The sequence below is a fragment of the Clostridium kluyveri DSM 555 genome (assembly GCF_000016505.1).
GTDB lineage: Bacteria > Bacillota > Clostridia > Clostridiales > Clostridiaceae > Clostridium_B > Clostridium_B kluyveri.
In genome coordinates, this window is record NC_009706.1 from 1,499,264 (window position 1) to 1,556,934 (window position 57,671).

The 57,671-nt window shown below is 31.6% G+C and carries 50 protein-coding genes, 2 pseudogenes and 1 riboswitch (2 of these 53 running past the window's edge); of the genes and pseudogenes, 40 read left to right on the top strand and 12 right to left on the bottom strand.

Features of this window, described 5'->3' with window-relative positions; all coding sequences use genetic code 11:
* Positions 1-609: the 5' end (the start) of a glutamate--tRNA ligase gene (gene gltX / locus CKL_RS07170; RefSeq protein WP_012101848.1), read on the bottom strand. The gene continues 855 nt to the left of window position 1, outside the view; only the first 609 of its 1,464 coding nucleotides appear in the window; it begins with the start codon at positions 607-609; its stop codon lies beyond the left edge, outside the window.
* Positions 610-972: 363 nt separating this feature from the next.
* Here gltX and gap point away from each other — a divergent pair, with 363 nt between their 5' ends.
* The gene (gap, locus tag CKL_RS07175; RefSeq protein ID WP_012101849.1) at positions 973-2,028 is read left to right on the top strand and encodes a type I glyceraldehyde-3-phosphate dehydrogenase; all 1,056 of its coding nucleotides are present in this window, start codon (positions 973-975) and stop codon (positions 2,026-2,028) included.
* A gap of 83 nt (positions 2,029-2,111) precedes the next feature.
* Here gap and CKL_RS07180 read toward each other — a convergent pair whose 3' ends face one another.
* Positions 2,112-3,374: a D-alanyl-D-alanine carboxypeptidase family protein gene (locus tag CKL_RS07180; RefSeq protein WP_012101850.1), complete on the bottom strand. Its 1,263-nt coding sequence runs from the start codon at positions 3,372-3,374 to the stop codon at positions 2,112-2,114.
* A 321-nt stretch (positions 3,375-3,695) separates the two neighbouring features.
* Here CKL_RS07180 and CKL_RS07185 point away from each other — a divergent pair, with 321 nt between their 5' ends.
* The 6 genes from CKL_RS07185 to CKL_RS07205 all read left to right on the top strand — a co-directional run bounded on the left by CKL_RS07185 (position 3,696) and on the right by CKL_RS07205 (position 7,638).
* Positions 3,696-4,313 carry an NUDIX hydrolase gene (locus CKL_RS07185; RefSeq protein ID WP_012101851.1) on the top strand — a complete coding sequence of 206 codons (618 nt, stop codon included), beginning with the start codon at positions 3,696-3,698 and terminating at the stop codon, positions 4,311-4,313.
* Positions 4,314-4,354: 41 nt separating this feature from the next.
* Entirely contained in the window at positions 4,355-4,816 is a 462-nt protein-coding gene (locus CKL_RS07190) for a MarR family winged helix-turn-helix transcriptional regulator (protein ID WP_012101852.1), read from the top strand.
* A 307-nt stretch (positions 4,817-5,123) separates the two neighbouring features.
* Entirely contained in the window at positions 5,124-5,291 is a 168-nt protein-coding gene (locus CKL_RS20630) for a hypothetical protein (RefSeq protein WP_012101853.1), read from the top strand.
* Between the two features lie 297 nt (positions 5,292-5,588).
* On the top strand, positions 5,589-5,834 hold the full coding sequence (locus tag CKL_RS07195; RefSeq protein WP_012101854.1) for a hypothetical protein: 246 nt from the start codon (positions 5,589-5,591) through the stop codon (positions 5,832-5,834).
* Positions 5,835-6,049: 215 nt separating this feature from the next.
* The gene (locus CKL_RS07200) at positions 6,050-6,472 is read left to right on the top strand and encodes a MarR family winged helix-turn-helix transcriptional regulator (RefSeq protein ID WP_012101855.1); all 423 of its coding nucleotides are present in this window, start codon (positions 6,050-6,052) and stop codon (positions 6,470-6,472) included.
* A gap of 2 nt (positions 6,473-6,474) precedes the next feature.
* Entirely contained in the window at positions 6,475-7,638 is a 1,164-nt protein-coding gene (locus CKL_RS07205) for an MFS transporter (RefSeq protein ID WP_012101856.1), read from the top strand.
* Positions 7,639-7,879: 241 nt separating this feature from the next.
* Here CKL_RS07205 and CKL_RS07210 read toward each other — a convergent pair whose 3' ends face one another.
* Positions 7,880-8,374 carry a hypothetical protein gene (locus tag CKL_RS07210; protein WP_012101857.1) on the bottom strand — a complete coding sequence of 165 codons (495 nt, stop codon included), beginning with the start codon at positions 8,372-8,374 and terminating at the stop codon, positions 7,880-7,882.
* A 712-nt stretch (positions 8,375-9,086) separates the two neighbouring features.
* Between CKL_RS07210 and CKL_RS07215 the strand changes: the two genes are divergently transcribed.
* The gene (locus tag CKL_RS07215; protein ID WP_012101858.1) at positions 9,087-10,400 is read left to right on the top strand and encodes an ATP-binding protein; all 1,314 of its coding nucleotides are present in this window, start codon (positions 9,087-9,089) and stop codon (positions 10,398-10,400) included.
* 233 nt (positions 10,401-10,633) lie between these two features.
* Here CKL_RS07215 and CKL_RS07220 read toward each other — a convergent pair whose 3' ends face one another.
* Positions 10,634-12,115, bottom strand: a complete 1,482-nt coding sequence (locus tag CKL_RS07220; RefSeq protein WP_012101859.1) for a nicotinate phosphoribosyltransferase — start codon at positions 12,113-12,115, stop codon at positions 10,634-10,636.
* 140 nt (positions 12,116-12,255) lie between these two features.
* Here CKL_RS07220 and CKL_RS07225 point away from each other — a divergent pair, with 140 nt between their 5' ends.
* The 7 genes from CKL_RS07225 to CKL_RS07250 all read left to right on the top strand — a co-directional run bounded on the left by CKL_RS07225 (position 12,256) and on the right by CKL_RS07250 (position 22,926).
* Positions 12,256-14,268 carry an ATP-dependent helicase gene (locus CKL_RS07225; protein WP_012101860.1) on the top strand — a complete coding sequence of 671 codons (2,013 nt, stop codon included), beginning with the start codon at positions 12,256-12,258 and terminating at the stop codon, positions 14,266-14,268.
* A 170-nt stretch (positions 14,269-14,438) separates the two neighbouring features.
* A complete protein-coding gene (locus tag CKL_RS07230; RefSeq protein WP_012101861.1) occupies positions 14,439-17,135 on the top strand; it encodes a sensor histidine kinase in 2,697 nt (898 codons plus the stop codon).
* Complete coding sequence (locus CKL_RS07235) at positions 17,132-17,848, top strand: response regulator (RefSeq protein WP_012101862.1); 717 nt, start codon at positions 17,132-17,134, stop codon at positions 17,846-17,848. The genes CKL_RS07230 and CKL_RS07235 overlap by 4 nt, the downstream gene beginning before the upstream one ends.
* Before the next feature lie 328 nt (positions 17,849-18,176).
* A complete protein-coding gene (gene kdpF, locus CKL_RS21780; RefSeq protein WP_148204874.1) occupies positions 18,177-18,254 on the top strand; it encodes a K(+)-transporting ATPase subunit F in 78 nt (25 codons plus the stop codon).
* A gap of 21 nt (positions 18,255-18,275) precedes the next feature.
* Entirely contained in the window at positions 18,276-19,994 is a 1,719-nt protein-coding gene (kdpA, locus tag CKL_RS07240) for a potassium-transporting ATPase subunit KdpA (protein ID WP_012101863.1), read from the top strand.
* A 13-nt stretch (positions 19,995-20,007) separates the two neighbouring features.
* Complete coding sequence (kdpB, locus tag CKL_RS07245) at positions 20,008-22,062, top strand: potassium-transporting ATPase subunit KdpB (protein ID WP_012101864.1); 2,055 nt, start codon at positions 20,008-20,010, stop codon at positions 22,060-22,062.
* A 231-nt stretch (positions 22,063-22,293) separates the two neighbouring features.
* Positions 22,294-22,926 carry a K(+)-transporting ATPase subunit C gene (locus CKL_RS07250; RefSeq protein ID WP_012101865.1) on the top strand — a complete coding sequence of 211 codons (633 nt, stop codon included), beginning with the start codon at positions 22,294-22,296 and terminating at the stop codon, positions 22,924-22,926.
* 271 nt (positions 22,927-23,197) lie between these two features.
* On the opposite strand, the pseudogene CKL_RS07260 reads toward CKL_RS07250, so the two are convergent.
* Positions 23,198-24,116: pseudogene (locus tag CKL_RS07260) on the bottom strand (hypothetical protein).
* 113 nt (positions 24,117-24,229) lie between these two features.
* The gene (locus tag CKL_RS07265; protein ID WP_012101868.1) at positions 24,230-24,778 is read right to left on the bottom strand and encodes a hydrolase; all 549 of its coding nucleotides are present in this window, start codon (positions 24,776-24,778) and stop codon (positions 24,230-24,232) included.
* 281 nt (positions 24,779-25,059) lie between these two features.
* A riboswitch (THF riboswitch) is annotated at positions 25,060-25,176 on the top strand.
* Between the two features lie 140 nt (positions 25,177-25,316).
* Between CKL_RS07265 and CKL_RS07270 the strand changes: the two genes are divergently transcribed.
* From CKL_RS07270 to CKL_RS07295, 6 genes are all read left to right on the top strand, one after another.
* Entirely contained in the window at positions 25,317-26,108 is a 792-nt protein-coding gene (locus tag CKL_RS07270; RefSeq protein WP_012101869.1) for an ECF transporter S component, read from the top strand.
* 435 nt (positions 26,109-26,543) lie between these two features.
* Positions 26,544-28,319, top strand: coding sequence for a methyl-accepting chemotaxis protein (locus CKL_RS07275; RefSeq protein ID WP_012101870.1), 1,776 nt, complete (start codon positions 26,544-26,546; stop codon positions 28,317-28,319).
* A gap of 167 nt (positions 28,320-28,486) precedes the next feature.
* Positions 28,487-30,568, top strand: a complete 2,082-nt coding sequence (locus CKL_RS07280; protein WP_012101871.1) for a cell division protein FtsA — start codon at positions 28,487-28,489, stop codon at positions 30,566-30,568.
* Between the two features lie 28 nt (positions 30,569-30,596).
* Positions 30,597-31,769, top strand: a complete 1,173-nt coding sequence (locus CKL_RS07285; protein ID WP_012101872.1) for a M20 metallopeptidase family protein — start codon at positions 30,597-30,599, stop codon at positions 31,767-31,769.
* A gap of 244 nt (positions 31,770-32,013) precedes the next feature.
* Positions 32,014-32,973 (top strand): RluA family pseudouridine synthase, encoded by a 960-nt coding sequence (locus tag CKL_RS07290; RefSeq protein ID WP_012101873.1) that lies wholly within the window; start codon positions 32,014-32,016, stop codon positions 32,971-32,973.
* Positions 32,974-33,016: 43 nt separating this feature from the next.
* Positions 33,017-34,642, top strand: a complete 1,626-nt coding sequence (locus CKL_RS07295) for a putative polysaccharide biosynthesis protein (RefSeq protein WP_012101874.1) — start codon at positions 33,017-33,019, stop codon at positions 34,640-34,642.
* On the opposite strand, the gene spoVB is transcribed toward CKL_RS07295, so the two are convergent.
* Positions 34,637-35,968 carry a stage V sporulation protein B gene (gene spoVB, locus CKL_RS07300; RefSeq protein ID WP_012101875.1) on the bottom strand — a complete coding sequence of 444 codons (1,332 nt, stop codon included), beginning with the start codon at positions 35,966-35,968 and terminating at the stop codon, positions 34,637-34,639. The genes CKL_RS07295 and spoVB overlap by 6 nt on opposite strands.
* Before the next feature lie 194 nt (positions 35,969-36,162).
* Here spoVB and CKL_RS07305 point away from each other — a divergent pair, with 194 nt between their 5' ends.
* The 5 genes from CKL_RS07305 to CKL_RS07325 all read left to right on the top strand — a co-directional run bounded on the left by CKL_RS07305 (position 36,163) and on the right by CKL_RS07325 (position 41,108).
* A complete protein-coding gene (locus CKL_RS07305; protein ID WP_012101876.1) occupies positions 36,163-37,470 on the top strand; it encodes a PQQ-dependent sugar dehydrogenase family protein in 1,308 nt (435 codons plus the stop codon).
* Between the two features lie 19 nt (positions 37,471-37,489).
* A complete protein-coding gene (locus CKL_RS07310; RefSeq protein WP_012101877.1) occupies positions 37,490-38,206 on the top strand; it encodes a zinc dependent phospholipase C family protein in 717 nt (238 codons plus the stop codon).
* A gap of 81 nt (positions 38,207-38,287) precedes the next feature.
* Positions 38,288-38,797 carry a hypothetical protein gene (locus tag CKL_RS07315; protein ID WP_012101878.1) on the top strand — a complete coding sequence of 170 codons (510 nt, stop codon included), beginning with the start codon at positions 38,288-38,290 and terminating at the stop codon, positions 38,795-38,797.
* Positions 38,798-38,823: 26 nt separating this feature from the next.
* Positions 38,824-40,539, top strand: a complete 1,716-nt coding sequence (locus tag CKL_RS07320) for a B12-binding domain-containing radical SAM protein (RefSeq protein WP_012101879.1) — start codon at positions 38,824-38,826, stop codon at positions 40,537-40,539.
* Positions 40,540-40,610: 71 nt separating this feature from the next.
* Positions 40,611-41,108 carry an ECF transporter S component gene (locus CKL_RS07325; protein ID WP_012101880.1) on the top strand — a complete coding sequence of 166 codons (498 nt, stop codon included), beginning with the start codon at positions 40,611-40,613 and terminating at the stop codon, positions 41,106-41,108.
* A 69-nt stretch (positions 41,109-41,177) separates the two neighbouring features.
* Here the strand turns inward: CKL_RS07325 and CKL_RS19745 are convergent, their stop codons facing one another.
* Positions 41,178-41,342 carry an aspartyl-phosphate phosphatase Spo0E family protein gene (locus CKL_RS19745; RefSeq protein ID WP_073538511.1) on the bottom strand — a complete coding sequence of 55 codons (165 nt, stop codon included), beginning with the start codon at positions 41,340-41,342 and terminating at the stop codon, positions 41,178-41,180.
* 263 nt (positions 41,343-41,605) lie between these two features.
* Here CKL_RS19745 and hprK point away from each other — a divergent pair, with 263 nt between their 5' ends.
* The 6 genes from hprK (at position 41,606) to CKL_RS07360 (ending at position 48,232) form a co-directional block, all read left to right on the top strand.
* A complete protein-coding gene (hprK, locus tag CKL_RS07330) occupies positions 41,606-42,532 on the top strand; it encodes an HPr(Ser) kinase/phosphatase (protein ID WP_012101881.1) in 927 nt (308 codons plus the stop codon).
* Positions 42,525-43,070, top strand: coding sequence for a 5-formyltetrahydrofolate cyclo-ligase (locus tag CKL_RS07335; protein ID WP_012101882.1), 546 nt, complete (start codon positions 42,525-42,527; stop codon positions 43,068-43,070). The genes hprK and CKL_RS07335 overlap by 8 nt, the downstream gene beginning before the upstream one ends.
* Before the next feature lie 249 nt (positions 43,071-43,319).
* Entirely contained in the window at positions 43,320-44,714 is a 1,395-nt protein-coding gene (locus CKL_RS07340) for an MFS transporter (RefSeq protein WP_012101883.1), read from the top strand.
* Positions 44,715-45,242: 528 nt separating this feature from the next.
* Entirely contained in the window at positions 45,243-46,085 is an 843-nt protein-coding gene (locus tag CKL_RS07350) for a PrsW family intramembrane metalloprotease (RefSeq protein ID WP_012101884.1), read from the top strand.
* Positions 46,086-46,146: 61 nt separating this feature from the next.
* Positions 46,147-46,845 (top strand): response regulator transcription factor, encoded by a 699-nt coding sequence (locus tag CKL_RS07355; RefSeq protein WP_012101885.1) that lies wholly within the window; start codon positions 46,147-46,149, stop codon positions 46,843-46,845.
* Position 46,846: 1 nt separating this feature from the next.
* Positions 46,847-48,232, top strand: coding sequence for a sensor histidine kinase (locus tag CKL_RS07360; RefSeq protein WP_012101886.1), 1,386 nt, complete (start codon positions 46,847-46,849; stop codon positions 48,230-48,232).
* Positions 48,233-48,283: 51 nt separating this feature from the next.
* On the opposite strand, the gene ubiE is transcribed toward CKL_RS07360, so the two are convergent.
* From ubiE to menA, 3 genes are all read right to left on the bottom strand, one after another.
* Complete coding sequence (gene ubiE / locus CKL_RS07365; protein ID WP_012101887.1) at positions 48,284-48,991, bottom strand: bifunctional demethylmenaquinone methyltransferase/2-methoxy-6-polyprenyl-1,4-benzoquinol methylase UbiE; 708 nt, start codon at positions 48,989-48,991, stop codon at positions 48,284-48,286.
* Positions 48,992-49,006: 15 nt separating this feature from the next.
* Positions 49,007-49,468, bottom strand: coding sequence for a CPBP family intramembrane glutamic endopeptidase (locus CKL_RS07370; protein ID WP_012101888.1), 462 nt, complete (start codon positions 49,466-49,468; stop codon positions 49,007-49,009).
* A gap of 149 nt (positions 49,469-49,617) precedes the next feature.
* Positions 49,618-50,265 (bottom strand): 1,4-dihydroxy-2-naphthoate octaprenyltransferase, encoded by a 648-nt coding sequence (gene menA / locus CKL_RS07375; protein ID WP_012101889.1) that lies wholly within the window; start codon positions 50,263-50,265, stop codon positions 49,618-49,620.
* Positions 50,266-50,293: 28 nt separating this feature from the next.
* Here menA and CKL_RS07380 point away from each other — a divergent pair, with 28 nt between their 5' ends.
* From CKL_RS07380 to CKL_RS07395, 4 genes are all read left to right on the top strand, one after another.
* A complete protein-coding gene (locus tag CKL_RS07380; protein ID WP_012101890.1) occupies positions 50,294-50,923 on the top strand; it encodes a FixC protein in 630 nt (209 codons plus the stop codon).
* A complete protein-coding gene (locus tag CKL_RS07385; RefSeq protein WP_012101891.1) occupies positions 50,923-51,216 on the top strand; it encodes a ferredoxin family protein in 294 nt (97 codons plus the stop codon). The genes CKL_RS07380 and CKL_RS07385 overlap by 1 nt, the downstream gene beginning before the upstream one ends.
* Positions 51,217-51,509: 293 nt before the next feature.
* Complete coding sequence (locus tag CKL_RS07390) at positions 51,510-51,803, top strand: hypothetical protein (protein ID WP_242649458.1); 294 nt, start codon at positions 51,510-51,512, stop codon at positions 51,801-51,803.
* 187 nt (positions 51,804-51,990) lie between these two features.
* Positions 51,991-52,596, top strand: coding sequence for a metal-dependent hydrolase (locus tag CKL_RS07395; RefSeq protein WP_012101893.1), 606 nt, complete (start codon positions 51,991-51,993; stop codon positions 52,594-52,596).
* Between the two features lie 607 nt (positions 52,597-53,203).
* On the opposite strand, the pseudogene CKL_RS07400 reads toward CKL_RS07395, so the two are convergent.
* Positions 53,204-54,402, bottom strand: a pseudogene (locus CKL_RS07400) (IS6 family transposase); the annotation flags it as partial.
* Between the two features lie 640 nt (positions 54,403-55,042).
* Between CKL_RS07400 and CKL_RS21785 the strand changes: the two are divergent.
* The 4 genes from CKL_RS21785 to CKL_RS07415 all read left to right on the top strand — a co-directional run.
* On the top strand, positions 55,043-55,162 hold the full coding sequence (locus tag CKL_RS21785) for a hypothetical protein (RefSeq protein WP_423200916.1): 120 nt from the start codon (positions 55,043-55,045) through the stop codon (positions 55,160-55,162).
* Between the two features lie 220 nt (positions 55,163-55,382).
* Entirely contained in the window at positions 55,383-56,144 is a 762-nt protein-coding gene (locus CKL_RS07405; protein WP_012101895.1) for a thioesterase II family protein, read from the top strand.
* Positions 56,128-56,343 (top strand): hypothetical protein, encoded by a 216-nt coding sequence (locus tag CKL_RS07410; protein WP_148204831.1) that lies wholly within the window; start codon positions 56,128-56,130, stop codon positions 56,341-56,343. Before CKL_RS07405 ends, CKL_RS07410 begins: the two co-directional genes overlap by 17 nt.
* 11 nt (positions 56,344-56,354) lie before the next feature.
* Positions 56,355-57,671, top strand: the 5' portion of a protein-coding gene (locus tag CKL_RS07415; RefSeq protein WP_012101896.1) for a (2,3-dihydroxybenzoyl)adenylate synthase. The gene runs 279 nt beyond the window's last position; 1,317 of the gene's 1,596 nt are visible here — the first part of the coding sequence; it begins with the start codon at positions 56,355-56,357; its stop codon lies off the right edge, out of view.

The following is a 57,671-nucleotide window of genomic DNA, read 5'->3' on the forward strand; positions in this document are numbered from 1 at the left end:
ATCATCTACTACATTTGCAAAGTTGTATGTAGGGTAGCCGTCGGATTTTATAAGTATCATATCATCTAATTCTGAATTGTCCACAGAAATGTCTCCATAGATTTCATCATGAAAAGTTGTAAATCCACTCTCAGGATTGTTTTGTCTTATAACATAAGGTATGTTTGATGCAAGCTTTTCATTTATTTCTTCCTTTGAAAGTTTGAGACAGTGCTTATCATATTTATAAAATTCCTTTTCTTCATCATCCTTGTTTTTCAGGCTGTCCATACGTTCTTTGGTGCAAAAACAATAATAAGCTTTTCCCTTATCTATAAGTTCTTTGGCATATTCTAAATATATATCAGTTCTCTGGCTCTGTATGTAAGGACCTACGGGACCACCTATATCAGGACCTTCATCATGCTTGAGTCCTGTAATTTCTAGCGTGTGGTAAATTATATCCAGTGCACCTTCTACAAATCTTTCCTGATCTGTATCTTCAATTCTCAGTATAAAATCTCCTCCATCATGTTTGGCTATTAAATATGTATACAGTGCAGTTCTTAAATTTCCAACGTGCATGTATCCAGTTGGGCTTGGTGCAAATCTTGTTCTGACTTTAGTCATTTTTTCTCACTCCCATTTATTTTAAAGTAAAAACCTCTCATCCTTTTTAGACGAAAGGCTACCAATTTGCTATTACCTTTAAATGATATAATAATAGAAATATTGTGTCAAGGAAGTTTTGTATGCGAATAATTATAAAAAAGAGAAAAATAGATTAAATAAACGCAATAAAGAACATACGTAAGAAAAATTAAGTATATCATAATATAGGGGGACAAAAATAAATTTGACATATATATATGCTATTGATATAAATAATATAGCATATATATTATTTATATCACATATATCTTTGAATAATAAAGCTAATGTATATAATAGGCTTTTATATAATTTATAAAATATTTTATAGGGGGAAAAATAATGTCTATGAAAGTTGCGATTAATGGTTTTGGAAGAATAGGAAGGTTATTTTTAAGAATTGCTCAGGAAAGATTGCGTGAAGAAGTAGAAATTGTAGCAATTAATGCAAGAGCAGATAATGAAACCCTTGCACATCTTTTTAAATATGACTCTTGTTACGGAAAATTCCAAGGCACTGTGAAAGCCACAGAAGACTCAATAATTATAAATGATTCTGAAATAAAAATATTTAGAGAAAGTGAACCAGAGAATTTGCCTTGGGGTGAATTAAATGTAGATATTGTAGTAGAATCCACAGGGAAATTTAAAGATAGAAAAAATTTATACAAGCATATAGAAGCTGGTGCAAAAAAAGTTATAATTACAGCCCCTGCTAAAGAGGAAGATATAACTATAGTTATGGGTGTAAATGAAGGAAAATTTGATGTGAATTCCCATAATATTATTTCAAATGCATCTTGTACAACTAATTGTCTGGCACCATTTGCCAAGGTGCTGGATGAAAATTTTGGTATTGTAAAGGGACTTATGACTACAATTCATGCCTATACAGGGGATCAGAGATTGGTAGATAAAAGTCATAAGGATTTAAGAAGGGCAAGGGCTGCAGGAGAATCTATAATCCCGACTACTACAGGAGCAGCAAAGGCAGTGGCAAAAGTGCTTCCAAATTTAGAAGGAAAATTAAATGGCTTTGCACTTAGAGTACCTACAGTTACAGTATCCATTACAGATTTGGTTTGCGAACTTTCAAAACCTGCTACAGTAGAAGAAATAAATAAAGCTTTTAAAAGAGCGGCTCAGGGTCCTTTGGAAGGAATACTTGGATATTCTGAAGAACCACTGGTGTCTATAGATTACAAAGGGGACAATAGATCTTCTATAGTAGATGGACTTTCGACTTTAATAATGGGAGATAATATGGTTAAAGTGGTATCCTGGTACGATAATGAATGGGCGTATTCTTGTAGAACAGTAGATCTTGTAAATTATATTTCACTACAGATGGAAGAAAATCATGAACAGCCTGATAAAATAGTGGTTAATAAAGCATAGATAGGGTAAGTTGCTTATATTTTATTATAATAAAAAAGTATTTCTATAGGATTATGTAGAAATACTTTTTTGTATGTTTTAGATTAATGATAACTATATTTTTTATGTTTTTTATACCTTCTAGATTTGTTTTTCATAAATAAGAAAATTAGAATCAATATAAATACAGGTATTAATATTATGCTGTATATGGAAAACATTTGTTTTAGAAAAGACTTTTTTGAAAGTCCAGAATAAATTTTATAACTCTTAGAAAAATCTCTTTGTTTCACTGTGAGAATTCCAATAGGAATTTCACCTTTTAAAGATTTTATATTTACAGTTGTAATGGTGATTTTTTGCTGTAGTTCTTTTTTATTAATATCATTATCATAGTAGGATACATTATCTTCAGTTTTAATAGGAACCCTTACGGTTTTTTCAAAATTTGTAAAAGGTAGAAATTTAAATTTTACATCTTTTTTATCAATTATGGAATCTTTTGCATGAAGAATGTAAGGTGTCTTACTATAACTCCAGTTTATTATTTTTTCCATGTCATTAAATACATAGGTGTCATTTGTATCATATATGGAATTCATGACAATTCCAAGTATTTTTCTATTATCTCTTTCATATATTGCAACAAGACATCTCCCTGCAGGGTCTGTATAACCCGTTTTTCCACCTATACAGCCATCTTTGCCCAGCAGCTTATTAGTGTTTATAATTGCAAAGGAAGCACCTTTAGAAGTGGTTACCGTGCTGGTAGATTTATATATAGTATCTCTTATCCAGGAATTTTTAAAGGCTTCTCTGGCAATAATACTCATATCGTAGGAGGTACTATAGTGATCTGGATTATGTAGGCCATTTGGAGTGATAAAATGAGTATTTTTCAAATTTAAGCTTTGTACTTCTTCATTCATTTTGTCTGCAAATTCAGGTATACTTTTAGATATATTTTCTGCAATAACACATGCCATATCATTAGCGGAAAACATTAAAAGTGCATCCATTACATTTTTTGCAGATATAGTATCTCCTACCTCTATGGGACGTGCAGCACTATTTAAGGAAGATTGGGGCTGGGCTTTAGCTTCTGCTGTATATGTCAGCATGTCCGTTTCTTTCTTGTTTTTTTCAAGGAGAATAGCAGTTAAAAGTTTTGTAGTACTTGCAGGATATATTTTGGTATCTGGATTTTTTTCATATATTATTTCATTTGTTTGCATGTCCACTGTTATGGCCGAAGTACCGTATATTTCAGGAAGTGTATTAGAAGATTCATCTGCGGCAGATACATTAAGATTTAAACAAAGTGTAAATATAAGTACAAATAATATGATATTATTTTTCCTTTTCAAAAAACATCACTCCATTTGTTGAAAATTTATGTATATGTGTTATCAAGTGATTCAGAGGCTTAGGTGGAGTTTGTCTACAGAGAAATACTTATCTCCATCTGAACCTTGTTAACAGTATTCTCAATGTCTTTAGCACTTAGAATACGTTACCCTTTATGGGAAGAACTTATTAAGGCACATTATCTGCGTTTATCTCCCTTTGAAAAAGATGGGAGATAAGCACTGGTAGCGTTCGGATAAAAATATTATAATTAATTATAACATTTTACAGTATACCACATAAAAAGGGTATTTTACAGTTAGATTTTAGGAGGTAGTAAGGTGATAAAAAAAATAGAAGATATATTTAAAGAAAGAAAACCACATATTATGGGAGAATTCAGTAAAAGTGCTGTGATGATTCCACTATGTGAATCAGGGGAAGAGATAAGTGTACTTTTTGAAATGAGAGCACTAAATTTAAAGCACCAGCCGGGAGATATATGTTTTCCCGGAGGCAGATTAGAAAAGGGGGAAATTCCAGTATGTGCAGCTGTAAGAGAAACCATGGAAGAATTAAATTTAAGTAAAGAAGATATAAAACTTATAGGGCAAATGGATTATGTTGTGACACCTTATAATTTTATAATGTATCCTTTTGTATGTAAATTAAATAGAGAAGATATATTCCCAAGCCAGAGTGAAGTAGACCATATTTTTAAGGTTCCTCTTCAGTTTTTTATAGAAAATAAACCTTTGCTTTATGAAATCCCGATAGTTTCACAACCAGGAAAGAGATTCCCCTATAGGCTTATAAGAAATGGCAGAAAGTATAAATTTAGAAGGGGAACGGTGAAACAGTATTTCTATAATTATGAAAAATATACAATATGGGGATTCACTGCCCTTATTATAAAAAGATTTGTAGATATAATTGTGTCAAATGACCATAATAAATAACAGTTAATAAAATGAAGTTATAAATAATGGGGAGGGAACATATGATTGATAGTAATATTGAAAATGATTATGTACAAGATATGGTTAATTACTTAATTCTCGTTCATGAAAAATTAAGTAAACCCTTTGAGGATTGTTTTAAAGAAAAATTAAGTGCTCTTCAATTTAATACACTATGTGTACTTAGATCCTATGGAAGCCTAACAATGAGAGAATTAGCTGAAAGGATGAATTTATCTAAACAGCAAATGACTAAAATTATTGCTAAGCTTGTTAAAATTAACTTCGCTGAGCGTAATTATGATAAAGACGATAGACGTATAATTAAAATATCTGCTACAAAAGAAGCTGATGAATATATTAAATTGGAAAGCAAGGCTTTTGCAAGAAGATTAAAGGACATAGTAAATTCATTAAATGAAGAAGACCTAAAAGATTTAGAAAATGCAATTAAAAGTATGAATAAAATACTTCCTAAGTTTCCCAAGTGGTTGAGTAAGTAGTATATGAAAAAGTAGAATTTAAGCGTAACATTTAATATTCTACTTTTTTACTTGTGATATTGACATTGAAGAATATACATTGTACTATAAATATAGTAGATATATGTCTATAGTAAACGAGCATTTACTATATTTGTATATGAACTATAAAGTTTTATAAAATAGAAAAACGGAAAAATAGTTAAAATAATCATTAAAACTTAACATCAGATGAAAGTGTTGTGCATATTATTGAATCTATCAGTAATCTGTGAAAAAATTTTATGATATTTGGTTGTAATACTAAAATTTCTTAAGGAGTAGAAATATGGAAAGAGATATACAGTTCGTAGCAAAGAATAATAGAGGCAGATGGATGTTATGGATACAGATAGATGGCAAGAAAGTGTTCTTAACAAATACACTAAGGTCTGAAGAAGAAGCAAAAAGTTTTATAAAAAGCTTTCTCGAAAAACCGATAAATTTAATTGAATAAGAGTTCAATTTTAAGAATTGAAAATAAGTAAATATTAAAATATTTGGACAATGCCACATAATGCACCTAGGGTTTTAGAGGAATCTAAGACTTTTTTTAATGTTTAAAAATAACTGTAAGGGGGGCCTAAAGTAATAACAGTTCAAGAAATATTCAATATCTCTTAATATTTCACACAGAAAAACATTAATATACCACTGGAATAACATGGGTGCTGCATTAAATCGTCATAAAGGGTAACTAGAATATTAAGTATAGCAGCTGCAACAAATATTTTAAATTCAGGAGGTAATGAAAATGTTAAAAATGAAGTATAAAATAATTTCAGCTGTAATGCTTGCAGCACCATTGTTAATCAATACAGGAATTGGAACAACCGTCAGTGCACATTCTGCCAGCAACAAACCTGCGGTGGTTTGTAAGTCCAAATACAAAACACCTGCCAAACCAGTAAAGAAAGTAGTAAACAAGCATAAAGTTAAGGCATCAAATACCAAACCAGCACCAAAAGTAGTACATTCAGCAGCAAATGCTCATAGATAATAGTATTCTGGCATGAATAGGCCTATTGGGATTTTCTCAGTAGGCTTATTTTCATTATTACATAAAAGGATAATATTTTGTCATGTTAGAAATTGATGATATTTTCCGTTAATAATTAAATGGGCTATAAATGCTTGACATTGAAGAAAAAAAGAGTATAATTACCTTGGGTAATAGTTAATAAGGGTAACTATATTTTTAAGGAGGGAGAGAAAATGCAGAGATTATTTCAACGTTTTTTTTCATTATACCGACCATTTGTAAGTAAGTTGAACGAGTTACTAGGTGAATATGGACTCACTCACTCTTTATGGCAGGTTATTTTTTATTTAAAAACCAACGGATCCTCTTCTCTTGTAGATATTGCTAAATACTATAATATAGAAAAGCCTAGCATTACGAGAAGGGTTCACCATTTAGAAGAGAATTTGATTGTGAAAGCAGTATCAAGTAAAGATCGCCGTGAAAAAATTATTCATTTGACGGAATTAGGAGAAGAGCTTTATTGGGTATGCCGCAAAAAAATAACAGAATTAGAATACAATATTACGAAAGGCATTCCTGAAGATGAACAAATCACTACATTTGAAGTACTTGCCAAAATACGAGAAAATATTACAAATGAAAAGGAGAAATAAAAATGAACAACCCTAAATTGTGGACCAAGAATTTCTTGATTATTTCCACTGCGAACTTTTTTCTTTATTTTACATATTATTTATTGATGGTAACTATCACAATATTTGCAACGGAAAAATTTCATGCTTCACCCAGTCAAGCAGGGTTGGCCTCCGGTATATTTGTCATAGGAATACTTATAGCACGTATCTTTTCTGGACGATATATTGACCAAGTTGGGTGGAAGAAAATGCTTTATATTGGATTTACTTTCTTTTTAATTACTACATGCTTATATATTTTAGTAAACAATATGTATTTTCTTTTGATTAATCGTTTCTTAAATGGTGCTGCAATGGGAATTGCTTCAACAGCCACAGGAACAATTGTGGCAAAAGTTATTCCAAATGAGCGTCGAGGGGAAGGTACCGGGTATTATACATTAAGTCTTACTATTGCTGCGTCAATTGGACCTTTTTTAGGAATGTTTATAACTGGACATGCAAGCTTTTACATGAATTTTATTGTTTGTATTATTCTCTTAGTCTTTAGTTTTATTGCTGTATTTTTTGTAAAGGTTCCAAGATTGGAATTTAAAAAAGAACAATTAGAACAGAGGAAAGGTTTTTCCTTGCATAATTTCTTTGAAATCAAAGCTATTCCAATTTCAATCGTTGCTACCATAATTGCTCTTGGTTATTCTAGTATTCTCATTTTTATTACTTCCTATACCAAGGAAGTTAATTTAGTTGATGTTGGCAGTCTTTTTTTTGTTGTTTATGCAATATTCGTTTTGGTTTCAAGACCTTTTACTGGTCGATGGTTTGATAAAAAAGGTGAAAATTTTGTTATGTATCCAGCCATATTGTTGTTTGCCACAGCTTTGTTTATTCTTAGTCAAACTCATAAAGGTTTCTCGCTTTTATCAGCTGGAGCTTTATTTGGTCTTGGATACGGTACCACTTCCTCCAGTGTTCAAGCAATTGCAGTGAAAGTTTCACCAAAGCATCGTATAGGATTAGCAACTTCCACTAATTTTATCTTTCAAGATTTAGGCATAGGTATTGGACCATTTATTTTAGGTTATTTTGTTCCATTAATAGATTATCGTGGATTATATATGATGATGGCAGTAATAGAGTTCATTTGTATTTTCTTATATTATTTTCTGCATGGTAAGAAATAAATGTATAGAAATGAAGATGCTAAATCAACGATATGTTAATAAATATATTATTAGATCATATTATAGTGTTTAATATGTTTATTAAATTTGACTAATATATAGGTCCAGTTTTATATATTTTAATGTTAAAGATATATAAAACTGGACTATTAGCAAAGTTAATGTTAAAAATTGATACATATTATTTTATTAATCTAATGTTTTTGATATATAAATCATTTACTAATTCACCCAAAGAGTCTTATTTTCCACGATTATGTCCGGAGCCATTGGGTGATCCGCCGTTGTGTCCGGAGCCATTAGGTGATCCACCGTTATGTCCAGCTCCATTATGGGATCCGCCGTTGTGCCCAAGATTATTAGGTGGTGATGGTAATTCCCAATTGGTACCCCAGGCAGTAAATACATTTAATATTGAGTATTCTTGGCTTTGGGTTATAGTACCTGCTGCTACTAAAGCATCTAGCTGACCCTTAAAAGTTGATCTTGTTGTTATTTGACCACTATAATATAAATTTAGTACTATTGTTTCTTGGCTTTGAGTTATGACACCTGCTGCTACTAAGGAATCTAATTTAGTTTGGAAATTTGCAAAAGTGTAGTTATAGTTATAGACTATAGGTTGTACACCATTATTGATAGGGTGCGCGCTAACTGTTGTTCCAATTCCTGTATTCAGTAACAATGGTGCTGTAAGCATTACAGCTGAAATTAATTTGTACTTTGTTCTTGACATTTTTATTGCCTCCTAAATTTTTTATTATTATAGTACCTTTAAGTGGTTTTCACTTAAATTCCTTTTCAAATAAAATTTTAATTAAGGATTATGACAACTGTATTGCGATACGGTGTGAAACTCATGTAATTTGTCCTTTAATTTCACAATAAATAACCAAATTTGTGAAAAATAGAAATATACTAAGTTTTATGTATGAAAATTATGTGATACTGGCTTATAAAATTAATATATTTACTAATTTTTATAGATATTATAATGGTTAAGTTCTTTGGTGTCCTATATAAGTTGATTATATAAAAAATTAACTGAAAAGATTACGTCTATAAATATAATGATATATTATATTATTTCAAGATATATAAATAAGTGTAATTATTTTAAAAATATTACACAATAACTATACAAAAGATATATTTTGTATAGTTATTGTAATATATTTTTGAAAAAAATGCAAACATTTCATAATACACTATATATTAAGTTTGGATATCAATTTTTTAATTGTATATTGTGTAATTATTATACAATTATTATAAAAAATATATTATTATATTTAATTAAACGGCATATGCGCAGACATAATAATACAAAATATATCTTTTGTTTTAATAAGTATGTACTAATTATTTTTTGTTTAGTTTTTATATTTTATGCAGTCATATAATTGATTGATAAACTATTATATTAGATTATAATTGGAGGTAATGTTATGAATACCCTTAAAAAAACTAACGATATTGAGCAAGATGAAATAATAAAGTTACATAAATATCAGTTAGAGGATATAATTCAAAATCTACCTGATGCCTTTTTTGTCTACAATAAAGAAGGCTATATTGTACTATTAAATGCTATGGCACGTAAACTATACCCTCAATTAAATGCTCAAAAGACAATAGAAGAAGCTCATAGTTGTCTTCAATATTATGATTTAGATAATAATATTATACTTCCAGATAATTTTCCAACAAGGCGAGCATTCAAAGGTAAAAAAGTAAAGAATGAAAGAGTAGTTATTAAACGATGCCATAAAATTCAAATTATAGAGGTTAATGCTACTCCTATTTTTGATGAAGAAAATAATCTGGTTTATGTGGTGGCGTCTCATCATGATGTTTCAGAATTGATAAAGAATCAGGAAGAAATTAAAGCTCAACAAGAAAAATTATTAAATGCAGAGAAATCCAGAAATGAAATTCTCGAAGAAGCAATAAAGTCAAAAGAAGAATTCTTCTATCTTATGACCCATGAGTTCAAAACTCCTATATCAGTTATAAATTTAGCTCTGCAAGCAATTGATTTAATGTATAAAAAAGAAATAACGGAAAAGGTTAATAAATATTTAAATACTATTAAGCAAAATGTTAACAGGCAGCTTCGTCTGGTCAATAATTTACTTGATATCGCTCGTATCGATTCAGGCCACTTAAAAATGAATAAAAGCTGTTTTAGCATTATTCATGTTATTGAGGCAATTGTAAATTCAGTTCAATTATATGCAAAACAAAAAAATGTGATATTAAAATTTAATACTAATTTATCAAAGAAGAATATTTATTCTGATGAAGAGAAGCTGGAACGCATTTTGCTTAATCTATTATCTAATGCTTTAAAGTTTACTCCAAGTGGAAAATCGATTATTGTAACTCTTTCTACAAAGAAATATAAAAATGGAGAAATGATTTCTATAAGTGTACAAGATGAGGGGATGGGAATACCTTTAGATAAACAAAAAACTATTTTTGAACGTTTTGGCCAGGTAGATAGCAGTTTGTCAGATCAAGCTGAGGGTACTGGTCTAGGGCTGCATCTTGTCAAACTTCTTGTTAACTCTCTTGATGGTGAGATATTATTAAATAGTACAGTTGGTGAAGGCAGTATTTTTACAGTATTACTTCCTTCAAGTAAATCTGAAATTTATTACGAGAAGACTGTATCTAACGAAGTTAGTAACCAGCTTTTTAGTAGTGATAATCGAATTATCCAATCTACTGCAGTTGAATTTTCAGATATATATTTTTAGTCCTCAATTGTAAATTGAATTGAAGTAAGAACTTAACATATTATAGGTAAATATAATTTTGATGAGGAGAGATTGTAATGGAAAGAATAAAAAGTCTTTTAGTGGAAAATAATTTTGAATTGGGAAACATAAAATGAAACACATGCACACACTGCCAAGAGAACTTATTTAAATAAAGTTTGTACTGAAGGAATTATTTTTTAATTTACAATTCCTTCAGTTATTTAATAATATTATTCCTCGTAAGTAGCAGAATACTTATGGAGTAACTGTTGTTTTAAATTCCATAGATTTTGAGATAAATCCACATAGTAATGATGAGGATTTTCAAATCTTAATACTTCAGGCCAGAATTTAGTTATTTCTTCTTGTGCTTTATTTCTTATATCCATTACATCTGGACTTTCATATACAAGTTTTCCTTTATCGAATATTTTTACTAATAATTCTTTTGCATAGTAATTTTTTAACCTTTTCTTTTTCCAGGTAAAAGTAGGATCAAATAATTCTATAGGTTCACCTATATTGATATTTTCATTACTTAAGGCGATTAAGTCTCCTACGGCTTTATCTTCTTTTTTACTAAAAATTCTATATATCTTTTTAAAACCAGGGTTAGTTATCTTTTCTTCATTTTCACTTATCTTTATTTTAGGTATTATGTTTTTATCTTCACCTTCTACGGCAACCAATTTATATACTCCACCAAATACAGGCTCTGATTTTGCAGTTATTAATCTTTCACCTACCCCAAAAGAATCAATACAAGCACCTTGGCTTAAAACATCTCTTATAATAAATTCATCTAGAGAGTTTGAGATGACGATATCCACATCTTCAAGACCCGCTTCATCCAATATTTTTCTGCATTTTTTAGTTAAATAGGTTATGTCTCCACTGTCTATCCTTATGCCTTTAGGTTTGTATCCATTTGGAATTAAAATTTCTTTGAAAACCTTTATAGCATTGGGCAGACCGGATTTTAACACATTATATGTATCTATTAAGAGTATACAGTTATCCGGATATACCTTTGCCCAAGCCTGAAAGGATTCATATTCAGAAGGAAATAGCTGTATCCAGCTGTGGGCCATAGTACCTACTGCAGGTATGCCAAACATCTGCTCTGCTATAGTACAAGCAGTAGAACTACATCCTCCTATTACTGCGGCTCTTGCACCATATACAGCACCGTCATAACCCTGGGCACGTCTTGAGCCAAATTCCATTACAGGTTTGCCAGAAGCTGCTTTACAAATTCTGCTTGCCTTTGTCGCAATTAGAGTCTGATGGTTTATAGTTAAAAGTATCATGGTTTCAATAAACTGAGCTTGAATAGCAGGACCTCTTACAGTTAGCAGGGGTTCATTTGGGAATACAGGGGTACCTTCTGGTATTGCCCACACATCACAACAGAATTCAAAATTTTCTAAATAATTTAAAAAGTTTTCTGAAAATTGTTTTTTGCTTCGCAGATACTCTATATCGTCTTTTGTAAATTTCAAATTGGACAGATATTCAATCACCTGCTGGACACCTGCCATAATGCAGTATCCTCCTCCGTCTGGAACACTTCTAAAAAACATGTCAAAATAGGCAATTTTAGTACCTATATTATTTTCGAAATACCCATTGTTCATGGTAAACTCATAAAAATCTACCAGCATAGTAAGATTCCTTCCGTTTCTTACGTCGAAGTTCTTTGCGTTCTCCATAATAAAAATCTCCTCTATTTATGTTTTAATTCACACAATTGTGACAAAAATTAAGTATATATAAACATTGTAATACTTAAAAGAAAATATTACAAGACTGGAGTTTAACACCCTATTGAGTAGGTTTAGGAGATTTTAATATGATAAATAATTTAGATGTAAATCAAATAAAGGCAGTTAATACAAATTTTAAAAATGTAGTAATTTGTGCCCCTCCGGGTTCTGGCAAAACTACAGTTATTATAAATAGGATAAATTATTTAATAACCCAAAAAAATATAAAACCTAAAAATATAGTGGTAATAACCTTTACCAGGGCTTCTGCCCTTGATATGAAATACAGATATCTTTCAATTATGAATAAGAATCCACTACCTTTTTTTGGTACTTTTCATTCTCTATTTTATAATATATTGAAAAGATATAAAGGGGAAATAAACATGGTGGAATCTTCCAAAGCCTATAGTTTGATTAGCTCTGTACTTATGCGTTATATAGGATTTGTAGAAGAAGAAAAAGTAAAAGAAGTCTTAAATGATATATCACTTTTTAGAAGTAGTAGTAAAAGCATGGAATATTTCAACAGTAAAATTGATAAAACTGTGTTTATATATTGTATTGGAGAATACGAAAAATATAAGTCTAAAAATAATTTAATGGATTTTGACGATTTGCAGCTGGAGGTAAAAAATATTTTAGAAACAGATAAAAATATACTTAAATATTATAGTAATTTATTTACATACATACTGGTAGATGAATTTCAAGATTGTGACAGACTTCAAATAGATATTTTAAAATTAATTGGTAAAAATAGTTCCGTATTTGCAGTGGGAGATGAAGACCAGTGTATATATGGCTTTAGAGGATCTCATCCCATATGTATGGTGGATTTCAACAGGTATTTTGAAGAAGGTCAAAAATTGTTCTTAAAGAAAAATTACAGAAGCGTATATAATGTAGTTAAAATGTCTCAAAATTTAATATGTAATAATAAAAATAGAAATTTAAAATGTGTTGAAAGCAGTAGAATGAACAGAGGAAATATTAATTTTAAAATTTTTGAAAGTGAGAAGGAACAGGCCTGTTATTTAGCCCATATTATAAAACAAATTATAGAGGCAGGAAAATGCAGATGCAGGGATATAGCCCTTTTGTACCGTACTAATATAGAGTGTGTCAATATAATAGACAGCTTATTAAAAAATGATATAAAATTTAAATTTTTGCATGGAAAGTATAATTTTTATAGTCATTTTATTTGCAAGGATTTAATATGTTATTTTAAGCTAGCCCTGGATATGTGCGATAAAGAAAGTTTTATAAGTATAGTAAATAAGCCTTTTAGATACATAGGAAAAATAAATATAGAAAAAGTCAGAAATAATAGAGTGAAGGAAAATTGTTTTGAGATTTTAAAAAATATAGAAGGAATACCTGTTTTTCAGATTAAAGCCATAGATAAGCTTCAAAGAAATATAAAAAAATTGAGAAAGATAAAACCTAAAGAAAGGGTAAAATTTATATTGGATAAATTGGAATATAAAGATTATCTACATAAACATTGTGAAAAATTAGCTTCTAATATGGAAGAGTACTATTATGTTATAGAGCAATTCAAACAAATATGTGAAGACTTCACTAGTATTTATGAATTTTTAAAACATGTTGAAACTGCAGAAGAATTTTTGCATAAAAATTTACAGGAGGAAGATGCAGTTATATTAAGTACTCTCCACGGAGTAAAGGGGATGGAGTTTAAAAATGTATTTATAATAAACTGTAATGAGGGGTCAATTCCACACTCAAATAGTATTTTAAATAATTTGGAAGAGGAAAGGCGACTTTTTTATGTAGGAATTACCAGGGCCATAGATAATTTATATTTATGCTCTACAAGTACCATAAAAGGCAGGGCAGTGGAAGTATCCAGATTCATAAGGGAATGTAACCTGGCTGATTTGGAAGGGGTTAATTCACTGTTCAATCTTAAAATAGGAGATTTGGTGGTTCATAAAGTTTTCGGCCAGGGAAAAGTAACTGAGAGAGAAGATAAAAGGGTAAGCATATTATTTTCAGACAATATTGAAAGAAGCTTTTGTAGTTCGGTGCTTTATAGTGGACAGTTAAGTCAAAGGGGAGGTGCTTTATAACAAATGAAATTTCTATGACATTGTTGTGTTAAGAGGATATATCCACCTTGCTTTTAATTGTATGTCTTAATGCAATCTTAATACTATAGTGGATATCGTAATGCTATATTGATTTTTACTATGCTACAATTAAAATAAAAAATAATTTTTGTATAAAGAGGTGCTTTTTAGTGGGTATTCACCAAACAAATTCAAATTTACTTACGGAGCAGCTTTTAAATATGTCCACGGAGAAAAGGCAGGGAAGGTTGAGGATATATTTTGGGTATGCGGCAGGTGTGGGGAAAACCTGTGCCATGTTAAATGATGCTCATGAAATGAAAAAAGATGGCATTGATGTGGTTGCGGGATATATTGAACCACATGCCCGTCCGGAAACTATGGTTCTATTAAATGGTCTGGAACTTTTACCACCGCTGGAGGTACTATATAATGGCATTATGCTGAAAGAATTTGATCTTGATAGTGCTCTTAAGAGAAAGCCACAGCTTGTTTTAGTGGATGAACTGGCTCATTCAAATGCAGTAGCATGCCGTCATAAAAAGCGATATCAGGATGTGGAGGAATTACTTCATGCAGGTATAGATGTGTATACTACCATCAATGTTCAGCATATAGAAAGTTTAAATGATGTTGTCGCCTCCATCACTGGAATTTCAGTACGTGAACGTATTCCAGACAGCGTGTTTGATAGTGCAGATCAAGTAGAACTTGTGGATATAGAACCGGATGATTTGATAGATAGACTCAATAAAGGGAAGGTATATGGCAGAGAACAGGCACAAAGGGCACTTGTCAATTTTTTTACAAAAGAGAAGCTGGTGGCCTTACGGGAGATTGCTTTACGCCGGACGGCAGATCAAGTGAACCGGGTTGCGGTATTAAACAATAAACAATCAAAAAACGGTGGTCATTATACCAATGAACATATTTTAGTATGTTTGTCCTCGGCCCCTTCCAATGCCAAGGTCATACGTACAGCAGCCAGAATGGCAGATGCCTTTCATGGTACATTTACAGCACTGCTTGTGGAAACACCCCAAATCAAGGAGTTATCGGAAAAGAATATGATAAAGCTAAGAGAAAACTTGCGGCTGGCGGAGCAACTAAGTGCTCAGATTGCTACGGTGTATGGTGAAGATATTCCTATGCAGATTGCAGAATATGCCACAGCAAGTAGGGTATCAAAGATTGTCATAGGACGTTCTAACCATGTTAAGAAATGGTTTGCAAAAACAAATTTTGTAGATAGGTTGATTACATTAGCACCTAATCTTGATATTTATATTATTCCAGATACACAGTCATCTTTTTATGTTAAAATTTACAAGTTTACAAAACCTCTGGAGTTATCACTGCCTGATATTTTTAAATCTGCAGGTATTTTATTTATATGTACTCTGATTGGGCTGTGGTTTGATTCTCTTGGATTCAGTGAATCAAACATTATTATGGTATATATTTTAGGTGTTTTGTTCAATGCTATGGTTACAAAGGGGAAAATATACAGCGCAGTGGCATCTATATTAAGTGTACTGGTGTTCAATTATTTCTTTACATACCCTTATTTTTCCCTTTTAGCATATGATCCAGGATATCCTGTTACCTTTTTAGTTATGCTGATGGCCTCTTTTATAGTTAGTACATTGACAAAACGGGTAAAGGAACAGGCTCGTTACTCTGCGCAAAAAGCTTACCGTACGGAAGTGCTTCTTGAAACCAACCGGAAATTACAGCAGGCAAGAGATAAATCTGAAATTTTCAGCGAGACGGCACATCAATTGGTAAAGCTTCTTGACAGAACTGTGATCTTTTATCCCGAGCAGCACAATACATTATCTGAACCGCTTGTTTTTCCAAAGGATGGATGGGAGGATTATTTTAAGATCTACTTGAAAACAGATGAACGTGCAGTAGCTGAGTGGGTGTATAAAAATAATAAACGCGCTGGTGCTACAACAAATACTCTTTCTGCTGCCAAATGTTTATACCTTGCGGTGCGCAGCAGTGATATGGTATTTGCTGTTGTTGGAATTGTTATGGATAAGAAAGTACCGTTGGAGGCCTTTGAAAAAAGCCTGATGATTGCTATGTTGGGTGATTGTGCTCTGTCTCTGGAAAAAGAAAAACTCAATGAAAGGCAAAAACAGATTTCTATGCAGATACAACAGGAAAAGCTCCGCGGCAATTTGCTCAGAACAATTTCCCATGATTTACGCACACCCCTTACAAGTATATCAGGCAATGCTGGCATCCTCATGGGAAATTCTAAAGTATTAAGCGAAGCACAAAAAAAAGGGCTTTATACAGATATTTATGATGATTCCATGTGGCTTATCAACTTAGTTGAAAATATTCTGTCTATTACCCGAATTGAAGACGGTAAGATAAACTTGAATTTGCAGCCAGAACTTTTAGAAGAAATTATTGCAGAAGCACTATGCCACATTAACCGCAATAGCGTGAATTACCATATTGAAACAATAGTAGAGGATGAGCTGATCATGGCAAAAGTGGATTCTCGTCTTATTATTCAGGTCATTATTAATATTGTAGATAATGCCATTAAATACACTCCTCCTGGGTCTCATATTGTAATTTCAGCCAAGAGGAGAAAACAATTTATTTTAGTGGAAATAGCAGATGATGGCCCTGGTATCGAAGATGAGGCAAAAGACAGGTTATTTGACATGTTTTATACTGTAGATAATATCCATGGAGATAGCCGCAGGGGACTGGGGCTTGGACTTTCTCTATGCAAGTCTATTGTTCATGCTCACGGCGGTACAATTTATGTAAAGGATAATATTCCGCAAGGTACGGTAATTTGCTTTACCTTGCAAGCACAGGAGGTAAAATTATCATGAATAAACCATTGATTCTTGTAGTGGAAGATGATAAAGCCATCCGCAAGCTTATTACCACTACACTGGAAACACAAGGGTATCGATATCATACTGCGGAAACGGGAGGGGCATCTATTTTAGAGGCAGTTTCTAGGCAGCCAGATATCATAATTTTGGATCTAGGGCTGCCTGATATGGATGGTGTTGAAATTATCAAAAAGGTGCGGACATGGTCTAATGTTCCCATTATTGTTGTCAGCGCTCGAAGTGAGGATAGGGATAAAATTGATTCCTTGGATGCTGGTGCAGATGATTATTTAACAAAGCCTTTCAGTGTTGAAGAGCTTTTAGCACGACTTCGGGTTAGTTTACGTCGTATTCGTTATGATAGTAAGAAGCTTCTAAAGGATGCTGCCATTTTTATAAATAGCGGTTTAAAAATTGACTATGAAGCCGGCTGTGTGTGGCTGGATGGAGATGAGGTACATCTTACCCCAATTGAATATAAATTGATTTGTCTACTTGCTAAGAATGTGGGAAAGGTTCTGACACATAATTTTATTTTACATGAAATCTGGGGAAATTATTCAAATGATATTTCTGCTCTTCGTGTTTTTATGGCAACTCTTCGAAAAAAGATAGAAAAAGAGCCTTCAAAGCCCAAATACATTCAAACTCACATTGGAATTGGCTATCGTATGCTGAGAGTTGTGGATGACAGCGAGATCATTTAAGTTGTATTGTATAAAAAAGCATAATAAATTAGATAAATACGGATAATAACCCTGTACTATTTCTTTATAAAAGTGCAGGTTATTTTTGTTGTTCAATTTTTAGAAAATATTTCAAAAAATCATCTTAATGAAGTATTAATGTGATTAAGAAAACTCTAACACTGGATTAATAAGAAATGTGATACACTAAAGCATATTCAAGGGAAGGGGGGAATTGAAATGGATTTTTTAATGCTTGGTATCTTAGTAGTATGTTTTATATCAGCTAAACTTTTAACTGATTGGTGCGGCCGTCATGTGGAAAAATAGTACAAAAGGAGGGCTTTTTATGATATTACTTGGAATTATCATTTTAGCACTAGGAGCATATTTGGTATATGCTCTGATAAATCCCGAAAAATTTTAATTGGAGATTGGAGGAAAATTTATGTTGCAAATCATTTTGACATTGGCAATCTTCATTGTTCTTGTCATTCCAATGGGAAAATATTTATACCATATTGCGGCCAGAAAGCATACTTTTTTAGATCCAGTTTTTGACCCCATTGACGGTATGATTTACCGTATATGTGGTATTGATAAAAAGGAAATGAATTGGAAGCAGTATATTACAGCATTGCTTGTAACCAATGCATTCATGGTACTGATTGGATATTTTATTTTAAGACTTCAGGCACTTCACATTTTTAATCCCAATGGCATCAGTGGAATGGAACCAACTCTGTCATTTAATACTATTATCAGTTTCATGACCAATACAAACCTTCAGCACTATTCCGGGGAATCCGGGCTTTCGTATTTAAGTCAGATGATGGTAATTACCTTTATGATGTTTACTTCTGCGGCTACTGGATTTTCTGCTGCCATGGCGTTTATTCGAGGCCTTGCAGGGAAAACAAAAACTATGGGTAACTTTTACATGGATTTAATACGTATTATAACCCGTGTTTTGCTCCCCATTTCCATATTAGGTGGGTTACTTCTTGTTTATCTTGGAGTTCCTCAAACTTTGTCAGCCAATTTGACTGTTGGAACAATTGAAGGAAAGTTTCAGGATATTGCCATGGGACCAATAGCTTCTCTGGAGATAATTAAACATTTGGGAACAAATGGTGGTGGATTTCTTGGTGCAAATTCGTCAGCGCCATTTGAAAACCCTAATATATTTACAAATATTATAGAGATAATTTCCATGATGATTTTACCAGGTGCTTGTGTAGTTGCATTCGGTCATATGGTTCATGATGGTAAAAAAGAAGAAGAAAAGAAAAATCCAAAGAGAATTTTTTTTGGCAGTGAAGGAAGGACGATCTTTATCGTTATGTCCATAATATTTATAGTGGGGCTTGTTATCTGCTTCATGTCTGAGAATGCCGGAAATCCTTTATTGGCACAAGCCGGATTAAGTCAAAGCATGGGTAGTATGGAAGGTAAGGAGGTACGGTTTGGCATTGCCCAGTCTTCGCTTTTCACAACAGTTACAACTGCATTTACTACAGGCTCAGTAAACAATATGCATGATACTTTAACGCCTATGGGAGGATTTGTTGCACTGCTTTTTATGATGCTCAACGTGGTATTTGGCGGCAAGGGTGTGGGGCTTATGAATATGATCCTTTATGCTATTCTTGCAGTTTTCATATGTGGACTTATGATTGGCCGTACACCAGAATATCTGGGTAAAAAAATAGAAGGAAAGGAAATGAAGCTGACAGCATTAGGAATTATTATTCATCCTTTACTTATTCTAGCCTTTACTGCACTAGCAATAGCAGTTCCAGCAGGGTTAAAAGGAATCACCAATCATGGTTTTCACGGTTTGACCCAGGTTGTATATGAATATGCATCTTCAGCTGCAAATAACGGTTCAGGGTTTGAGGGATTAACCGATAACACTTATTTTTGGAATATTACTACAGGGCTTGCTATGTTCTTTGGACGTTACTTGTCCATTATAATTCAGATTGCCATTGCAGGTTCACTAATGTTGAAACGTCCGGTGAGCGAATCTGTGGGTACACTGAAAACAGATACAAGAACATTTGCGGCAGCATTGCTCATGGTCGTACTTATTATTTCTGCACTCACATTTTTTCCAGTGCTGGCACTTGGCCCTATTGCAGAACGTTTGACTTTATGGAATTAAGGAGGAGTCTTTCATGAGCAAAGATACAAAAACAAAATTTATTACAAAAGATATTCTTAGGACCTCCATTTTTGGAGCCTTTAAGAAACTTAACCCCAAATATATGGTAAAAAATCCTGTTATGTTTGTGGTAGAAGTGGGTTTTGTGGTGACTATTCTCCTTTCATTCTTCCCGGATATTTTTGGGGATAAGGGGAATAACCTGCGTTTATATAACATAGTAGTATCCTTTATTTTACTCATCACAGTATTTTTTTCAAACTTTGCAGAGTCAATTGCAGAAGGCAGAGGAAAAGCACAGGCTGAAAGTTTGAAGAAAACTCAAAAAGACATGCAGGCCCGTGTTATAAGTGACGATGGAAAAGAGACTGTTGTCAATGCCAGCATGCTAAAAAAGGGTGATATGGTTTTAGTGAAGGCGGGAGAATTTATTCCAAATGACGGTGAGGTAATTCAGGGAATTGCCTCTGTAGATGAATCCGCTATTACTGGTGAGTCCGCTCCTGTGGTGAAGGAAAGCGGAGGAGATTTTGCTTTCGTAACTGGCGGTACTACGGTAGTAAGTGACTGGTTGAAGATACAAATTACTTCTGAGCCTGGGCAGTCCTTTCTTGATAGAATGATTACCATGGTAGAAGGTGCTTCACGTAAAAAAACACCGAATGAAATTGCGCTAAATACATTACTGGTAAGTTTAACCATTATTTTTTTAATTGTTATTGTTACTCTTTATCCCATAGCGGTATATGTGGGGGTGCATATTCCTATTTCCACACTTGTTGCATTAACTGTATGTCTTATTCCCACAACTATTGGAGGGCTGCTGTCTGCAATTGGTATCGCGGGTATGGATCGTGTTACCCGTTTTAATGTCATTGCTATGTCCGGTAAAGCAGTGGAAGCCTGTGGAGATGTGGATACTATGATTTTAGATAAAACTGGAACTATAACTTACGGAAATCGCATGGCATCAAAATTTATCCCTGTAGGAGATGTGAAAGAGCAGGAGTTAATTCATTATGCTGTTATAAGTTCTTTAAGAGACAACACTCCAGAGGGAAAATCCATTGTAGGGCTTGGTGAAAAGCTTACTGGGATACAAAATGAAGATATACCTGGTATGGAGTTCATAGAATTTACTGCGCAGACACGTATGAGTGGCGTGAAGCTTCCAGATGGCACAAGAATCCGCAAAGGTGCTTCTGACGCAATTGGGAAATATGTTCGGGAATTAGGTGGTGTGATTCCAAAGGATTTAGCTGTGCAGGTAAGGGAAGTGTCAAAGCTTGGTGGTACTCCTCTGGTAGTTTGTGTAAATGACAGGGTTTTAGGAGTTATTTATTTGAAAGATACTATAAAAGCTGGGCTTGTAGAGCGCTTTGCAAGACTTAGGGCTATTGGAATCAAAACTGTAATGTGTACCGGTGATAACCCCTTAACGGCAGCTACTATAGCACAGGAAGCCGGTGTGGACAGCTTTATTGCAGAATGCAAGCCGGAGGATAAGATTGAGGCTATTAAAGCTGAGCAAGCTGAGGGCAAGGTGGTTGCTATGACAGGTGATGGTACCAATGATGCCCCAGCACTGGCACAGGCAGATGTGGGTATTGCAATGAACAGTGGAACTTCTGCGGCAAAAGAAGCAGCCAATATGGTAGATTTGGATTCCGATCCTACTAAAATATTGGATGTTGTAGAAATCGGAAAACAGCTTTTAATTACACGAGGTTCATTAACTACATTTAGTATTTCCAACGATGTAGCAAAGTATTTTGCAATTATACCTGCTATATTTATGGGGGTCATTCCTCAGATGAATATGTTGAACATTATGTCATTGTCTACATCCTATAGTGCAATTCTGGCCGCGTTGATCTTTAATGCTGTTGTTATTCCGTGTCTAATTCCACTTGCTATGAAGGGGGTTAAATATAAACCACAGCGTTCTGAAAAGCTGCTCACCCGTAATATGTTGATTTATGGTCTGGGAGGAATTATAGCACCTTTTGTAGGAATCAAAGTGATTGATCTTATTATTACGCCTTTGCTTGCGGCCTTTGGCCTATAAAAAGTTCTTTTTGGGGAAAAGGAGTGGGTTTTTATGGATAGTTTTTTAAAGAATGTGGGTATTATGGCAATTGGCTTTTTAGTGGTCTATATCTATAAAAGGATAGTAGACTATTATGATCTTGAGCAGTTGGAATATTCTGAATGTGATAAGAAGAGTGAATCCATTAAAAAAGCCGATAAAGAAATATCTTACCATAACACCCTTAGGTCTAGAACAGGAGGTGATAAAATGAGTACATTTTTTAAAGGAATAAAAAAACCATTTTTGGTTACGCTGGTGCTGTTATTAGTATGTGGGCTAGCATACCCTCTGATTCTCACAGGCATCAGTCAGGTAATATTTCCAAAGCAAGCTAATGGAAGTTTGGTGATAGTAAATGGTAAAGCTATTGGCTCTGCTCTTATAGGTCAGGATTTTACAGATGGCAGGTTTATGAAAGGTCGTCCCTCAGCAGTCAATTATAATACCTACATCAGAGAAGACAAAGACAGTGGTAATTATGCTGGAGTTGGGTCTGGGTCAAAAAATTATGCGCCTACCAATCCCGAACTGGTCAAACGTGTACAGGAGGATATAGATGCATTTTTAAAGGCAAATCCTTCTATTAAAAAAGAGGATATTCCCACAGACTTATTGACGGCATCTGGCTCTGGTCTTGATCCACATATAAGTCCTGAGTCCGCTGCTGTTCAAATTCTAGCCTTAGTGAAAAGTACTGGTTTATCAAAGGATAAGCTGGAGACAATTGTTAAAAATAACACGCAAGGCAAAGCCTTTGGTGTTTTTGGAGAGAAAACAGTAAATGTACTGAAGGTAAACTTGGACATTGCAAAGGAATTGGGATTGTTTAATAAGAAATAAGCGAAATGTCGATGTCTTGTTTTTAAATTTTTATAATGGCTTAACATAATAAAAAATTTAATGAAATATACCTAAAGTTTTCATTAAAAAGTATAATTTATATAAACTTTAGGTATATTTTTAAATTGCAATATAATAAACTGTCAAATGGTGAATATCTAGTGTTATGCTCATGGCTAATCAAATAAAAATCACTAAGGGGGTTTTATGTATGCAGGCTGTTTCAAAAATTATGAATTGTAAACTTTAAAATATTTTGGGTATGTAATTTTTAATGGTGAAATAATCGTATATTTGAAAAAGCCATTACCATATTATATTTATTGCATGCGTCTATTACTATATCATCTCTCAGTGAACCACCAGGCTGGACTATATATTTTACACCACTTTGAGATGCTCTATTAATGTTATCTCTAAATGGAAAGAATGCATCTGAAGCTAAACATACTCCGGATAAATTAAATAGCCAAGATGTTTTTTCTTCCTTTGTCAGTCTATTAGGTATTTTATTAAGCACTTTATTCCATTCTTTTATCTCCACTTTAGTAATATCATCTCTTAAGTATTGTTCTATGACATTATCTTTGTTTGGTGTTGAAACGCCTTCTTTGAAAGATAAACTGAGCACAGCAGGATGTTGCCTTAAATACCATTCTTTCTATATTTTCAGGTTCATAATCATAATCCATTTTAATAATGCAGTAATTTCCTTTTTTCTTTTTCATTAAAAGTTTTAGGGCTTCATCTGTATATCCTGGAGCAATTATTCCATCTGAAACAGATCTACTTAAAATTGTTGCAGTAGATACATCCACAATATCACTTATAGCTGCCCAATCACCATAGGAAGACATTCTATCTGCACCTCTGGCTCTGGCATAAGCAGAAGCCACAGGAGATAATTCAATATCTTCAACAGAATATGCCTTTTTTAATACATCATTTAAAGGGAGACCCACTGCAGCACCAGCTGGACTTACATGTTTAAAAGATGCTGCTGAGGGTAATCCTAATGTTTGTTTCAACTCTTTCACTAATTGCCATGAATTAAAAGCATCCATAAAATTGATATAACCTGGTTTACCATTCAAAATTTCAAATGGTAGTACTTTATCTTTTACATAAATTCTTGATGGATTTTGATGTGGATTGCATCCATATTTAAGTATAATTTCAGAACTTCTCATTACTATAACCTCCAAAATAATTCAATCACTAATCTTTTGATATTAGTTGTTACTTCAAAATCCTTTGAGCTGTTGTTTCAAAGGATCATTCAGTAACTGACAGCTATTTTATTTTACTTGATTAACTTCGATAGCTCCTTAAATAACTGTGTTCCTGCCATTTTCAACAAATCGAAGAACACCGTTTCGGTGTTACTTATCACAGCTCCCATTGCCGACATTTGGGATAGACCGTTTAAGTAATTTTCTTTTGTACGAGAACATACAGCGTCACTTATAACAAACACCTGATAATTACGAGCAAGTAAATCTCTAACTGTTTGGAAAACACATACATGGGTTTCCATTCCTGTAATAATGATTTTCTTTTTTCCTGATTGTTTTAAGGTATCAATTACTTCATCAGTGCAGCCGGAAAAAGTAATTTTTTCATGGACTGATACTTCATTAATATTGTAGTGTATTTCTGGAACTGTCTTTCCAAGACCTTTTGGATATTGTTCGGTGATAATTGTGGGAATCTCTAACTTATTGGAGACAGATAGTAAGGTATTGGTATTCTCAATTACTTTTTGGGAAGTGGGCATTGCTGGAATCAGACGTTCCTGAATGTCAATAACTATTAATGCTGATTCTTCTTGGATTAAAGTAAATTTATCCATTAAATAATCTCTCCTTTTTTAATATAGCTTAATTAAACTTTACAGTAAAAATCATTTATAATCTATTTTATTATACAATAAAATAATCAAAAATATATGATAGAGATAGAGTTCAATATGCTATTTTAAATGGGGGTGGAAAACTATAGATTGGTTCACAGGTAAAATATCAAAAAGAGATACCAACTGAACTTATTCTACATAGGGTAACTGCGGGATAAATGTAATAAAATTACTATATTGGACAATGCTTGACTTATTTTGTATAATTGATTCAAAGTAGCAGAGTAAATATTATGCGTAAAGTGTTAGAGAATGGGAGGTTGTCTCTAAACGAAAAGCTTAAATACTTGTTATATAAGATTTAAAGCTTACGATATAATATTGCTTCCGCTGTTATATTAAAGAGATCTTAATATTTATTTCTTTTCTCTTTAGTGTGGCTGCATTAAAGAGAAAAGAGGTGGTTCTGTGAAAAAATTAAATTAACTTTCTGTGTAAATTAGATTTAAATTATAACATACTGGAGGTAAAATATGTGAAAAGCAGAATGAATTTAAGATTTCTTGTTATTACAGCAGTTTTTATTGCTATTGCAATTGTTTTAAGACCCTTTGCTATAACTGTGGCTGCAGGAGGTATATTAACCATGAGAATAAGCTTTGATGCCATATGTTACACAGCACCGGGACTTATTTTTGGTCCGCTATATGGGGGAATTGCAGGGGGATTGATAGATGTATTTGGATATATGATGAAACCTATGGGTGGATATATTCCTCTGTTTACCATAACTAATATAATAGCAGGTATTTTACCTGCTGTGCTGTGGAGGATCATAAGAAATAAAAGCAATTACAAAATTAGAAATTATTACAGTATATTTTTTATATTGCTGTTTCTAATAGGTTTTATAAATTTTATTATAATAAAATTTATGTCTAATACTACTTTAAACAGGCTATTTATGTTTTTAGGCAAAAAATCTCAATACTTTAGCTATGGATTTATGCTGATAGGTATCATAGGTATTTTAATTTTGCTTATAAATCTATTTATTAATAAAAATTCAGCCAAGTTCTATAGTTTTATAAACAATTACTATTTTAAGATGGTAATTGTTTTAGGCATTTCGGGAATTTTTATATGTACTATAAATACCTATATTCTACTTATATTCACTCCAGCTCTTATAGCTAAAGGATTTATGCTCTTATGGATACCTAGAATAGTTGAAACTTTACTTATGACTGCAATTAATTCTTATATAGTATGCATAATTCTATATTCCTATAATTTATTTTATAGTAGAGTAGTTAAAAAGGCTTAAAAAGAATTTAGTTTATCCGATAAATATAAATACAATATGTAAAGTGAAATTTTAATATACATTATAAATATTATGTATATTAAAATTAATGTAAATTAGTATATAAAAAGAGTGTATATGATTGACAAAAACTTAAGTTCAGTATTATAATTACATTACTTTTACTTTAACGGACTCTGGGAATATTAGCTAATTGTAGCGTTTGTATAAAAAGGTAAATATTAATTACGGATTATTAAAAATATGCTAACTAGAGAGACTAGAGGCTGTATTTTATTATGTATAATAAGATACAGCCTCTTTAATATTAACTATATCTAAAAGCTTAACAAGATAAAGTATTTTTAAATTAAGTAACTAATGGATATATTAGTATATTTGAGTTGTTATTCATTTTGAAAAAGTTAAAATAATTTTATTGTGAGGTGAAATGTTATGAAATTTTTTGAAAAAGCTAAAACGGGAACAAAATTAATCTCAGAGCTTACTAATGTCATGAAATTTTTTAAAAAATCCAAGGTGAGAACAAAATTGATTTTACAATTTACTTTGGTTGCATTGTTTATAGCAATAGTTGGTATTATATCGATATTATCTTTAAAAGCTGTGACAAATAATTCAGAGGATATGTATAATGTTGGAATACAAAGTGTTTTTGTATCAGATAACATAAAGCAAAATCTGATACAAATTGAGAAAGACCTGTTAGAGTTAGTTTACGTAAGGGATGCTTCCCAAAAAACATATTTAAAAAATGACATTAAGACTATGAGTTCTAAAAATGAAAAGAATATTGCAACTCTTGAAAAACTTAAAATGAGTGCAAATGAAAAACAGATGTGGTTAGATTTCACTAAACAGCATCATCAGTATATTCTAATAAGGGAGAACATTATACAGTTTGTAGACAGTAATAATCTTGATGAGGCAGTAATACAATATGAAGTTATGGAAGAAGTAAATAATAACATTTTGAAGACTTTAGATAAATGTATTAATAGTAGTATCAATAAAACAAATAATATAAATATAAAAAGTAATTCTATATACATAAAAAATAATATAACAATAGGTATATTAATGATAGCCTGTATATTGGCGGCAATAGCTCTTGGAATGTTTTCCTCTAGGAATATAAATAATTCTTTATCTAAAATAGAATCCTTTGCAGAAAGGCTTTCAAAATTCAATCTTTCCTTACCTATGAATGGTATAAAAGGAAATGATGAGTTTGTTAAAACTGGAAAAGCCCTTAATATTGCCCAACAAAATATAAAAAATTTGATAAAATCACTTATAGAAAATGTACAAAAAGTTAATGTATCAAATGAAGAACTTTCTAGAGCAGTGAAAGAATTATCGTTAAATTCACAGAATATAAATAATGCAGTAAAAGATATAACATTAGGTATAGAGGAAACTACTTCTTCTTCAATGCAGATAACCGCATCTATGGAGGAAGTTGATTCAAGTGTGAGTGAACTGGCGGGAAAAGCTACTGAAGGAAGTGGCAATGCCAATAAATCCAAAGAAAGAGCTTCTGAAGTTCAAATAAAGGGTGAAAGTGCTATATTAGAAGTTAAGAACTTATATGATGAAAAGAAAGATAGAATGGTACAAGCTATTAAGGAAGGTAAGGTAGTAAGTAATATAAAAGTAATGGCAGATACCATTGCAGATATAGCAGGACAGACTAATCTTCTGGCACTTAATGCAGCTATAGAAGCTGCCCGGGCAGGAGAACAGGGAAGGGGTTTTGCAGTAGTAGCAGAAGAGGTAAGAAATTTGGCAGAACAGTCAGGTAGTGCAGTAACAAGTATAAAAGATACTATAGTGAAAGTTCAGAAGGCATTCAAAAATCTTTCTGATAATAGTGATGAAATATTAAAATTTATAAATGAAAATGTAAATCCTAGAATGGAACAGTTTGGTGAAATGGGAAGTCAATATTATAGTGATGCCAATTTTGTGAGTAAAATGTCTGAGGAAATAGCAGCTATGTCTGAGGAACTTAATGCTACTATAAATCAAGTTAGTGAAACGGTAAATAATATGGCTGAATCTGCACAGAAGTCTTCTGAAAATACTAAATTAATAGAAGAAAGTATTCGTAAAAATACAGAATCCATAAGACAAATAGATTTAACTACAAAGGGGCAGGAGAAACTTGCACAGGATCTTAATGAAATAATACAGAAGTTTCAAATATAATTTTTATTTGAAGAAGGTTCAAATGCAGAAAGGTATTTCTCATAAGTAAATTTCACTTGAACCTTAGAAATCACTTGATTGAATGTTTAACTATATTATTATATAATTCTATTAGGCTCATATAGTTAAAATATGAGCCTAATAAGCATAGAAAAAGAGGTAATATTATGGAAATTACTAATCTTAGTTCACAAGATATAATATTTTCATTGGATATAGGAACAAGATCTGTAATAGGCACTGTAGGGATATTAAAGGATAAAAAATTCCGTGTAGTAGCAGAAAGGTGCATAGAGCATGAAGAAAGGGCAATGGTTGATGGCCAAATACATGATGTGGCTCTTGTGGCAAATGTGGTAAATACCATAAAAAGTGAACTTGAAAAAGATTTAAATATGAAAATAAAAGATGTGGCTATTGCCGCTGCAGGAAGATTTCTTAGAACTATAGTAGTAAAGGAAGAAATAGAAGTAGATTATACAGGAGAGATAGATAGGAATATTATAAGAAGTTTGGAACTAACTGCGGTAAAGTCTGCCGAAAAAAAAATAAATGAAAGTGTTAAGGGAAGATTGTACTGCGTAGGGTATAGTGTAAAGAACTATTATTTAAATGGATATGTTATAAGTAATCTGTTAAGTCATAAAGGGAATAATGTATCCGCAGAGGTTATAGCAACCTTTCTTCCAAGGTCTGTAATAGATAGTTTATATTCTGTTATGGAAAAGGTGGGTCTTAACGTTGTAAATTTAACTTTGGAACCTATTGCCGCAATGGAAGCTGCTGTTCCACAAAATTTAAGGTTGTTGAATCTAGCTCTAATTGATATAGGAGCAGGAACTTCAGATATAGCATTAAGTAATAGGGATAGCATAAGTGCCTATGGCATGGTACCAGAGGCGGGAGATGAAATAACTGAAGTTATAGCTCAAAATTATTTAGTGGATTTTAATACTGCAGAAAGTATAAAGAGGCAGTGTGACAAGCATAAGAATATAACTTATACAGATGTGTTAGGTATAGAAAATGAAATATCATCAGAAGATGTAGTAAAACTTATAACTCCTACTGTGAAAAAAATAACAGATAAAATTGGAAGTAAAATAATAGAATTGAACGGAGGCAAACCCCCTAATGCTATTTTTTTGGTGGGAGGTGGAGCACATACTCCTAAATTAAAAGAGTTTTTAGCTAAGGGGCTAAATATACCGCTTAAGAGAATTGCAATAAAAGGAAGAGAAGCTGTGGTGGATTGTGTTTGCACAGATAATTCCTTAGGGAGCACGGGAGTTACGGTTTTAGGCATAGCTTTAATTTGCATAAAAAGGTTAGGACATGGTTTTATTGATATAATGTTAAATGGAAAGGTGGTAAGTCTTTTTGATTCCCATAGGCATACAGTTATGGATGCAATGCTGCATGCTGGTATAAGTCCTGATGTATTGATAGCAAAAAATGGGAATAACATAAGATTTACCCTAAATGGAATAAAAAGAGTTGCTTTCGGAACGTTGGCTTCTAGTGCGGAGATAACTGTAAATGGATTTTCCAAAAGTATAGATGAGGAAGTGAAGGAAGGGGATAATATAGAAATAAAATATGCCCTTAATGGAGAAGCAGCTTCACCTAAAATTAAGGATTATATAAAAAAAATATATTCTACAAGTTTTTTTATAAATGATATAATAGAAAATTTAGAGCCTATTGCCTACATAAATAAGAATAAGGTAAGTTTAGACAGTAATATAAATGAAGGAGATAACGTAGTAATAATTTTTCCGGAAACTTTGAGAGATTATGAAAAATATGTTTCTCTTCATAATCAAGATAGTGAAAAATTTATGTACTATTTAAATGGAAAGGAATTGGATAAGAATTATATAATAAATGAAGGAGATAGAATTTACAGAGTACTAAAAAATCAGGAAGAAAAAGGGCAAATTACAGGTAATATAGGGGAAAATTTAATGGAGGATAAAGTACATAAGATTACAAAAGAAGATAAGGAGAATTTTCAGGAAATAAATAAAATCAAAGAAGATAATAAAAAAGAAATAACTGTTACTGTAAATGGTAAGAATATAGTACTTAAAAAGAAAAAAGAGTATATATTTGTAGATATATTTAATTATGTGGAATTTGATTTAAGCAGGACAAGAGGAAAACTATATTTACATTTAAATGGGAACAATGCAGGATATTATGATAAGCTGTCTCAGGGAGATATAATAGAGCTTGGATGGGAATAGAGTTTTATAAATAATTGGAGGTAGGAATATGGCTAGAGATTTTTTTAATATGGCACAGTCTATAAAGAAAGAATTAATTGATATAAGAAGAGATCTTCATAGGCATCCTGAACTAGGGTATGAAGAGGAAAGAACTTCTTTTAAAATAAAAGAATTCTTAAAAAAAATAGGTATAGAATATATGGAAACTGCTGGTACAGGGGTTTGTGGAATAATAAGGGGAAAAGGAAATAAAACTATAGGTATAAGGGCTGATATAGATGCACTTCCTCTGGAAGATCATAAAAACTGCAGCTATTCTTCTAAAGTAAAAGGAAAGATGCATGCCTGCGGTCATGATGCACATACCACTATACTTTTAGGAACAGCTAAAGTTTTAAATAGCGTAAAGGACGAATTGAAAGGAACAGTAAAGTTGTTTTTTGAACCTGCGGAGGAAACCACTGGAGGAGCTAAGCTGATGGTAAAGGAAGGGGCACTTGAAAATCCCAGAGTAGATAGGGTGATAGGACTTCATGTGGATGAAAATATAGAAGTAGGAAATATAGGTGTAAAATTGGGGGTGGTAAATGCAGCTTCTAATCCATTTACCATAAAAATTAAAGGAGTGGGAGCCCATGGTGCAAGACCCCACATGGGAGTCGATCCCATAGTTATAAGCAGCCATGTAATATTAGCACTTCAACAAATTGTAAGCAGAGAACTTCCTCCAACTGATGCGGCAGTTATTACAGTAGGATCCATACATGGAGGAACTGCTCAAAATATAATACCAGAAGAAGTTGTAATAGCTGGTACCATGAGGACTATGAGAACTGAACATAGGGAATATGTTAAAGAAAGACTCAGGGAGATAACCTTTGGTGTTGTAAACTCTATGAGAGGAAAGTATGAAATAGATATAGAAGAGAGCTATCCTTGTCTGTATAATGATGATGATGTAATTAAAGATATTTTAAAGGCAGCTTATAAGGAAATAGGAGAAGAACATGTAAAAATGCTGGAAAGTCCAAGTATGGGTGTGGAGAGTTTCGCTTATTTTTCTATGGAAAGGCCTTCTGCATTTTATTATTTAGGTTGTAGAAATGAAAGTAAAAATATAATATATCCAGCTCATGGAAGCCTATTTGATATAGATGAAGATTGCCTTCCTATTGGAGTTTCCATACAGTGCAGGGCAGCTTATGATTTTTTGAAATAAGTGGTATTGTTAATATGGTCAAATAGTATATTGGATAAATTATGCCTAAAGTTTTCATTGCAGATATGATTAAACTTTAGGTATATTTTTAAAAAAATCTATCTGAAGGTATTCTTACATTACATATGAATTTTGATATAATAAATTTTATATATTGCTTTATGCAATAATAGTATTATATAATTAAATATTGTTGGTATAAAGTTTCAAAATAAAAAATATTTAAGATACCAGGAGAGATAAAATGAAAGTAGAAATAGGAAGTAATGAATCAGGTCAGCGATTGGATAAATTTTTAAGAAAATGGCTTCGGGATGTACCTATAAGCGGCATATATAAGGCTATAAGAAAAGGCGATATTAAAGTAAATGGAAAAAAGACTAAAGAGAAGTATTTTCTTATGGATAAGGATATAGTAGAAGCTCAATATATAATTTCCAAGGGGAAAAGTTTTGAGTTTAATAAGGTAAACAGTAATTTTTTGAAGATAACCTATGAAGATGAAAATATGATTCTGGTGGAAAAGTGGCCGGGAGTGTTAGTGCATTCAGATAAAAAGACTGATGATGTGACTTTAACAGATTATGTATTATCTTATTTATATGACAAGGGAGATTTTAAACCGGAAACAGAAGTTACATTTACTCCTTCTCCCTGTAATAGGCTGGATAGAAATACTTCAGGTATAGTAATATATGGAAAAAACTATGAGTCGTTGAAATTGTTAAATGAAATAATAAGAGAGAGAAATATAAGAAAATATTACCAGGCGTTGGTGAAGGGAAGAATAAATGAAGGTATTTATGAAGGATATATATTAAAAGATAGAAAAAATAATATTTCAAATGTATATGATTCACCTAAAAAGAATACTAAAAAGATATCTATGGATGTAAAAGTTCTTCATACCTGCGGTACTTATTCTTTAGCGGAATTAGAGCTAATTACAGGTAGAAGTCATCAGTTGAGGACCCATTTAGCACATTTAGGAAATCCCATAATAGGAGATACTAAATACGGCATATCTAAAATAAATAGTTTTTTTTATAACAAGTATGGTTTAACCTATCAGTATTTATACGCCTATAAGGTAATTTTTAAGGATTGTAATGGAAAGTTAAGTTATATGAATAACAAAACTATATCAGAAAAGCTTCCACCTATATTTAAAAAGATAAAAAATGATATATTTAATAAATTTTAAATATTTATTGTTTTGCAAGTTTTTTGACAGGGAGTTTTAAATTATGAAAGAACAATCAACAACTAAAGGTTTTGCCATACTTTCTATGGCAGGAATGTTAGTAAAGGTATTATCTGTGTTATACATTCCTATATTGATGAAAATAATTGGAGAAGAGGGTTATGGATTATATGGCGCATCCTATCAGATATATGCATTTATCTTTGTACTTGCCAATTCAGGCATACCTGTAGCCATATCAAAACTTATATCTGAACTTGCTGCAGTTGGAAATTATAGAGATGCAGCTAAAGCATTTAAGATAGCACGATTTATTCTAGTAATCCTAGGTATAGTAATGGCCATGTTTCTTATGGTTTTTGCATTGCCTTTAGCTAAAGCAACCCATTACAAAGGAGTGTATTTATCCCTTATAAATCTTGCTCCAGCCATATTATTTACCTCTATTGCTTCAGCTTACAGGGGGTATTTTCAGGGACGGGGAAATATGACTCCTACTGCAGTATCTCAGGTAATAGAACAAATATTAAATACAATATTTACTCTTGTATTTGCTGCATATTTAATGAGATATGGAGTGGAAGCAGGCTGTGCTGGAGGAACCATGGGAACATCCCTAGGAGCTTTAGCTTCTGCCAGTTTTTTAATTATGTGTTATGGAAAAAATAATAAATTTAAAGCCCCAGAGGGTGCGCTGCAGGTTGACAATGTGAGACTCACTACCCGGGAACTTGTGAGGAAAATTATAATATATGGACTACCCATAACCTTGTGTGTGGGCATGACCTATGCTGGAAATATAGTAGATTTATGGAATACAAAAATAAGGCTTATGACTGGAGGAATAGATGAAACCAGGGCAACTATACTCTATGGTTATCTTACAAAATATCAACAGCTTTTAAATGTTCCAATCTCTATAATATCTTCACTGTCCATGGCAATACTTCCTGCTATATCTGCAGCAGTGGCTATTAAAAATGGAAAGAAGATAAAAGATAATATAAATTATTCTTTGAGACTTTGTTTTTTAATTGCAATGCCCTGTGCAGTGGGACTTTCCGTTTTAAGTGGACCTGTATTTTCCATGCTTAAGTTTGGAAAAGGTTCTTATATTATGACCTGGGGTGCCATTGTACTTGTACTTATGTCTATTATGCAAATACAGACTACCATACTGCAGAGTATAGGAAAACTTTTTACTGCTACTTTTTATTCCATATTAGGTATAGCAATAAAAATATGTGTAAATTATTATCTGATTTCAATACCTGAAATAAACATATTGGGAGCAGTAGCAGGAAGCATTTTAGGATTTATTATACCTATAACTTTAAATCATAGAATTATTAAGAAATCCTTAGGAGTGAAGGTGAGTCTCATAAGTCATGCAGTTAGACCTGCACTGGCTTCTGCAGTGATGGGGGCCGTAGTGTTTTTTGTGTATTCCTCCATAAATTATATATCCCTGTTTATAAAATTTCAATATATATCAAATGCTCTGTCAACTATAATATCCATACTAGTTGGAATGGCAACATACGCTATTGCATTAGTTTTGGTGGGAGGTATAGACAGCAGAGATATACAGTCAATGCCGGTTAGAGTAACTAAGTTGATGCCTAAATTTATATTGAGAAAAGCATTCTTAAAGAGAAAACTTCTATGAATGACCATAGAAGTTTTCCTTTATAATTTCATGCATATTTAAAATAAGAATAGTAAAATAGGTTATAATCAAACTTATACCGCATCCATATATGTTTATCCATGGTATGCCTGTAAGTATGTATATTAATATAAGCTCTATAACAGAAGAAATAAGGGAGTTTCTAAGTATTATATTTTGCTTTCCAATGCCATTTAAAATACCGAAAGTGGAAATGGAGACAAATACCACAGGAGCAGATAGTGCGGCAAATTTTATGTAGGAGTCAAGATCATATCTTTTATAAAATAATTCTCCCAAATATCCAGACAGGGTAATACATAGTATCATAGTGGCAATACCCAGAAAAAGAGATATCTTTATTATCTGAGACACTCTGCGCTCTATGGCCCAATAATCCCTGTTACTCATTTTTTCAGATAAATCCGGAATCAGCACTATGGACATGGAATTTATAATGGTAATAGGCAGAAATATTATATTAAGAGCCATACCGTCAAACTTACCTATCATGCTTAAGGCTAGATTATATTCTATACCTGAAGCTACAAGTCTTCTTGGCACTATTAAAGTGGAAATTGCAGAAAGTGCTGTAGTTAAAAATCCATTTAGACAGAGAGGGAAGGATATAACAAGTACATTAAATAAAAGTTGTAGTTTATCTTCATAATAAGAAGAATTAAATTTTAGTCCTTTCTTTTTAATTCTATACATTATGTATAAGATAGAAAAACTTATAAATTCTCCAATGGCTAAGGTCACATAGGCTGCAGTTACAGTACTCCTTATATCCTTTAAGGAAAATAAAGATATTATAATTACTATTAAGGCAATTCTTAAAAATTTTTCAGATATATCTATAATAGCTGGTATTTTTACCTTTGATATTCCGTAAAAATAACCTTTAAGTATGGAAGAAAGGGCTATAAAAAATATACCGGGACACATAACTTGAATGGCGTGTATAGCTCTTGGATCCTTTATTATTTTTATTCCTATGTAAGGGGCATTTATAAATATTATACATACTATAAATGTAGCTAATACGGAATTAAAGGTAAGAGATACATCTATAGAGTTATTTAAATTGTTAAAATCGTCTTTGCTAAAATATACAGCGGCTACTTTGGATAAGGCTGTTACCATACCTCCCGATAGCAGACATACAAATAAGTCGTATACAGGCATTATAAGCCCATAAAGGCCCATGCCCTCTGCACCTAGTTTTCTAGATAATATTATAGAAAATATAAATGCAAATACAGAGGTGATTGAATTTGCAAAAATTAAAATAAGTGAACTTTTTAAAAATCGGTCTCTTTTCATAAAAACTCCTGTTTTTAAATTATAGTATTTTTAGATATAATTATTTAATATTAATAATTATGATGATAACATGCAGTATATTCTTCTTAAATTAATAATTAAGAGGGGAGAATGATTTTTAAATACTTACTCATATGTGTGAATTTTTCTAATATATATTTAGTGATATGTATATTTTAAGGAGAGTACTATATATGAAAAAGTTACTAAAATTTTTATCTATAATTGCAGTTGTAATTCTGTCAGGTAGTATGCTTAAATATTATTTCTATAAAACTCATTCAAAAATTAAAATTGAAATAAAAGATGTTACTTTAAGCTGTAACTTAAAATATAGAGGATTAAAAGGTGCAGTTGACTTTGTGAAGGATGAAAAAGATAATTATTACATAGCCTATAAGAATAGGATACAAATTATAAAAAATCATGGAGAAAGTTATAATATATTGAAGGATTCAAGTTTAAATATTTGCAGTCTGGATTATTATAAGGGGAATTTATACTATTCCTCTGGGGATAAAGTATATGGATATTCTATAGAAAAGGATAAGAATTTCATACTTGTAAGTGGCATGCCAAATTATGGAGATTATAAGGATAGTTTGGTAAGAATAAGAAATGGGTATATGTACATATCCATAGGAGCTGCAACCAATTCCGCAGTAGTAGGAGAAGATAATGTATGGGTAAAGAATAACCTTTATGCTCATGACGTTACTCCAGCAGATATAACCTTAAAAGGTATAAATTTTGGAAAAGAAAAGAGGGGAGCTTTTCAAAGCTATAATACCCAAAGTGTACAGGGGCAGATAGTTCCAAAACATTTTCCAGGGAATGCTTCTATTATAAGATATAACTTAACTCAGGGCAGCAGTGAAACTTTTGCATGGGGAATAAGAAATGTAAATGGAATGGATTTTACAAGTGAAGGTAAATTTATATGTACTCTAGGGGGAATGGAAAATAGAGGAAGCAGACCCGTTATAGGAGACACGGATTATATATATGAGATCAAAAAAGGGGTATGGTATGGGTGGCCAGATTACAGCGGGGGAGATCCTATTACTTCGCCTAAATTCAAGAGTGTCAAAAATTCTCCTCTGCAATTTATACTGGCCATTCATCCAAGTACCAATCCTCCGGCACCTTTATATCAGCATAAAACTGTAGGAACTATAGGTACACTTGCCGTAGACAGAGAAGGAGTTTTGTCCCTAAAGAATTGTATATTTTTTTGGGATAAGTCAGATAGTATAGTATACAGTTTTAGGGGAATGGGATCGCCTATGGAGGAAATTAAGTTTAACGATAAAACTAATATTTCAAGTATGAGAATATTTAACAAAGAATTATTGGCACTTGACGAAAATAAGGGTTATTTATATAGTATAAACAAAGGCAAAATTGATGAACACATAAAATCGGACAGGAATATTTACCCATATATAATCTTTGTATCAGTACTATGTGTTATATTAATTTTAAAAATTCAAATTCAGTAATGAGGAGATTATTTTTTAAATGAAGCATGAAATTGAGAGAACCTATGGAAATGCTGTAAAGAGAATATTTTTTGCAGTAAATCCCATTAAGAAAAAACTTATGAAAACCAATTGTACCGTTCATAAATTCATAATGATACAATCTATTGCAATATTACAAAATGATGGATACCAAGAGGAATATAATTTTTTTAGGAAATATATAAAAGCTTTAAATGCAGGAGTAACCTGGGCGGATCAGGACTTTAAGAGTTCCAATCATTTTTATCATGTAAACAGAGAAAAAGGATTATATGGATTTTCAGATGCACTGACAGAATGTAGAAAATATTATAGTCAGTCCCTACAGCTTTTTAATATTGGTCAAATAGAAAAAGCTTTATTTTATTTCGGTGCATCCTGCCACCTTGTTCAGGATGTCACAGTTCCACATCATGTGAATAATAGGCTTTTAAACAGTCATAGAAAGTTTGAACTCTGGATAATAAGCAGACTTATGACAGATTATTCTTTTATAGCAGAAGATGGAGTTATAATATATGAAAAGCTAGAAGATTTTATAAAAAATAATGCTATAATGGCAAATAGTATTTATATAAAAAATAGCAATATAGAGTCTATAAATGAAAAGTATGGTAAAATAGCTTCAGTTATTTTAAAAGAAGCTCAGAGGACTACCGCAGGCTTTATGATTAAATACTATGAAAAAGTAAAAAACTTTAAAATTCTCCCATAAAAGGGAGGATTTTTTATATTTTTCAAGAACATATATAGTGAGGCGGTGCTTCCCCTATATTGATAAAGGATAGTGATATAAATGAGTAAAACTATATTCATAAATATGGAGAACCAAATATTCAGAGGAAATTTATTAGATGTGGGGCTTCATAATGAAGGTATAATATATAATATATACAAGGAATTCAATGATAATATAAATGTAGAATATATAAATGGAAAGGAAGAAGAGGAGAACATAAAAGAGGATTATTATGATAACTGTATATTGTTATTTTCATTTAATAAACTATGGCTTAATTTTAAAAAGAAAAATTTTATAAAAGATATCTGTAAGTATTTAAAGGAAGATGGTTTGCTTTATATATGGGATGTAGATAAAGGCTATAATAAGATTTTTAATGGACATGTAAAAATTTTAATTCCAGGAGGAAAAATAAAAAAAATAAAAATAAGAGATTTTAATATTTTGAAAAATAATTCTAAGGAAAATACAGTAAAATTATTAGATAAATATTTTAAAATTCTAGATTTAAAAAATTCAGATGGGCTTTATTATATAAAAGCACAGAGGAAAAATCCGGTTTAGCATGGATGGAGAAAGGAAATGAACATATGAAGATACTGTTAACAGCGCTTAATTCAAAATTTATTCACAGTAATTTGGCAGTAAGATATTTAAAAGCCTATACTAGAGAACTCCCTTATAATTGTGTTATAAGAGAATTTACTATAAATGACAGGAGAGAAAAGATATTAGAGGAAATTATAGATGAGAAGCCTGACATAGTGGCTTTTTCCTGTTATATATGGAATATAGAATATATTAAATCATTAGCTTTACTTATTAAACTTGTAAATCCCTCCATTAAAATATTGTATGGGGGACCTGAAGTATCCTATGACAGCTGTAATATTTTAAAGAATATGACAGGAGAATATATAATAATGGGAGAAGGGGAAAATACCTACTATGAATTTGTAGAGTTTCAGATAAAGTATTTCAACAAAGGGAAAGAAAATATTGATTCTCAATTTTTTTTGGATTTAAAAGAAATAAAAGGACTTTGCTTTAAATGGCAAGGCAAAATGTTTTTAAATGAAGAGAGAGAATTAATGGATATGAATAAGATAGCATTCCCCTATGAAGAGCAGGATAATTTAAAAAATAAAATTGTATATTATGAAGCCAGCAGAGGATGTCCTTTTTCATGTAAATACTGTCTTTCTTCCACTATCCATAAAGTTAGATTTTTAGATATAGAAAGGGTAAAGAGAGAAATTAAATTTTTAATAGATAAAAATATAGCTCTTATAAAATTTGTAGACAGAACCTTTAACTGTAATCCTAAATTCACCTTAGAACTTTGGAAATTTATAATAGAGTGTGATACGCAAACTACTTTCCATTTTGAAATTTCTGCAGATATTCTTACGGGAGAAGAAATAGCGCTATTGAAAGAATCCCCAAAGGGAAGAATTCAATTTGAAATTGGAGTTCAAACTACCAATGAAAATGTGTTAAATAATATAAACAGATATGTTAAATTTAAAGATATAAAAGATAAAGTAAAAAAAATTAAAGCAAATAATAATATAAAACAGCATTTAGATTTGATAGCAGGACTTCCAGGTGAAGATTTTAAATCTTTTAAAAAATCCTTTAATAAGGTGTATTCCCTGCAGCCAGAAGAGATCCAAATGGGATTTTTAAAGTTATTAAAAGGCTCCCCTATGAGAGAGGAGGCTAAAAAGTGGAAAATGGTGTATTCTCCCTATGCCCCTTATGAAATTCTAAGAACCAATCATATAACCTATGATGAAATTACAGTTTTGAAAAAAATAGAACATATGGTAGATAAATATTATAATTCCGGAAAGTTTGCAAATATAATAAAGTATTTTATTTTCAAATTTAAACAGCCCTTTGATTTTTATTATAGTCTTGCGATGTTTTTCCATGATAAAGGATATTTTAATAGGAGTATATCCTCTGTAGATTACTATAAAGTATTTTTAGAATTTCAGGAAGAATATTTTAATGAAAGCAGTATGGAACTTAAGGAGATAATAAAATATGATTATTTAAAATTCAATAAGAAAAAATGGCTTCCTGATTTTTTAGTAAGGGAAAAGAGTAAAGGAGAAGAAGATTACATAAAAGAAAAAATTCAAAAAGAAAATATAAAATTATCTAAAAAGTATCATATAGAAAAATTTTTTATAGATGTAGAAAAATTATTAAAATCATCTGTATTGGAAAAAAAAGAGGGATATGTAATATTTGATATCATGGAAAATAAAGAAATATATTTATTTCATAATATCTGAGGTGTTTTTGTTTACATTAATAATAAATTAGAGTATACTGGTGTATATACATTTGTTGTGGAGGAGAAAAGATGAATAACAATGTAAGAAAACTTACTTATGCAGGACTTTTAACTGCTTTAGCTATTATAATTCCTACTACTTTTGGGTTCTTAAAGATACAAGCAGGACCTTTTACTGCTACACTAGCTTCTCATGTACCTATGTTTTTATCCATGTTTTTAGGTCCTTTTGCAGCAGTAATGGTAGGCATAGGCTCTGTCCTTGGATTTTTGATAACCTCACCAGCTGTAATAGCTGCAAGAGCTTGTAGTCATATATTTGTTGGACTAGCAGGTGCCTATATGCTGAAAAGAGGAATTTCTTTTAGAAATGTAGTATTATTTACTTCACCTATACATGCTGTACTTGAAGCCATAGCTGTAATACCTTTTGGATTTACTATGTATAAAGTTCTTGTAGTTATAGGAGCGGGTACGTTTATTCATCATATGGTAGATGGAATCATCGCTGCTGTTATTGTAGGAATACTTGCTAGAAGCTTAAGTTTGAATTTAAAGGAAATATAATATAGTGTAGATGTAATTAAAGAACAGTATGTTTTTATGCTGTTCTTTTACTTTTGTAGGTGATGTATTTTATTCTTTGAAATTATTTTTTTGGTACTCTAAAATTAACTTGTCCAATTTTTTGCTGCATTTAACAACTATATCGTCGGTAAGATCTCTTGTTTTCATTAATATGTATAAAGTCTGTTTTAGTTGATTTATTTCTATGTCCAAATTTTTTAAATAAGTTTTCATTATTACATTACTCCTCCAGGAAAAAACTATACTACTTCTATATATTTTAACAGATAATAGATAAATAAACACATCTTTTATTAGTCATTAATATACAATATAATACAAAAATCAACAATGAATGTTTACATAAAGGATGTAAAGCTTTTATTAAACTTTAATAATTTTTTAAATAGGGGAATGTCTAAAAAAGGTTGACAATATAAAATAATTTATTCAAAATAAAGTTAAATCAATAACTGAAACTAATAAGAGGTGAAAACATGTCAGTAACAATAGAAGATATAATAAAAGATTTAGAACTAGAGGTTATAAATAAAGGGAAAAATGTAAATGAAATAAATGTAAGTGATATAAATAGACCGGGACTTCAATTTAGTGGATTTTATAATTATTATGCCAATGAAAGAGTTCAGATAGTAGGAAAAGCTGAATGGAGTTTTTTAGATGCCATGCAGCCAGATCTTAGAAAAAAAAGATTGGAAAAATATTTTGAATTTGATAATCCGGGAACTATAGTTACCAGAGGGCTAATACCCCACAAGGAATTTTTAGAAAGTGCTATTAAAAATAAAAGATGGATACTTAGAACCAATAATATATCCACAAGATTTATAAATAGACTTATGAATTATTTAGATGTTAAGCTGGCTCCTGAAACAAGGCTTCATGGTGTTTTAATGGATGTGTACGGTATAGGTATACTTATAACAGGAGAAAGCGGTATAGGAAAGAGTGAAACTGCTTTGGAACTTATAAAGAGAGGACATAGACTAGTAGCTGATGATGCAGTGGATGTAAAACAAATAGATGGAGTACTAAATGGAACTTCTCCATACATCACCTCGGGAATGATAGAGGTGAGAGGTATGGGTATAATTGATATTTCTGCCCTTTATGGGTTAAGTTCTGTACTTAAAACAAAGAATATTGGTCTTGTTATATGTCTGGAACAATGGAAAAAAGATGAAAATTATGATAGGTTGGGTATAGACAAGGAGTATATGGATATACTGAATGTACCTGTAAGGAAATTGAAAATTCCTATAAGGCCAGGAAGGAATTTAGCGGTTATAATAGAGGCTGCGGCTGCAAATTACAGGTATAGTCTTGTGTCTGATGTAACTCCGGTGGATGTAATAAGTGAGAGAATACAAGAACTTAGAAAAGAAGATGGTGGAGATGAATAAATTTTATATAAGAAAAATTATGAAGGAAAAAAGAGATAATTTGTGTAATTGGCAAAAAGAAAAATTGGACAGCATAATATTTGAAAAAGTTATAAAAAGTGAAGAATATAATAAAGCAAAAAGTGTATTTATATTTGTAAGTTATAAAAGTGAGGCAGATACCCATAATATAATAAAGGCAGCTTTAAAAGATGGAAAGTTGGTTTGTGTTCCTAAAGTAATGTATAAAAGTGGATATATGGAAGCTGTTGGAATATATGATTTTAATGAATTAAAAGAAGGAGCCTATAAAATATTAGAACCCCAAAATACAAATTTGAAAGTGGAAGAAACATCTATTGATATTTGTTATGTACCTGGGCTGGCTTTTGATAAAAGTGGCGGCAGAGTGGGTTATGGGGGAGGATATTATGATAGATTTTTAAAAAAACTTAGAAATGATTCAAAAAAAATTGGACTTGCATATAGTTTTCAGATTTTAGATAAGGTTCCTATGGGAAAATATGATGTATGCATGGACGGAGTTATTTCTAATTGAGGTACTAGTAATATGTAATTATAATGGTATCATTTACTTATAAATTGTTGTAAAATTATAAGAAGTTGTAACATTCTCTATGTAGAAAAATCTACGACTGCTAAGGATGTCAAGCATTTCATGAATAAGGGTTATATTTATAAAAAACAGATTGAGAACGACAAACGATATTGGTACTGAAATAAGTGATAATCAACTTACATGAAGAAAAAAGAGATAACTTCTAATAATTTCAAGGAGGTAGTTAACATGGAACGCAGCAACAGTCAGACGAGGATTACTTTGGTAATTGTAATGATTACTTCTTTTATTACTCCATTTATAAGCAACGCCATTAACCTTGCCATTCCCTCTATCGGTATTGAGTTCGGTGGCAACCAAAATTTGCTGAACTGGGTGGTTTGTGGTTTTTTACTTTCATCTGCCGCTTTTTTGCTGCCCTTTGGACGCTTGGCAGACCAGTTTGGAAGAAAAAAAATATTCTTAATTGGCATGATATTTCTGGCAGCCTCATCTCTAGCCTGTGCTTTAGCGACGTCTCTGGTCGCCTTGGTATATTTTAGAATTTTGCAAGGAATTGCTAGCGCAATGATATTCAGCAATTCGATGGCTATTTTAACATCAGTAGTACCGCCTGAATCTAGAGGTAAAGCATTGGGATTAAACGCCGCGGCAACATACATCGGATTATCGTGCGGTCCTGTATTGGGAGGTTTGATCACAAGTGTATTTACATGGCGTGGTGTATTTTATTTCAATCTGCTGATTGCTTTGATTATTATTGTTATGACCGTATGGAAATTGAAGGGGGAATGGATAGGGATTGCCACTAAATTTGATATATGGGGAATTATTTTGTGTATAGCAGCTCAGGTCTTATTATTGTTTGGGTTAACTGCTCTAACGAACGGCTTACTTTATCAAGTTAGTTTTGCTGTAGGGATTTTATTATTGATCGTATTTTTCCTATACGAGAAAAACCATTCTAATCCACTCATTCCCATTGAAAGTATTATCAAAAACAGACCCTTTGTTTTTTCTAATTTAGCAACGTTAATTAACTATAGTGCAACATTCGCTTTGAGCTTTATGTTATCATTATATCTGCAAACCGCGCTGAAAATTGATACGGCTACTTCAGGACTTATTTTATTGGTTCAGCCGATCATTATGGCTGTGCTTTCTCCGGTTACGGGTACATTATCAGATAAGATAAAACCTGCGGTTCTTGCTTCATTGGGAATGGGGATCTCTGCATTGGGTCTATTCTTCTTCATTTTTCTAAGTACTCAGACCCCAATTGTAATGATAATTCTTAATTTGGCGTTTATAGGACTTGGTTTTGCTCTGTTTTCCTCACCCAATACCAATGCCATAATGAGTTCGGTTGATCGGACATTATACGGTGTCGCATCTTCAATTATGGGTAACATGCGGCTACTTGGCCAGTCTATCAGTATAGCTATTATTTCACTCATTACTTCAATCTTAATGAGAAATCTGTCAATCGGCTCAGCAGGATATGTCGATCAGCTCATGCTCAGTTTAAGAACGGCGTTTATAATATTTGTCGTACTCTGTGTTCTTGGCGTGTTAGCCTCGCTAGCAAGAGGCGAGGTTAACAGAGAAGCAGAAGAAAATTGAGATAGAGTTGAGTTTCTCTTAAGCTTCTCACACATTGTGTAGGTAATTAAGATAATATATGTATTGAATCTTTCCATGCAATTATTAAACGTGAATAGATAAGTAGTCTTAGAATTAAAAAGGTCAACATTCCTAAAGTAATTCTTTACAACCTAAAGTAAGTTTAATTTTTCCAAATTCACACTCCAAATAGTATGATTTAACAATAATCATACTATTTTTGCTATTACTAAAAATCTTTATATAAAAAACCCTGGTGACTCCAGGGCTTTTATTAAAATATATTAAATTGAGTGAGATGTAAAGTATTTTTGTGATATTAAGCATTATATCCAGTTATCCTATACTTATACATAAAGTGTAAACATGAAAGTTAGAGATTATTGTTAATGGATATGAAGAAAGTATAAGGTAATATTATATCTAAGTTGTTTAAAGTTATTTAGTATATTCTCCTTATGAAAGTAGATAATAATTTTATTAAAAAGGAAGCATACCAGAGAATAAAAATAAAGGAGATATACTAACATGAAGAAACATGTACCAATAAATAAAGGTAAAAAAATTAAGAAACGATATAATTGGTATAAATTACTTATAGTAGGTTTTGTAACTTATATCATTGGATTAGCAGTTTTGATATTTACACATAATCCCAATATATTTCCAGCTATAGTTATACTGGGAAATTTTCTTATACCAGTGACTTATGTGGCATTTTTTTATGAAAGACGCTATTTTAGCAGGGTAAGGATGATAGACATTTTAGCAAGTTTTTTTTATGGAGGATTTTTAGGAACTTTTTCAGCAGGAATAATAGAACCCATTTTTATAAATAGTCTTGATTTAAAATCTGTACTCATAGTTGGTATCATTGAGGAATTTACAAAAATTATTGGTGTTCTGATTTTAATAAGACATAGATGTAATAGTTTGAGGATAGATGGAATTATTCTGGGTGCTGCTGCTGGCATGGGCTTTGCGGCTTTAGAAAGTTCAGGATATGTTTTTACAACTTTTTTAAGAGCGGGAGGTAGTTTGTCTTTGGTTGTATATACCACTTTGCTAAGAGGAATATTATCTCCACTAGGCCATGGCACATGGACAGCAATATTAGGGGGCACCATTGTAAGTCAATGTTCCCGTGGAAATACTAAAATAAATGTAAGGGTAATTGAAGCATATATAACTGTAGTTATACTCCATGCACTTTGGGATGGTATCCCATATATAATGTCAATATTTACATCATCTAATATTGCTTTTTTAACAGGAGATGTTATTGTAGGTATGGTAAGTGTTCTGATACTTTATATCATGTGGCGGAAGGGGAAAAAGCAATTATATTATATGAATGATTTAACTTCATAATTTCTACATAAAAAATTAATATAATTATTATATTAATTTTTTATTTGAGGAGGGTGTTAATGTGATATCTCCAAAGAAAATTCTTGTGGTAGATGATGAACAAAAAATAGTAGATGTTATAAGGGCATATTTGGAGAAGGCGGGATATGAAGTTCATTCAGCGTATAACGGTACTGAGGCAGTGAAATTATTTGAAAAGATTAGCCCTGCATTAATTGTATTAGATTTAATGCTTCCGGACATATCTGGTGAAGATATATGCAAAATGTTAAGAAAAAAATCCAGAGTTCCAATAATTATGTTAACTGCTAAAGTGGATGAAAAAACTGTATTGGAAGGCTTTAATATTGGAGCTGATGATTATGTAACTAAGCCTTTTAGCCCTAAACAGCTGGTGGCTAGGGTTATGGCACATTTAAGAAGAACTGAAGAGGAGGCAATACCACTTTCAAATATTTTATCATTTAATAATGGAGACTTAGTATTAAATGTCATCAAACATGAGGTAAGGAAAAATGGAATAACTGTGAATTTAACCTCTAGTGAGTATAATATATTAATGACACTAGTAAAATATCCTCAAAAGACTTTTACTAGAGAAGAGTTAGTAAATTTAGCTCTTGAGGAAGATTTCAATGGATTTGACAGAATTATAGATGCTCATGTTAAAAATTTAAGACAAAAAATTGAAGATAATTCTAGAGAACCTAAATACATTTTAACCGTATATAAAGTTGGTTATAGATTTGGCGGTGAATAGCATGCAGAGAAGCCTAAAAAGAAAGTTGTCTTTTTCATATATTCTTGTAGCGCTGATTTGTGTAGTTTTAATTAGTATACTAGCCAACTTTTTCTTGGAGAAACAATTTAAAAATTATGTCATACAAACCCATGAACATACCAGCCAGAATATAATAAATTCTCTAGTTCAGCAATACAGTAGTTATGGATGGAACAAAGATGTAATAGAGACTACTGGTATAAATGCACTTGAGAATGGAATTATACTTACTGTAAAAGATTTATCAGGGAAAACAATTTGGAATGCAACTTCATACAATAATGGTATGTGTCAAGCAATGCTTGATCATATGTCAAAAAATATGATGAAGCTTTATCCAAATTGGAAAGGCAGTTATAAACAAGATGAATACCCTCTTATGAAAAATTCTCAAAAAATAGGCACTGCCATAATTGGATATTATGGTCCTTTTTACTATAGTGATAGGGATCTGATGTTTTTAAGTACTTTAAACAGAATATTAATAAGTGTGGGAATTATATCATTGTGTCTTGCTTTAATATTAGGTGTAATTATATCAGGGAGTTTGAGCAGGCCAATTTTGCGTGTTATAGAATCTGCTGAAGAAATATCAAAAGGCGATTACAGTACCAGGATTAATGAAAATTCTAATATTATTGAAATAAATAATCTTACATCTACAATAAATAATCTTGCAGAAACACTGCAAAACCAGGAAAATTTAAGAAAAAGGCTTACTGCAGATGTCTCTCATGAGCTTAGAACACCTCTTACCACACTGCAAAGTCATATGGAAGCCATATTAGATGGAATATGGGAGCCCACACAAGATAGAATTAACAGCTGTCATGGAGAAATAATGAGAATAAATCGTATGGTAAATGATTTGGAAAAGCTTGCTGAGTATGAGGGAGAGAATCTTATATTAAATAAATCTGAGTTTAACATAAGTGAAGTAGTTAAAAATATTATGCTCAATTTTGAAAATGAATATGTAAGCAAGGAAATTGATTTTATTTTTAATAGTAGAGATATATTCATTTGTGCTGATAAAGATAAGATAAGCCAAATAATAATAAATTTAATTTCAAATGCTTTAAAATATACAAGGCAGGGCGGCAAAGTTCTAATTCAGGTGGATAATAAAAATGAGTATCTTGAACTAATAGTTCAAGATAATGGACAGGGAATACCAAAAGAAGATCTTCCATATATTTTTGAAAGATTTTACAGAGCTGATAAATCACGAAACAGACTTACAGGGGGAGCAGGAATAGGGCTTACAATAACTAAATCCTTAGTAGAAGCACATAAAGGTAAAATAACCGTTGAAAGTGAATTGAATAAGGGTACAACTTTTAAGGTATCCATACCTATCAAGTAATAAAAAGGTTACAATATTTCAAAATATTGTAACCTTTTTTTAGAGATGTCTTTACAGTAATTTTTTATTTCCGTAGTGAATTGCAGCAATACCCCCTGTAAGGGATAAATAACCAGTGTCAATAAAGCCAACTTGTTGGAAAGTAGATTGAAGTTCGACTTTTGACATAAAGCTATTTACTGAATCCCTAAGATAATAGTAGACAGTTTTATCTCCTGTACCTAAATATCCTATAATGGGCAGTAGATAATTGAAATATACAGCATACAGATTCTTGAAAACAGGAAGCGATGAATTTGACAGTTCCAGACAAACCAATCTTCCATCCCATTTCAAAACCCTGTAAATTTCACATAAGGCTTTTAATTTATTTTTTGCATTTCTCAAGCCAAAAGCAACAGTGACACGATCAAAACTTGAATCCTCAAAGGGAAGTTTTAGTATATCTCCTTTAATTAATTTGAATTTATAATCTTTAATAGATTGATTAAGTTTGACATTTCCCACACTGAGCATTTGTTCATTAAAGTCCAATCCAATAACTTCAGTGTTTTTACCTACAGTTTTACAAGCATGTTCTATCATTTTACCTGTTCCGCAGCATACATCTAATATTTTATGGCTTTTATTTAGATTACATAGTCTAATAGCTTTTTTTCTCCAATAGCTGTCAATATTTAATGTTAATATAGTATTAAGCCTATCATAGTTATCTGCAATAGATGAGAAAATATTATATATATTAGTATTATTATTCATAAATTATCCTTTCTTTTACATAATAGGAAGTAAAACAAATATGGTTAAGTCCCAAATGGCATGAGATATAATTACACTGGAGAGACTCTTTTGCTTTTTGTACATCCATCCCCAGTATATTCCACAGACAAGAGCAGCTATGACAAGCATCATGTTCCCTGTAATAATATGAACTCCTGCATACATAAGTGCAGTTAGAATGTACCCTTTATTTTCTCCCAATTTTTTTGATAGTGTATTTTGGATAAAGCCACGCCAGTAAATTTCTTCACATGGTCCAATTACAATATTTTTTAATGTTATTTTATCTACTCGGATAATTTTTTTATCTACAATTAATGATATAAATACTAAAAAAATAATAGATAAACTCATTTCCAGCCAGAAGTTGATAGGTTTTATTACAAACATTACATACCACAAGATAGCGGCAATGAATATTGTGATAAATAAATATTTAGTATTATTTCTTTCCAAAATTTTACCCCCTTAAATTTACAACGAAAGGTATTAACAGCGAAAGAATCAGTATAATACCAAATTGTGCCTGAAGTTGTGCTGTGTCCTTATCAAGGTATACTACATCTGAAGGTGAATCTGATACAGAGTATAGCTTTTTTAGATTTTTAGGCTGTAGGTACAGTAATTAAACAAAATAGGCTCCAAATTGGAAGTATTCTATAAATACACATTATTATTATAGAAACATATGATAAAATTACAAAACCGGAATAGATATTTTGGGCACTGTTTTTTCCAACCATTATAGATAAAGTTTTTATTCCTGCCTTTTTATCATAATGTATATCTCTTATATCGTTAGCATGTAAGATTGCGGTAGTTAACAGACCAACAGGTATGGAAATAAGAAATGCTGCCATACTTATATTTTGTGCTTGTACATAATAGGAGCCTATTAACATTAACGGACCAAATGTTAAAAATACAAGAGGAGCACCTAACCCTCTATACTTTAAAGATAAAGGTTTTCCAGTATATGAATATACAGCTAGAGTACCTATTAATCCTATGAACAAAACAAATAATCCTCTTTTATATGATAAAAATATTCCTACAAAAGCTCCTAAGATTAATAAAATAAGTCCACCTGCATATACCTTTTTTGATGTCAATAGATTTTTAAGTATAACACCACTTGAACCATAAGAATTTTTTGTATCAACCCCATTTTTAAAATCATCGTGGTCACTAAGCAAGTTAGAACTTGCTTGTAATAAAACAATAGCAATCAGCGACAAGATGAAATATCCCAATTGAAATTCTGATTCTTTTATTGCAAATATGGCTCCTAGAGTTACGGGAATTAAGGAACATATATCAATTGGCTGTGGTGCCTTGCTTTCCCAGATGGCTAATAAACAAATAAAGCCCTATGAGCTGCTTGAATATATAAAACAGCATCCAATGATAAGGCCTTTAATTGCTGATAGTGAATCCCGTGAGTACTATGCACATTTAATTCCGGAAGGTGGATATAAAAGTATACCTAAATTAGTAGGAGATGGTGTTATACTGGTAGGTGATGCTGCCCAGTTTGTAAATGGTATTCATCGGGAGGGTTCAAATCTTGGAATGACATCTGGACGTCTTGCTGCAGAAACTATAATACGTGCAAAGAAACTGGATGAATTCAGTGAACGTACACTTTCTTATTATCAAAAGCTAATTAAAGACAGTTTTATTATGAAAGATTTAAAAAAGTATGAAAATGCTTCTCATGTGCTTGAAGAAAATCCACATTTTTTTAATCATTATATACCAGCAGCTAACAAAGCAATGAGTGAAATGTTTACAGTAGATGGAGTATCCAAAAAAGATAAACAAAAACTCATTATTAAACAGATGACTAAAGGAAGTTCATTATGGGGATTAGTTAAAGATGGGTTTAAACTATTTAGGGCGGTGAAATAATGAGTGATATTAAAAATAAAGTAAATATTGATGATAAATTGTTCTTAAATATCTATAATGTTGATACTGCCTCACACCTTGCCATTAAAGACCCTAAGATATGTGAAAATTGCAGGGAGAAAATCTGTACTCACATCTGTCCGGCTCATGTTTACCAATGGAAAGATGGACATATTATTGTCAGTTATGAGGGATGTCTTGAATGTGGAGCATGTCGTATTTGCTGCAGCCATGATAATATTGATTGGAAATATCCACGTGAAGGTTTTGGTATACAGTTTCGAATGGCATAGTATATTTAATTGTAAAAGGTTTTGGTAAATTTTATTTGCTGAAACCTTTTAGTATTGCAGGTGTATCTTCATAAAAACTACATATTAATTATATATAATTAGTATTATTTCGGTGATTTAAACGAATATTCACATCTCAATTGAAACAAGAGTCACAATAATGCAAAGATTAAATCCGATAGATTAATAAATAAATCACTAATCTTTTACTGTTAATATGTTCCTCAAATAGAGGATATTATTTAATGCTCAGCAGGGTAAATAAGAATATAACGAATGGGAAGGTAATAACTATGGTAAAAATCGACGATAAGGCTCTGAATTATGTTCAGAGTAAAAATCTATGTTTTATGGTATTCATTAAAAATACATCAATAGATTGCGATTGTGGTAACATTCATAATGATGTAAAAACCGTTAAAATTAAGGCTTCATTTGAAACGGATATAGTAGACAAGGAGCTATATGATATTTATAAATATAACAATGTTAAAGTATTTGTTTTAAAAGAGTTAAAGATTGTCGGGGATATAAATATTTATCAAAAAGCAAAAATACCTTTTATGAAACCCATATTTGGAATATGAGAAATATCATAATATACAATATATACAATGTTAATAAATTAAAAACATTGTATAAAAAATATATATATTAACTAAATTCATTCGATAATTTAGTTGATATATACTTCAAACAAAGGTTTCTAAGCTTGCTTTTTAAGAACAAGAAAAGAAACCTAATAGAAAATGAAGTGATTTTTTGGAGGTAATTATGACGGGAAAGACACATGCAGCGGTGGGACTTTGCGGAGCGGCGTTTTTATTAGTTCCTAAAACAAGTATAGAAACTTCTATTATAGGTTTGGGTTTTGTGGTACTGGGATCATATGCCACAGATGCAGATTTGAAAATGTCTAAAGCCGGCCATGTTATAAGTGATATTATACATATGGCTATTTTGTTGTTAGGATTATATCTGGCGGATACATATATGTTTCATTACAATGTTATAAATTTAATAAGTAAAAATATGCCCGGGCCACTGAAAATAATAGGTATTATATTTATAATTGGCTCAATAGTTTTGGGAAGAATAACAGGTCATAGAAAATATATGCATAGCTTATTAGGCTTTATGACCATGACCATGGGAGTATGGCTCATTGCAGGTGAGTTTGCCGTTTGGTTTGCACTTGGATATGCACTGCATATGTTATTTGATTTATTAAATGAAAAGCCAGAATATCTATTATTTCCATTACCTGTGGGAGGTTTTTGCTTTTCACTGGTCAGTTCTAGAGGGGCGGCAAATACTATGATATCTATTATTAGTTATACTGCTTTTTTGTTTAAAATAGCATACATATGTATAACTTAAAACATTTTTGAACAGAACAGGCAGCTTATCTTGTGGGTTAGCTGTTTATTTTGTGTTTATTTTTTTGAAAGATAAAAGATTAGTATTTTGTTATCTCTGGAATATCTGAAACTTCTGGATTATCTACAGGTAGCAGCAGTAGTGGTGGGAATTTGGAAGTTCAAGCTATAAGAATATTATTTCAAGAGTAAAAGAACATTCTTATTATAAAGATATCTTTACTTACCAATTAATTCCCAAACTTATGTGCAATGTATAGCTTTAAATAAGATGGGAGTATTAGTAATGATAGCGTTGGGATAAAATTTAGATAGTGTAAAGTAAGTTATGAAAAAACAGAAACAAGGGAAATTAGAATTATGACTTTAGGGATCTAACTAGAAATAGGATTTTTAATGTACCCCGCCACCCTTGACTGCGTAACAAATAAATGCTCTGGAGGATACACCGACGGCAAAAAACTCAAAAACAGATAGATTTTACCGTCTTGTTCACAGCATTCTAGCATTTATTTGTAACTCCATCAAGGGCAAGCCCGAAGGGTGGCTAAGTTGTATCTCCGGCCGAAAAATCTAAAAACAGACAGGACTTAAATTATACGGTTCTTCTTGGCAGGCATATTGCCTGCATTAGTTAAAATGTCTAACTCATTTAGTGGTTTCCAGTAATTATGAGGATGAGGGCGTGAGTAACATCAAAATCTCAGCCATTCATGAGCTTGCATTGTTGGCTGGCAAGATGATAGGCACTGTAGCCATCTGCAATAAATTTCAGGGCTTTATTAGGAAATTCTTTGAACTTCTCAAAAGCCATGCGCATGGCTAGGATACATGGACCTACAGATCTGGTATCAGATACCTGGTAGCCAAGGATAGACTTTTTACATGCATCCATGACAATCCAAACGTAGTGTTTTATGCCTTTAACCTTGATATAAGTTTCGTCAGCAGAAAGAATTTTAGAAGGTTTATAGTCAAAAGTATCCGTAAGAGGCTTGATAACCGCGGCAGCAGTCATAGCATAGTTGGCGATCATTGTATGTGAAATCTTTATGCCATATACTTCTGCTAAAGCATGAGCAGTTTGTCTAGTAGATAATTTAAGATTTACGTGATAAGTAAGACATAATCCCATGATATAGGCATTGAATTTCTTGTACTTAAAGTTAATAGTACTTTTAGGAAGTGCATGTAAGTCCATCTTGAAGAAATCTACTGTAAATTCACGATAGATATAGTGAAGCTTGTACTTGTGTTTATCGGAAACATCCAGATTTTTAGGCAATTTGGTAAGATTGCTTTGATAGTAGGAGCACTCGGGATTAACACATTTATGTATGCGAAAGTGCTTTCTGTCTTTCTTGGGTGAAAGGGTATGTCCGCAGTAAGGGCAAAGAAATACCATAGATTTATCAGCGTGATTGCTTTCATTGAAGTTCTGACCACAGACTTTACACTGAAACTGACCTCTATTACCATTATTGTCGTAAATATAATGGTTCGGTGCACCACACCTGGGACATACAATATCTTCAGGGATGGATTTTCCATTACGTCTTTGAACGGGCTTGATTAATTTATTGTATTTATGTTTATAGTAAGCTAAGAGAAGCTTATAGTCTGCCTTCTCAAAATGAATAATTTTAGGCAGCTTATCCACTTTAAATTTCTGGTATTTAGGACTATGTGAATCCTCAAAAGTCCACTGCTTAAGAGGAATATATTTAGCAATAAATAAAAGTAGTTGGGAAATTACTTTCAAAAGGTATTGATTATATAAAAATAAATAAGTTATAATTGAACTCAAGACAATGACACCCTTTCATGTGATTTTTGTTTGGTAAGAGATTCAATTATAACATGAAATAGGGGGTCATTGTTTTTTATTCAAAAGAACTCTGTAAACCTTGGTATATAAAGAATAAATTTAAAAAATAGTGTAAAGTGAGATATAAAAAAATTATTTGTTGATGATACTGATAGTCTTGAATTATTATTTGCCCACGGAATACTAGAAGGTGTATCTAATATCGTGAGAATCGTCGTTGTTTATCATTTTTTATTATGTATGATATTGGGAAATCAAAAATGGGTGACTATTTTACACAAGTTTGTGTATATTCTCGAAAAAGATAAAATATAGTAGAAATATGTTGTATTATTTTGCTTTACTGTTAATATTTTCAGTGATATAATTAGCATATATTGATAATGAATTTCATTATCAATATATGCTAATTTAATTATGTTTTAACGAGTTGAAGGTACTTTAGTGCCTGAAACTAAAAACCGCCTGCTATGCGGGTGAGATTAAATGCTTAAGCAAAAACATAATTGCCTTTTTTAATATAATGATGAATATTGAAGTCATCAAAATAAATAGAAAGAAGGTAATAATCTATGGCAGAAAGTTTAGCACATACTAAATTGATATAAAAAATAGTAATATTTTAGGTGATAAAGCATATGGCACAAAGGAAGTTAAAGAATACATTGCTTCAAAAGGAGCTTCTTATACTATTCCACCAAAATCTAATACTCAGAATCCTTGGAATTGTGACTGGTAGGTATACAAAGAACGCCATTTAGTTGAATGTTTCTTTAATAAAATCAAGCATTTTCACAGGGTTGCAACTCGTTATGACAAGCTCCCATCTTCTTTTCTTGCTTCTATTTTTATTTTGTCCAAATAATATAGTGTGTAGCTTGTTTTCAGACACGCCCTAGTTATGTTTAAAAATATATTTTTATAAGTATGAATGATTTAAATAGTAAGGAGGGATATGTTTGTTTGAATGGTTCATTTCAAATGAGGATAAAACAGGAGAAAGGAATGAGGATAGTTATATATTTATGTTTCCTTATGCAGGTGGAGGCGCTTCTGTTTTCAAGAAATGGCAAGTGTACTTTAAAGGTTTTGAAGTGTTTGCAGCACAATATCCAGGAAGAGAAAATAGGATAAATGAAAAACCAATTGATAAATTTGACGAAATTTTATCCAATCTATATGATTCTATATCAAAATTTATATTTACAGGAAGCAGGTATTATTTATTTGGACATAGCTTGGGAACGAAGATAGTATATGAATTAGTATTAAAAATAAAAGAAAATAAACTTAGAATGCCTGAAGGTATTATTGTTTCAGCAGGAAAGGCTCCATGCTTTAAAGAAGAAAATCCTATATATTATCTTGAAGATGATGAATTTATAAAGGGGATAAATCGTTTTTCTGGAACTCCTTCTGAAATAATAGAAAACAATGATATTATGAAAATTTTTCTGCCAATGCTTAGAGCAGATTTCATATTGGATGAAACATATGTAAATCCTAATATTACAAAAATAGATGTACCTATACTTGGGCTTATGGGGACAGAAGATAAGGAGCTAACGATAGATGAACTTTTAAAATGGAAGGAATATACTAGCCAAGATTTTTCTTACAAGTATATTGAAGGAGGACATATGTTTATTAATACGAATACAGAGAAAGTTGCTAGTGAAATTAAGAAATTTATATATAAGTGCAATGATAAAAGTATATAATTTTTCAGAATTTGAAATATTTAATGTCAAGAAAATATGGATAAAAACTTTGACTATTAAAGATATTTTAAAATATTCCTTTGAGATAATTAAAGAATATGAAAGTAAAGTTCTCATAAGAGATAGACAAATAAATAAGAGCAAGATTGTAGAAATAAAAGAGCTGTTTGAAGATTATATAATAACTATATGTTTTTAGTGGAGGTCAACATGAATTTAGAGATCAAGGCGCAATTAGAAAGATATTATGACGAAAATGCATGGAAACACATAACGTTGGGAGAAGCTTTAGAAAATTGGAGTGAAAAATACAAAAATAGGACTGCTCTTTCAGATTGCGAATCTGATGAGCTTACATATAAGGAATTAAGTGATGAAGTTGATTTTTATGCACAAGGTCTTTTGAATCAAAATATCAACAAAGGGGATAAAGTTTTATTACAATTACCTAATTCTATTGAATTTGTAATTATTTCTTTTGCTCTATTTAAAATGGGAGCGATTCCTATTATGGGATTCCCAGCTCACAGGGAAGTCGAAATAAAAGGAATTTTAGAAAAAACGGGGGCTATAGCATATATTGCAAGAGATAAATATTTAGGTTTTTCATATACTGAGATGATTAGGAAAATACAGAAAGAAATAGAAATAGATCTAAAAATTTTTATCTTAGGTGATAATGAAGAATATAATAATTTTCGGTTTTTAAGAGCGAAAAATAAAATAACAGCTGGCAATAAAAATAAAGCAAATTATAAAGATATAGCATTATTTCTATTATCTAGTGGAACAACCGGGATATCTAAACTTATTCCTTTAAAACATTGTGAACTTCTTTATGTATCAGAACAATTAGGCTTAGTAACAGGATTGAATATAGACACTGTATACTTAGCAGCGTTGCCTATTGCTCATAAATTTACATTATGTTGTCCAGGAACTATTGGGACTTTGATATTTGGTGGAAAGTCAATTATCTGTAAAACTACTAGTCCGGATGAAATTATTCCATTGATTGAAAGTGAAAAGGTTACTATTACTGCATTAGTTCCGACAATTGCAAACATGTGCATTGAATTTTTAGATATAGATGATTTTGATATATCTTCTCTGATAACAATTCAAATAGGCGGTTCGGTATTAAAACCATCTTCGGCAAAAAGAATAGAAAAGGCTTTCGGATGTACATTGTTGCAACTTTATGGAACTACTGAAGGACAAATAACTTGTACAAGACTGAATGATAATGAGTTCGTGAGGTTTCACACTCAAGGGAAAGTGCTTTGCAAATTTGATAAGGCTATGATTGTTGATGACAGTGGAATTGAAGTGCCAGATGAAGAGTATGGAGAACTTATTGTAAGAGGACCTTACACAATATATGAATATTATCGCTTAGAAGAAGTTAACAAAAACTGTATAACAGAAGATTGTTATTTTAAAACAGGGGATAAGGCAAGAAAATTAAAAGATGGAAATTATCAAATTGTTGGAAGATTAAAAGAAATGATTAATAGAGCAGGAGAA

Coding starts and splice junctions, on each gene's coding strand:
- kdpF (WP_148204874.1), top strand. CDS start 18,177: ATGATATTACTTGGAATTATCATTTTAGCACTAGGAGCATATTTGGTA.
- CKL_RS07310 (WP_012101877.1), top strand. CDS start 37,490: ATGAAGCATGAAATTGAGAGAACCTATGGAAATGCTGTAAAGAGAATA.
- CKL_RS07280 (WP_012101871.1), top strand. CDS start 28,487: ATGGAAATTACTAATCTTAGTTCACAAGATATAATATTTTCATTGGAT.
- CKL_RS07265 (WP_012101868.1), bottom strand. CDS start 24,778: ATGGATAAATTTACTTTAATCCAAGAAGAATCAGCATTAATAGTTATT.
- gap (WP_012101849.1), top strand. CDS start 973: ATGTCTATGAAAGTTGCGATTAATGGTTTTGGAAGAATAGGAAGGTTA.
- ubiE (WP_012101887.1), bottom strand. CDS start 48,991: ATGAATAATAATACTAATATATATAATATTTTCTCATCTATTGCAGAT.
- CKL_RS07210 (WP_012101857.1), bottom strand. CDS start 8,374: ATGTCAAGAACAAAGTACAAATTAATTTCAGCTGTAATGCTTACAGCA.
- CKL_RS07200 (WP_012101855.1), top strand. CDS start 6,050: ATGCAGAGATTATTTCAACGTTTTTTTTCATTATACCGACCATTTGTA.
- CKL_RS07395 (WP_012101893.1), top strand. CDS start 51,991: ATGACGGGAAAGACACATGCAGCGGTGGGACTTTGCGGAGCGGCGTTT.
- hprK (WP_012101881.1), top strand. CDS start 41,606: ATGTCAGTAACAATAGAAGATATAATAAAAGATTTAGAACTAGAGGTT.
- kdpB (WP_012101864.1), top strand. CDS start 20,008: ATGAGCAAAGATACAAAAACAAAATTTATTACAAAAGATATTCTTAGG.
- CKL_RS07335 (WP_012101882.1), top strand. CDS start 42,525: ATGAATAAATTTTATATAAGAAAAATTATGAAGGAAAAAAGAGATAAT.
- CKL_RS07220 (WP_012101859.1), bottom strand. CDS start 12,115: ATGGAGAACGCAAAGAACTTCGACGTAAGAAACGGAAGGAATCTTACT.
- CKL_RS07380 (WP_012101890.1), top strand. CDS start 50,294: ATGGCTCCTAGAGTTACGGGAATTAAGGAACATATATCAATTGGCTGT.
- CKL_RS07390 (WP_242649458.1), top strand. CDS start 51,510: ATGGTAAAAATCGACGATAAGGCTCTGAATTATGTTCAGAGTAAAAAT.
- CKL_RS07340 (WP_012101883.1), top strand. CDS start 43,320: ATGGAACGCAGCAACAGTCAGACGAGGATTACTTTGGTAATTGTAATG.
- CKL_RS07250 (WP_012101865.1), top strand. CDS start 22,294: ATGAGTACATTTTTTAAAGGAATAAAAAAACCATTTTTGGTTACGCTG.
- CKL_RS07320 (WP_012101879.1), top strand. CDS start 38,824: ATGAAGATACTGTTAACAGCGCTTAATTCAAAATTTATTCACAGTAAT.
- CKL_RS20630 (WP_012101853.1), top strand. CDS start 5,124: ATGGAAAGAGATATACAGTTCGTAGCAAAGAATAATAGAGGCAGATGG.
- CKL_RS07225 (WP_012101860.1), top strand. CDS start 12,256: ATGATAAATAATTTAGATGTAAATCAAATAAAGGCAGTTAATACAAAT.
- CKL_RS07305 (WP_012101876.1), top strand. CDS start 36,163: ATGAAAAAGTTACTAAAATTTTTATCTATAATTGCAGTTGTAATTCTG.
- CKL_RS07205 (WP_012101856.1), top strand. CDS start 6,475: ATGAACAACCCTAAATTGTGGACCAAGAATTTCTTGATTATTTCCACT.
- CKL_RS07385 (WP_012101891.1), top strand. CDS start 50,923: ATGAGTGATATTAAAAATAAAGTAAATATTGATGATAAATTGTTCTTA.
- CKL_RS07285 (WP_012101872.1), top strand. CDS start 30,597: ATGGCTAGAGATTTTTTTAATATGGCACAGTCTATAAAGAAAGAATTA.
- CKL_RS07315 (WP_012101878.1), top strand. CDS start 38,288: ATGAGTAAAACTATATTCATAAATATGGAGAACCAAATATTCAGAGGA.
- CKL_RS07190 (WP_012101852.1), top strand. CDS start 4,355: ATGATTGATAGTAATATTGAAAATGATTATGTACAAGATATGGTTAAT.
- CKL_RS07360 (WP_012101886.1), top strand. CDS start 46,847: ATGCAGAGAAGCCTAAAAAGAAAGTTGTCTTTTTCATATATTCTTGTA.
- CKL_RS07325 (WP_012101880.1), top strand. CDS start 40,611: ATGAATAACAATGTAAGAAAACTTACTTATGCAGGACTTTTAACTGCT.
- CKL_RS07410 (WP_148204831.1), top strand. CDS start 56,128: ATGATAAAAGTATATAATTTTTCAGAATTTGAAATATTTAATGTCAAG.
- CKL_RS07295 (WP_012101874.1), top strand. CDS start 33,017: ATGAAAGAACAATCAACAACTAAAGGTTTTGCCATACTTTCTATGGCA.
- CKL_RS07290 (WP_012101873.1), top strand. CDS start 32,014: ATGAAAGTAGAAATAGGAAGTAATGAATCAGGTCAGCGATTGGATAAA.
- kdpA (WP_012101863.1), top strand. CDS start 18,276: ATGTTGCAAATCATTTTGACATTGGCAATCTTCATTGTTCTTGTCATT.
- CKL_RS07275 (WP_012101870.1), top strand. CDS start 26,544: ATGAAATTTTTTGAAAAAGCTAAAACGGGAACAAAATTAATCTCAGAG.
- CKL_RS19745 (WP_073538511.1), bottom strand. CDS start 41,342: ATGAAAACTTATTTAAAAAATTTGGACATAGAAATAAATCAACTAAAA.
- CKL_RS07195 (WP_012101854.1), top strand. CDS start 5,589: ATGTTAAAAATGAAGTATAAAATAATTTCAGCTGTAATGCTTGCAGCA.
- CKL_RS07235 (WP_012101862.1), top strand. CDS start 17,132: ATGAATAAACCATTGATTCTTGTAGTGGAAGATGATAAAGCCATCCGC.
- CKL_RS07215 (WP_012101858.1), top strand. CDS start 9,087: ATGAATACCCTTAAAAAAACTAACGATATTGAGCAAGATGAAATAATA.
- CKL_RS07350 (WP_012101884.1), top strand. CDS start 45,243: ATGAAGAAACATGTACCAATAAATAAAGGTAAAAAAATTAAGAAACGA.
- spoVB (WP_012101875.1), bottom strand. CDS start 35,968: ATGAAAAGAGACCGATTTTTAAAAAGTTCACTTATTTTAATTTTTGCA.